The sequence below is a fragment of the Streptomyces sp. NPDC060002 genome, from assembly GCF_042737245.1.
Taxonomy (GTDB): domain Bacteria; phylum Actinomycetota; class Actinomycetes; order Streptomycetales; family Streptomycetaceae; genus Streptomyces.
The window spans coordinates 20,166-77,836 of the sequence record NZ_JBHWUW010000006.1 but is presented as its reverse complement, the minus strand read 5'-3'; the positions used below and the strand labels follow the sequence as shown (position 1 = coordinate 77,836).

The 57,671-nt window shown below is 72.2% G+C and carries 39 protein-coding genes and 3 pseudogenes (1 of these 42 only partly in view); 26 read left to right on the top strand and 16 right to left on the bottom strand.

What is annotated here, in order from left to right:
* From ACFWBD_RS08185 to ACFWBD_RS08085, 21 genes and pseudogenes are all read left to right on the top strand, one after another.
* Positions 1-1,393 carry the 3' portion of a sugar transferase gene (locus ACFWBD_RS08185; RefSeq protein WP_385664345.1) on the top strand. The gene continues 86 nt to the left of window position 1, outside the view, so the window shows 1,393 of its 1,479 coding nt (coding positions 87-1,479); its start codon lies beyond the left edge, outside the window; it ends in the stop codon at positions 1,391-1,393.
* A gap of 82 nt (positions 1,394-1,475) precedes the next feature.
* Positions 1,476-2,795 carry a nucleotide sugar dehydrogenase gene (locus ACFWBD_RS08180; RefSeq protein WP_385664342.1) on the top strand — a complete coding sequence of 440 codons (1,320 nt, stop codon included), beginning with the start codon at positions 1,476-1,478 and terminating at the stop codon, positions 2,793-2,795.
* Positions 2,785-4,067: pseudogene (locus tag ACFWBD_RS08175) on the top strand (glycosyltransferase family 4 protein). The gene ACFWBD_RS08180 and the pseudogene ACFWBD_RS08175 overlap by 11 nt, the downstream one beginning before the upstream one ends.
* Positions 4,064-5,428 (top strand): Wzz/FepE/Etk N-terminal domain-containing protein, encoded by a 1,365-nt coding sequence (locus ACFWBD_RS08170; RefSeq protein ID WP_385664340.1) that lies wholly within the window; start codon positions 4,064-4,066, stop codon positions 5,426-5,428. Before ACFWBD_RS08175 ends, ACFWBD_RS08170 begins: the two are co-directional and overlap by 4 nt.
* Positions 5,425-6,945: a Wzz/FepE/Etk N-terminal domain-containing protein gene (locus tag ACFWBD_RS08165; RefSeq protein ID WP_385664338.1), complete on the top strand. Its 1,521-nt coding sequence runs from the start codon at positions 5,425-5,427 to the stop codon at positions 6,943-6,945. Before ACFWBD_RS08170 ends, ACFWBD_RS08165 begins: the two co-directional genes overlap by 4 nt.
* Before the next feature lie 2 nt (positions 6,946-6,947).
* Positions 6,948-8,882, top strand: coding sequence for an asparagine synthase (glutamine-hydrolyzing) (gene asnB, locus ACFWBD_RS08160; protein WP_385664335.1), 1,935 nt, complete (start codon positions 6,948-6,950; stop codon positions 8,880-8,882).
* Positions 8,883-8,898: 16 nt separating this feature from the next.
* The gene (locus tag ACFWBD_RS08155; protein WP_385664332.1) at positions 8,899-11,094 is read left to right on the top strand and encodes a bi-domain-containing oxidoreductase; all 2,196 of its coding nucleotides are present in this window, start codon (positions 8,899-8,901) and stop codon (positions 11,092-11,094) included.
* Positions 11,091-13,067: an alginate lyase family protein gene (locus tag ACFWBD_RS08150; protein ID WP_385664330.1), complete on the top strand. Its 1,977-nt coding sequence runs from the start codon at positions 11,091-11,093 to the stop codon at positions 13,065-13,067. The genes ACFWBD_RS08155 and ACFWBD_RS08150 overlap by 4 nt, the downstream gene beginning before the upstream one ends.
* A 9-nt stretch (positions 13,068-13,076) precedes the next feature.
* Positions 13,077-14,597 (top strand): right-handed parallel beta-helix repeat-containing protein, encoded by a 1,521-nt coding sequence (locus tag ACFWBD_RS08145; RefSeq protein WP_385664327.1) that lies wholly within the window; start codon positions 13,077-13,079, stop codon positions 14,595-14,597.
* A 1-nt stretch (position 14,598) separates the two neighbouring features.
* Complete coding sequence (locus ACFWBD_RS08140) at positions 14,599-15,858, top strand: O-antigen ligase domain-containing protein (protein WP_385664324.1); 1,260 nt, start codon at positions 14,599-14,601, stop codon at positions 15,856-15,858.
* Between the two features lie 2 nt (positions 15,859-15,860).
* The gene (locus ACFWBD_RS08135) at positions 15,861-17,135 is read left to right on the top strand and encodes a glycosyltransferase (RefSeq protein WP_385664321.1); all 1,275 of its coding nucleotides are present in this window, start codon (positions 15,861-15,863) and stop codon (positions 17,133-17,135) included.
* The gene (locus tag ACFWBD_RS08130) at positions 17,132-18,367 is read left to right on the top strand and encodes a class I SAM-dependent methyltransferase (protein WP_385664318.1); all 1,236 of its coding nucleotides are present in this window, start codon (positions 17,132-17,134) and stop codon (positions 18,365-18,367) included. Before ACFWBD_RS08135 ends, ACFWBD_RS08130 begins: the two co-directional genes overlap by 4 nt.
* Positions 18,364-19,191, top strand: coding sequence for a glucose-1-phosphate cytidylyltransferase (locus ACFWBD_RS08125; RefSeq protein ID WP_385664315.1), 828 nt, complete (start codon positions 18,364-18,366; stop codon positions 19,189-19,191). Before ACFWBD_RS08130 ends, ACFWBD_RS08125 begins: the two co-directional genes overlap by 4 nt.
* Positions 19,188-19,835: a PIG-L deacetylase family protein gene (locus ACFWBD_RS08120; RefSeq protein WP_385664313.1), complete on the top strand. Its 648-nt coding sequence runs from the start codon at positions 19,188-19,190 to the stop codon at positions 19,833-19,835. Before ACFWBD_RS08125 ends, ACFWBD_RS08120 begins: the two co-directional genes overlap by 4 nt.
* A gap of 3 nt (positions 19,836-19,838) precedes the next feature.
* Positions 19,839-20,864, top strand: a complete 1,026-nt coding sequence (locus ACFWBD_RS08115) for an NAD-dependent epimerase/dehydratase family protein (protein WP_385664310.1) — start codon at positions 19,839-19,841, stop codon at positions 20,862-20,864.
* Entirely contained in the window at positions 20,861-22,135 is a 1,275-nt protein-coding gene (locus ACFWBD_RS08110) for a DUF4910 domain-containing protein (protein WP_385664307.1), read from the top strand. Before ACFWBD_RS08115 ends, ACFWBD_RS08110 begins: the two co-directional genes overlap by 4 nt.
* Positions 22,132-23,430, top strand: a complete 1,299-nt coding sequence (locus ACFWBD_RS08105; protein ID WP_385664304.1) for a hypothetical protein — start codon at positions 22,132-22,134, stop codon at positions 23,428-23,430. Before ACFWBD_RS08110 ends, ACFWBD_RS08105 begins: the two co-directional genes overlap by 4 nt.
* Entirely contained in the window at positions 23,427-24,374 is a 948-nt protein-coding gene (locus tag ACFWBD_RS08100; protein WP_385664301.1) for a glycosyltransferase family 2 protein, read from the top strand. Before ACFWBD_RS08105 ends, ACFWBD_RS08100 begins: the two co-directional genes overlap by 4 nt.
* The gene (locus ACFWBD_RS08095; RefSeq protein WP_385664298.1) at positions 24,371-25,612 is read left to right on the top strand and encodes a polysaccharide pyruvyl transferase family protein; all 1,242 of its coding nucleotides are present in this window, start codon (positions 24,371-24,373) and stop codon (positions 25,610-25,612) included. The genes ACFWBD_RS08100 and ACFWBD_RS08095 overlap by 4 nt, the downstream gene beginning before the upstream one ends.
* Positions 25,609-26,160, top strand: coding sequence for a dTDP-4-dehydrorhamnose 3,5-epimerase (rfbC, locus tag ACFWBD_RS08090; RefSeq protein WP_385664295.1), 552 nt, complete (start codon positions 25,609-25,611; stop codon positions 26,158-26,160). The genes ACFWBD_RS08095 and rfbC overlap by 4 nt, the downstream gene beginning before the upstream one ends.
* A 17-nt stretch (positions 26,161-26,177) precedes the next feature.
* The gene (locus tag ACFWBD_RS08085; protein ID WP_385664292.1) at positions 26,178-27,512 is read left to right on the top strand and encodes a glutamate-1-semialdehyde 2,1-aminomutase; all 1,335 of its coding nucleotides are present in this window, start codon (positions 26,178-26,180) and stop codon (positions 27,510-27,512) included.
* A gap of 17 nt (positions 27,513-27,529) precedes the next feature.
* Here the strand turns inward: ACFWBD_RS08085 and ACFWBD_RS08080 are convergent, their stop codons facing one another.
* The 3 genes from ACFWBD_RS08080 to ACFWBD_RS08070 form a co-directional block, all read right to left on the bottom strand.
* Entirely contained in the window at positions 27,530-28,213 is a 684-nt protein-coding gene (locus tag ACFWBD_RS08080) for a phosphatase PAP2 family protein (RefSeq protein WP_385664289.1), read from the bottom strand.
* 631 nt (positions 28,214-28,844) lie between these two features.
* The gene (locus ACFWBD_RS08075) at positions 28,845-29,621 is read right to left on the bottom strand and encodes an SDR family oxidoreductase (protein WP_385664286.1); all 777 of its coding nucleotides are present in this window, start codon (positions 29,619-29,621) and stop codon (positions 28,845-28,847) included.
* A 20-nt stretch (positions 29,622-29,641) separates the two neighbouring features.
* Positions 29,642-30,820 (bottom strand): phytanoyl-CoA dioxygenase family protein, encoded by a 1,179-nt coding sequence (locus tag ACFWBD_RS08070; RefSeq protein ID WP_385664283.1) that lies wholly within the window; start codon positions 30,818-30,820, stop codon positions 29,642-29,644.
* 107 nt (positions 30,821-30,927) lie between these two features.
* Here ACFWBD_RS08070 and ACFWBD_RS08065 point away from each other — a divergent pair.
* Positions 30,928-31,272, top strand: a pseudogene (locus ACFWBD_RS08065) (LacI family DNA-binding transcriptional regulator); the annotation flags it as partial.
* A gap of 8 nt (positions 31,273-31,280) precedes the next feature.
* On the opposite strand, the pseudogene ACFWBD_RS08060 reads toward ACFWBD_RS08065, so the two are convergent.
* The 6 genes and pseudogenes from ACFWBD_RS08060 to ACFWBD_RS08035 all read right to left on the bottom strand — a co-directional run.
* A pseudogene (locus tag ACFWBD_RS08060) lies at positions 31,281-32,501 on the bottom strand (amidohydrolase family protein); the annotation flags it as partial.
* 462 nt (positions 32,502-32,963) lie between these two features.
* Entirely contained in the window at positions 32,964-33,632 is a 669-nt protein-coding gene (locus ACFWBD_RS08055; protein ID WP_385664281.1) for a response regulator, read from the bottom strand.
* Positions 33,629-34,924 carry a sensor histidine kinase gene (locus ACFWBD_RS08050; RefSeq protein WP_385664278.1) on the bottom strand — a complete coding sequence of 432 codons (1,296 nt, stop codon included), beginning with the start codon at positions 34,922-34,924 and terminating at the stop codon, positions 33,629-33,631. Before ACFWBD_RS08050 ends, ACFWBD_RS08055 begins: the two co-directional genes overlap by 4 nt.
* Positions 34,925-34,951: 27 nt before the next feature.
* The gene (locus tag ACFWBD_RS08045) at positions 34,952-35,791 is read right to left on the bottom strand and encodes an ABC transporter permease (RefSeq protein WP_385664275.1); all 840 of its coding nucleotides are present in this window, start codon (positions 35,789-35,791) and stop codon (positions 34,952-34,954) included.
* The gene (locus ACFWBD_RS08040; protein WP_385664272.1) at positions 35,788-36,726 is read right to left on the bottom strand and encodes an ATP-binding cassette domain-containing protein; all 939 of its coding nucleotides are present in this window, start codon (positions 36,724-36,726) and stop codon (positions 35,788-35,790) included. Before ACFWBD_RS08040 ends, ACFWBD_RS08045 begins: the two co-directional genes overlap by 4 nt.
* Positions 36,727-37,022: 296 nt before the next feature.
* Entirely contained in the window at positions 37,023-39,485 is a 2,463-nt protein-coding gene (locus ACFWBD_RS08035; protein WP_385664269.1) for a SpoIIE family protein phosphatase, read from the bottom strand.
* 135 nt (positions 39,486-39,620) lie between these two features.
* On the opposite strand from ACFWBD_RS08035, the gene ACFWBD_RS08030 reads away from it, so the two are divergent.
* Positions 39,621-41,687 carry a SpoIIE family protein phosphatase gene (locus ACFWBD_RS08030; RefSeq protein ID WP_385664266.1) on the top strand — a complete coding sequence of 689 codons (2,067 nt, stop codon included), beginning with the start codon at positions 39,621-39,623 and terminating at the stop codon, positions 41,685-41,687.
* On the opposite strand, the gene ACFWBD_RS08025 is transcribed toward ACFWBD_RS08030, so the two are convergent.
* Together ACFWBD_RS08025 and ACFWBD_RS08020 are read right to left on the bottom strand one after the other, a co-directional pair.
* Positions 41,668-42,288 (bottom strand): TetR/AcrR family transcriptional regulator, encoded by a 621-nt coding sequence (locus ACFWBD_RS08025; protein ID WP_385664263.1) that lies wholly within the window; start codon positions 42,286-42,288, stop codon positions 41,668-41,670. The genes ACFWBD_RS08030 and ACFWBD_RS08025 overlap by 20 nt on opposite strands.
* Before the next feature lie 23 nt (positions 42,289-42,311).
* Positions 42,312-44,366 carry a discoidin domain-containing protein gene (locus ACFWBD_RS08020; RefSeq protein ID WP_385664260.1) on the bottom strand — a complete coding sequence of 685 codons (2,055 nt, stop codon included), beginning with the start codon at positions 44,364-44,366 and terminating at the stop codon, positions 42,312-42,314.
* Between the two features lie 319 nt (positions 44,367-44,685).
* Here ACFWBD_RS08020 and ACFWBD_RS08015 point away from each other — a divergent pair, with 319 nt between their 5' ends.
* Together ACFWBD_RS08015 and ACFWBD_RS08010 are read left to right on the top strand one after the other, a co-directional pair.
* Positions 44,686-46,686, top strand: a complete 2,001-nt coding sequence (locus ACFWBD_RS08015; protein ID WP_385664257.1) for a flavin monoamine oxidase family protein — start codon at positions 44,686-44,688, stop codon at positions 46,684-46,686.
* A gap of 77 nt (positions 46,687-46,763) precedes the next feature.
* Positions 46,764-47,705: a DUF1731 domain-containing protein gene (locus tag ACFWBD_RS08010; protein ID WP_385664254.1), complete on the top strand. Its 942-nt coding sequence runs from the start codon at positions 46,764-46,766 to the stop codon at positions 47,703-47,705.
* Positions 47,706-47,760: 55 nt separating this feature from the next.
* Here ACFWBD_RS08010 and ACFWBD_RS08005 read toward each other — a convergent pair whose 3' ends face one another.
* The 5 genes from ACFWBD_RS08005 to ACFWBD_RS07985 form a co-directional block, all read right to left on the bottom strand.
* Complete coding sequence (locus ACFWBD_RS08005; RefSeq protein WP_385664251.1) at positions 47,761-48,474, bottom strand: alpha/beta fold hydrolase; 714 nt, start codon at positions 48,472-48,474, stop codon at positions 47,761-47,763.
* 20 nt (positions 48,475-48,494) lie between these two features.
* Complete coding sequence (locus tag ACFWBD_RS08000; protein ID WP_385664248.1) at positions 48,495-49,463, bottom strand: alpha/beta hydrolase; 969 nt, start codon at positions 49,461-49,463, stop codon at positions 48,495-48,497.
* A gap of 211 nt (positions 49,464-49,674) precedes the next feature.
* Complete coding sequence (locus tag ACFWBD_RS07995; protein WP_385664245.1) at positions 49,675-50,685, bottom strand: helix-turn-helix transcriptional regulator; 1,011 nt, start codon at positions 50,683-50,685, stop codon at positions 49,675-49,677.
* 93 nt (positions 50,686-50,778) lie between these two features.
* Positions 50,779-53,496, bottom strand: coding sequence for a BTAD domain-containing putative transcriptional regulator (locus tag ACFWBD_RS07990; RefSeq protein WP_385664671.1), 2,718 nt, complete (start codon positions 53,494-53,496; stop codon positions 50,779-50,781).
* 51 nt (positions 53,497-53,547) lie between these two features.
* Positions 53,548-56,451, bottom strand: coding sequence for a BTAD domain-containing putative transcriptional regulator (locus ACFWBD_RS07985; RefSeq protein WP_385664242.1), 2,904 nt, complete (start codon positions 56,449-56,451; stop codon positions 53,548-53,550).
* Positions 56,452-56,659: 208 nt separating this feature from the next.
* Between ACFWBD_RS07985 and ACFWBD_RS07980 the strand changes: the two genes are divergently transcribed.
* Positions 56,660-57,520 (top strand): alpha/beta fold hydrolase, encoded by an 861-nt coding sequence (locus ACFWBD_RS07980; RefSeq protein ID WP_385664239.1) that lies wholly within the window; start codon positions 56,660-56,662, stop codon positions 57,518-57,520.
* Positions 57,521-57,671 lie beyond the last annotated feature (151 nt).

The following is a 57,671-nucleotide window of genomic DNA, read 5'->3' as shown; positions in this document are numbered from 1 at the left end:
GGAGCAGCGCTACCGTCGTTCCGTGGTCACCACCGATACCGTGGCCACCGCCTTCGTAGTGGCGGCGATCGGCAACTTCTTCGGGGCCCGGGACGCGGCCAACTGGCACGAGAAGTGGGGAATTCTCGCATTCGGCACCGAACTGCTGGTGCTGGGGGCGCTTGCGGTGAGCAGGTCGTGGGCTCCGGCCGTGCTCGGCCAGGGGGCCGAGGAATTCCGTCGGCTCGGTCGCTCACTGTTCACGGCGACCGTCGTACTGGCGCTCGGCGGGATCGCTCTCACCTCGCGCAACATCAAGCTCTGGATCTTCGTCGCGATCCCCGCGATCGCGATCGTCACCATGACCGCGCGGTATCTGCTGCGCCTCTGGCTGCACAAACAGCGTAAGGAAGGACGATGCCTGCGGCCGGTGCTCGCTGCCGGGAGTCCGGCCACCGTCCGCGACCTGATCACCCGAACCCGCAAGTTCCCGCACCTCGGCTGGCGGGTGGACGCGGTATGCACCACCGACGGTCGCGGGCTCGACGGTGACCAACTGGACGGAGTGCCGGTCGTCGGCCTGCTGGCGGACGTCGCGGGCCACGTCCACCGCGACGGCTACCGTGTCGTCGCGGTCACACCGGACCCGCACTGGTCACCGGACCGGCTGCGACGGCTGGCCTGGAACCTCGAAGGCAGCGACGCCGAGATGGTCGTGGCCCCCGTGCTGATGGAGGTGGCCGGCCCGCGGCTGCATGTCGACGCGGTGCTCGGGATCCCGCTGCTGCGGGTCAGCATGCCGACCTTCACGGGGGGCCGCCGGGCGGTCAAAGGGGTGGTCGACCGGATAGGCGCAACGATTCTGCTGATGCTGTTCGCGCCGCTGATGGTGTTCGTCGGGCTGCTCGTGCTGGTGGACAGCCGGGGTGGGGCGTTCTACCGCCAGCGCAGGGTCGGCAAGGACGGCCGCGAGTTCACCATTCTCAAGTTCCGCACCATGGTCGCCGGGGCCGACGGGGCACGTGCCGAGCTGGCCGACCGCAACGAGGGCGCCGGCCTGCTGTTCAAGGTCCGCCGGGATCCGCGGGTTACCCGGGTGGGAGCAGTGCTGCGCCGGTATTCGGTCGACGAACTCCCGCAGCTCTTCAACGTGCTCACCGGATCGATGTCGCTCGTCGGTCCGCGGCCCCCGTTGCCGGAGGAGTCCGCTGCGTACGGCCCGGACATCCGGCGCCGGCTGCTGGTCAAGCCCGGACTCACCGGCCTGTGGCAGATCAGCGGACGCAGCGACCTGTCGTGGGAGGAGGCGGTACGGCTGGACCTGCGGTACGTGGAGGACTGGTCGCTCGCCCTGGACACAGTGATCTTGTGGAAGACGCTGCGTGCGGTGCTCTACGGGCAGGGGGCCTACTGATGCGCGGGGGTCGGCAACTCAACGGTCCCGCCGGCGCGCGGACCGCAGGCCGGGACGGCCTGCCTGGGGGGAGGAACGGGTCATGAGAGTCAGCGTTTTCGGGCTCGGCTACGTGGGCTGCGTGTCGGCCGCGTGCCTGGCCAGCATGGGGCACGAGGTCATCGGGGTGGACGTGAACCAGGTGAAGGTCGACCTGGTCAACGAAGGCAAGGCCCCGGTGGTCGAGGAGCGGATCGGCGAGCTCATCGCCGAGGTCGTGCGGACCGGAGTGTTAAGGGCTACCGATGACGTCCGCGAGGCGATCATGGGCAGCGAGGTCTCGCTGGTCTGCGTGGGCACGCCGTCGGAGCCCAACGGCAGCCTGTGCACCACGTACTTGGAACGGGTCACCGAGGAGATCGGCGCCGCGCTGGCCGAGCGGGGTGGGCGGCACACCGTCGTGTTCCGCAGCACCATGCTCCCGGGGACCTGCCTGAACCTGCTGGTGCCGATCCTGGAGAAGTACGTCGGCGGCACGGCCGGGGTGGACATCGGGGTCGCGGTCAACCCGGAGTTCCTGCGCGAGGGCACGAGCGTGCGGGACTTCTTCGACCCGCCCAAGACCGTCATCGGCGAGCTCGACCCGGCCAGCGGCGATGCGGTGACGGCGCTGTACGACGGCTTGCCCGGCGAGGTGTTCCGGGTGCCGATCCCGACGGCCGAGGCGATCAAGTACGCGGACAACGCGTTCCACGGCCTCAAGATCGGTTTCGCCAACGAGCTGGGCGCGGTGTGCCAGGCGCTCGGGGTGGACTCGCACCAGGTGATGGACGTGTTCCTGGCCGACCGCAAGCTGAACATCAGCCCCGCCTACCTGCGGCCCGGCTTCGCCTTCGGTGGCTCCTGCCTGCCCAAGGATCTGCGCAGCCTGGTCCACGCGGCGCAGCGGGCCGACGTCTCGGTGCCCATCCTCTCCCACGTGCTGCCCTCCAACTCCGACCATCTGCAGCGCGCGGTGGAGCTGGTCGAGCGCACCGGCAAGCGCAAGGCGGGCCTGTTCGGGCTGTCCTTCAAACCCGGCACCGACGACCTGCGCGAGAGCCCTCTCGTCGAGCTGGCGGAAAGGCTCTTCGGCAAGGGGTACGACCTGCGGATCTACGACGCCAACGTGAGCCTCTCCCGGCTGCTCGGCGCCAACCGCGAGTACATCGAGACCCGGCTGCCGCACCTCGCGCAACTGCTCGCGGATTCCGTCGAGGAGGTGCTCGACCACGCCGAGGTGTGCCTGGTCGGGACCAGGGATCCGGCCGTGCTGGCGGCGCTGCCCCATGGCGGCGACGGCCCGGTGATCGTCGACCTCATCCACCTTCCCGACGCCGAGGCGCGCCGGGCCGAACCGGGGTACGTGGGCCTTGCCTGGTGACACATCGTTTGATGACACAGCCGGCGGCGACCGGCCGGGCCGGCGCGCGCTGATCCTGGTGGAGAACCTGTCGGTGCCGTTCGACCGGCGGGTGTGGCAGGAGTGCACGACACTGCGCGACGCGGGCTGGGAGGTGCACGTCATCTGTCCCCGGGGGAGCAAGCGGGACACGGAGCCGGAGGCGGAGATCGACGGGGTGCGGATCCACCGCTACCCGTTGCGCGCGGCCACCGGAGGGCCGGCCGGCTATCTGCGGGAGTACGGATCGGCGTTGTGGCACACGTTCCGGCTGGCCCGGAAGGTCGGCCCGGTCGACGTGGTCCACGCCTGCAACCCGCCCGACCTGCTGTTCCTGCCGGCACTGTGGATGAAGCGGCGCGGAGCGAGGTTCGTCTTCGACCAGCACGACCTGGTACCCGAGCTGTACCTCTCCCGGTTCGACCGCGGCGAGGATCTGCTCTACCGCGCCGTGTGCGCGCTGGAACGGCGGACCTACCGTGCCGCGGACGTCGTGCTCGCCACGAACGAGAGCTACCGGGACGTCGCGGTGCGCCGTGGCGGTCGGCGGCCGGCGGATGTCTTCGTGGTGCGCAGCGCGCCCGACACCGACCGGTTCCACCCCGTACCGCCCGAGCCGGAGCTGAAGCGCGGCAAGCCTCATCTGCTGTGCTACCTGGGCGTCATGGGCCCGCAGGACGGCGTCGACTACGCCTTGCGGGCCCTCGCGAAGCTGCGCGACGAACTCGGGCGGACCGACTGGCATGCGGTGTTCGTCGGCGCCGGCGACACCTTCGACGCGATGGTGGAGCTGTCCCGGCAGCTCGGGCTCTCGGAGCGGGTGCAGTTCACCGGGCGCATTCCGGACGCCGATCTGGTGCGCTACCTGTCCACCGCGGACGTGTGCCTCTCCCCCGACCCGCACAATCCACTCAACGACGTGTCGACCATGAACAAGGTCCTGGAATACATGGTGATGGGCCGGCCGGTCGTCTCGTTCGACCTCCGGGAGGCGCGAGTCTCCGCCGGTGACGCCGCCGTCTACGCGCCCGCCAACGACGAGACCGTATTCGCCGAGCTCATCGCGATGCTGCTGGACGATCCGGAGAAGCGGGCCCAGATGGGCAAGATCGGCCAGGAGCGGATCAGCGGGCCGCTCTCCTGGCGCAACTCCCAGCGCTCGCTGCTCACCGCCTACGCCGCCGCCTGCCGGGACCACACTCCGGTGTCGGCGGGCGACCCGGACAGGGCACAGGGCGGAGGCCGCACCGTTGAACGATGACACGATACGCCTGGTCACGATCGGGCGGATCATCCGTCGGCGCTGGCGGCTTCTCACCATCCTCGCCGTGGTGGGCGCGCTCGTCGGATACGGCACCTCCTTGCTGTTCCCGCCGCGGTACACGACGTCGGCATCGGTACTGCTGCCGGGGGCGTGGGAGGAGCGCGAGCTGCTGACCCAGGCGGAGATCGCGACCAGTTCGGTGGTGGTCGACCGCGCGGCCGCCACGCTCGACTGGACCGGGGTCAGCGGCAGCGAGCTGCGCGATCGGGTGAGCGCCAAGGCCGCCGACGGGAACATCATCCAGGTCTCGGGCACGGCCGACACCCCGGAGCGCGCACAGCAGCTCTCCGACCAGGTGGCCCAGCAGTTCGTCACCTTCGCCGCGCGGATCGTGGACGACAACACCGACCCCGAAGCGGCGGCGCAGCTCGAGGAACTGCAGCAGATGGTGGTGCAGACCAACCGCCGCATCACCGAGCTGGCCGATGCGACCGATCCGGGGCAGACCGTGGAGAGCGTCCAGACGCGCACCGAGCTCGCGAAGCTGCGCACCGCGCTGCAGGAGGCCATCAACAAGCTGGACCAGGCCGACCCGGCTGCCAACCAGGCCAGCATGGTCGTCATGGGGCCGGCGGCCCGGCCGGCCGGCGAGGCGCCGCCGACGAGGATGCAGCTCGTCGTCGCCGGGGCGCTGCTGTTCTTCCTGCTCGCGGTCATCGGCCATCTCACCGCCGTACGGATGAGTCGCCGGCTGCGCACCGAACCGGAGATCGCCGCGGCGCTGGGCTCGGCGCTGCTGGGTACCGTCGACGTACCTGGCGAACGGCCCGCGCACCGGCCGGAAGACCGTGGCCCGCGGGCCCGGATCCGCCGGCTGCTGGGCGTCGACATCCGGTGGGACATACCGGCCCCGCAGACGTCCGGCGACGAGGCCAGCAGGCAGGTCCGCTACCGGCGGGTGTGCGCCCGCCTCCGGGACCGACTGCCGGCCCCCCGGCGGCTGCTGGTCGTCGTCCCGGACGGCGACGGGATCGCCCGCCGGGCCGCCGACCAGCTCGTCGCCGCGGCCGAGAGCGATCCGCTGCTGCGGGTGGTGGGGGTTTCGGTGTCCCAGCCGATGGTGCCGGACCCCGACGACGAGTCAGGTGCCCTGGTCGTGCTCAGCCCGGGCAGCTGGACCGCAGGGGAGCTCGCCGGCATCGCAGAGGCGTGCGCGGATGCCAAGCACGAGGTCGTCGGCATCGTCCTCGCCGGCACGGTCCGGGCCCGTCCGACGCGGTCCGCCGACCGTCCTCACGCCGCCACGCCGGCGCTCGCGGTGGGCCACGACACGACGGGAGGTGCAGAGTGACGACGAGTACGACTTCGGAGTCGTCGGCCGCCGCTCCGCTGCTGGACCTGCAGGTGCTGGTGGTGGCGGTACGCAGGCGGCGCCGCCTCTGGTGCTCCCTGGCACTGCTGGGGCTGCTCGCCGGCGCGGCGATGGCGGTCCTGCTGCCGCCGCCGCCGACCGCGGTGACCAAGGTGCTGGTCGCGCATCAGGAGGACCAGCCGAACGACCCCGGAACGCTGATCCGCACCGACGTCGCGCTGCTGCACACCACGCGGATCGCGGGTAAGGCCCTGCAGGCCCTCAAGTCCCCTGAAAAACCGGAGGACTTCATGCAGGACTACGGAGGGATCGGCTTGACCAACAACCTGCTGCAGATCACTGTGACAGGTGACAGCGACGCGGAAGCGGTGGCCCGCGCCGAGGCGCTGGCCGATGCGTTCGTCGCGGACCATGTGAGCCGGATCCAGCAAGCCGCGAACGCCGAGGCCAAGGCCCTGCTCGACCAGCGTGACCGCATGCGGGACGACCTCGCCCAGGTCGACAAGGCGATCGGAGACGGATCGTCGGAGACCGGGCCGAAGGCGTCGGCGAACATGGAGTCGCTCTTCGCCCGCAGGGCCGAACTCACCTCGCGGATCACCGATTTCGGCCAGCGCGCCGCGGAGGCGCGCATCGGCACCCCCCAGCTCATCGCCGGCACACAGATCGTGGACGCACCGCGCGCGGTACGGCACTCCCTGCCCAGGACCGCTGCCACCGACGCCGCGATCGGGCTCGTCCTCGGGCTCGCCCTCGGGCTCGCGATGGCCGCGGTCGGCACGGTGGTGGCGGACCGCCCCGTGCTGCGCCGGGAGATCGCGGCGAACCTCGGCGCCTCGGTCGTCGCGGAGCTGCCCCGCCGGTCGGCGAGGCGGTGGCAGCGCCGACGGATCCGGGCGGCACGCGAACGGCTCACCGCGTCCCTGGCCCGCACCGTGCGCAGCTCCGCGGAACCGGTGTCGCTGCTCGAACTGGGCTGTGCGCGCAACACGAGCGTGCTCGCCCTGGACCTCGCCGGGGCACTCGCGGCGGAGGGGCCGGTGGTCGTCGTCGACGGTCTGCCCGGCCCGCAGCTCGCCAAGCGCCGCCCGAAGCCTGGAGACCCGGCCGTGGTCAGCGGCGAGCGTGCCGCGGCCGTGTCGGATCAGGAGCTCCGGCTCGGCGTCGGCTCGGTGGCGCCCGGCGCGGCGTGGACCGACCTCCAGTACCTCGGCACCCGGACCGTGCTCGTCGTGCGTGCCGGACACGGCAGCGCCGCATGGCTGCACACCGTGGCGCGGCAGCTCGCGGACCAGCGCATCGAGGTGATCGGTGTGGTGCTGATCGACCCCGATCCGCGTGACCGGACCGACGGCACGCTGTGGGACGGGCTGGACATCGCGCTGCGCGGCCGGAGCGAGCGACTGGCCCGCCAGAACGGAACGAGCCGGCAGCGGACCGAGCGGCTGCCGATGTGGGCGGCACGCGTCCCGGACAACGACCAGGAGGCGCGCTAGACATGTGTGGCATCGCAGGAACCTACCGATGGCCGGACGGGAAGGCCGTGACCGACCGGCTCACCGATACCCTCGCCCACCGCGGTCCGGACGGGGCGGGCCGCTACAGCCACCCCCTCGGTGACGGCGAAGTGCACCTCGGGCACCGCCGGCTGGCCATCATCGACCTGTCCGAGACCGGCGCCCAGCCGATGGTCTCGAACGGCCTCGTCCTGACGTACAACGGCGAGCTGTACAACGCGCCCGAGCTGCGTGCCGAGCTGGCAGCCGCCGGGGTGCGCTTCCGCGGTACCTCCGACTCCGAGGTGCTGCTGGAGGCCTGGCGGCGCTGGGGCACGGACTGCCTGCCCCGGCTGCGCGGCATGTTCGCGTTCGGGATCTTCGACGAGCGAACCGGTGACCTGGTGCTCGCCCGCGACCAGCTCGGCATCAAGCCGCTCTTCCTGCTCCGGCGCGGCGAGGGTCTGATGTTCGCCTCCGAACTCAAGGCGCTCGCCGCCGTGACCGGCGGGTCGCTGCAGGTGGACCATGCGGCGCTGGTGGCCTCGCTGCTGTACTACTGGGTGCCGGACTCACGGTGCGCGTTCCGCGAAGCGGAGAAGCTGCCGCCGGGGAGCTGGCTGCGGTGCCGGCCCGACGGCCGGGTGGAGCGCGGCCGGTACTGGCACCTGAAGGACGTCGCCGCCGAGGGCCGGGAGCGGATCCGCGGCGGCGAACAGCCGGACCTGGCCGCCGTCGTCGAGGAGTCGACCCGGCGCCACCTGCTCTCCGACGTGCCCGTGGCGACCTTCCTCTCCGGCGGCCTCGACTCCAGCTACCTGACCGCGCTGGCGGCCCGCGACCGACCCGGGATCTCCGCTTACACCATCGGGTTCCGCGCCGAGGACGCCAGGTTCGAGGCGATGCCGGACGACCTGCGCTATGCCCGGCAAGTGGCCGAGCGGTTCGGTGTCGACCTGCACGAGATCGAGATCGCGCCGAACGTGCTCGACCTGCTGCCGCAGATGACGTACCACCTGGACGAGCCGATCGGCGACCCCGCCGCGATCAACACCTTCCTGATCTGCCGGGCCGCCCGGGAGGCCGGGGTCAAGGTGATGCTCTCGGGGATGGGTGCCGACGAGCTGTTCGCCGGTTACCGCAAGCACCTGGCCAACCTGCTCGCGCTGCGCTACCAGCGCGTCCCGCGGCCCCTGCGGCGCGGCTTGTCCGCGGCCGTGGACCGGCTGCCGGTCGCCACGGCCCGCCGGGGGTACCGGTCGGTGCGCTTCGCGAAGCGGTTCCTCTCCTTCGCCGATCTGCCGGAGGAGACCGCGTTCCGGCGCAGCTACACCATGTACGACCAGGACGAGCTGCTCGCCCTGGTCGATCCGGACCTGGCCGGGACGGTCGACGACGTGCTGACCGAGCATGCGGATGTCTATCAGGACAACGACCTCGACGACTTCGTCAACCGTATGTGCCTGGGCGACGCCCGGATGTTCCTGCCGGGCCTGAACCTCGCCTACACGGACCGGTCGAGCATGGCCGCGTCGACCGAGGTGCGGGTGCCGTACGTGGACGTCGAGGTGGTCAAGGCGGCGTTCGCCGTGCCCGGCGATCGCAAGATCGTCGGACGGCAGGGCAAGGCCGTCCTCAAGGAGGCGGCCGGCTCGATCCTGCCCCGGGAGATCGTGTACCGGCCCAAGGGCCTGTTCAGTGCCCCGCTGCGCGCCTGGATGAGCCGGGATCTGGCACCGCTGGTGCGCGAGGTGGTGCACGACGGCGTGCTCGTCGGTTCCGGGCTCCTGCGCCGCGACGCGCTGGCGCGCATGGTCGCCGAGGACGCCGCCGGGCAGCGGGACTTCTCCAAGCATCTGTGGCATGTGCTGACCCTCGAGTACTGGTATCGCGACGCGACCTCCGGGGCCGGCCGGAACTCTTCCTTGACTGCGTAGAGACAAGAGGACTTTGGTGAAACAGGTTGTGCAGAACTACAAGAGCGGCGAGCTGGCGGTGCTCGACGTGCCGGTGCCGGGGTGCAAGCCGGACGGTGTGCTGGTCCGCAGCGCCTACTCGCTGATATCCACCGGGACCGAGCTCATGAAGGTGTCCGAGGCCGGCATGTCGATGCTGGGCAAGGCCCGCTCCCGGCCGGACCAGGTGGCCAAGGTCGTACAGAGCGTGGCCACCAACGGGCTGCCCGCCACCTACCGCAAGGTGATGGGCAAGCTGGACTCGTACACGCCGCTGGGCTACTCGCTGTGCGGGGTGGTCGAGCAGGTCGGCACCGGGATCGACGATGTGAAGGTCGGCGACCTCGTGGCCTGCGCCGGCAACGAGCACGCGCTGCACGCCGAGCTGAACTGGGTGCCGAAGAACCTCTACACCCCGGTGCCGGACGGCCTCGCGCCACGGCACGCGGCCTTCGGCACCGTCGGGTCGATCGCGATGCAGGGCGTACGCCAGGGCGAGCCGCAGCTCGGCGAGGTGGCGCTGGTCATCGGCCTCGGGCTGATCGGGCAGCTGGTGGTGCAGCTGCTGACCGCCTCGGGAGTCCGCGTCGTCGGGGTCGACCCCGACCCGGTGCGCTGCGAGCTCGCCGAGCGCCTGGGCGCGGCGGCCTGCGGCGATCCCGCCTCCGCGGCCGTGGAAACCGCCGTCGCGGAACTCACCGGCGGCCACGGCGTGGACCAGGTGTACCTGGCCGCCGGCGGCGGCAGCAACCAGCCCGTCGAGCTGGCCGCGCGGCTCTGCCGGGACCGCGGCCGGGTCGTCGACATCGGCAAGTGCCGCCTGGACCTGCCCTGGAACGCGTACTACGAGAAGGAACTCGACGTCCGGTTCTCCCGCTCGTACGGCCCCGGGCGCTACGACCCGCAGTACGAGCTCGAGGGGCGGGACTACCCGATCGGTTACGTGCGCTGGACCGAGCGCCGCAACCTGGCGTGTTTCCTCGATCTCCTCGCCCGCGGCAGCGTCGACGTGGAGCCCCTGGTCTCCCACATCGCCGACTTCGACGACGCCGTCGAGACGTACCGGCGCCTCAAGGACGGCGACCTGAAGGCCGTGGCCGTGCTGTTCCGGTACCCCGAACAGAAAGAGGAAGGGGGGCAAGCGCAGGCACCGGCGGTGGCCGTGCCCGCGGTGCGGCGCGGCGGCCAAGCGTCCACCCCGGCCCGGTCCGCCAAGGCGCCGGTGCGGCTGGCGTTCGCCGGCGCGGGAAACTACGCGACGTCGATGCTGCTGCCGCATCTGGCACAGCGCGACGGCGTCGAGTTGTCCACGGTCGTCACCACGACGGCGCTGTCCGCGGCCAACGCGCAGCGGAAGTTCGGCTTCGCCGAGGCGACCACCGATCTCGACGCCGTGCTCGGCGACAAGTCCATCGACGCGGTGTTCGTCGTCACCCGGCACAGCTCGCACGCCGAACTGACCCGAAGGGCGCTGCTGGCCGGCAAGTCGGTGTTCGTGGAGAAGCCGCTGGCGCTCACCGAGGACGAGCTGGCCGGCGTGCTCGCGGCGGTCGAGGAATCCGGCAACGACCGGCTGCAGGTGGGCTTCAACCGCCGGTTCGCGCCTCTGCTGCAGGAGGCCAGGAAGCGGTTCGGCGTCCGGACCGGGCCGGCGAGCCTGCGCTACCTGGTCAACGCGGGCCGGCTGCAGCACGGCAGCTGGTACCTCCAACAGGGCACCGAGGGCTCGCGGTTCGCCGGCGAGGGCGGACACTTCATCGACACGGCGAGCTGGCTGCTCGAGGCCGACCCGGTGTCGGTGTACGCCGTCGCCCCGTCCGGCAACGAGGACCTGCAGGTCGTGCTGCGCTACCCGGACGGGTCCACCGCCACCATCAGCTACGTCACCACCGGCGCGCCCGGCTTCCCCAAGGAGACCCTGGACCTCGTCGCGGACGGCAAGGTGCTGCGGCTCGACGACTTCGTCCGTGCCGCCGTGTACGACAGCCGCCGCAAGCGGTGGGTCAGTTCGCGGCTGCCCAAGGCCCGGGACAAGGGCCAGTCCGCCGAGCTGGCCGCGTTCATCAAGGCCGTGCGGACCGGTGGGCCGATGCCGGTGCCGCTGGAGTCGCTGGTCGCCACCACGGCGGCCACCCTCGCCGTGCAGTCCGGCCTGGCCGGCGGCGCGCCGGTGACGCTGGCGAGGGCGCGATGACTGCGAGCTCGGGGAGTCCGGGCTGGTACCTGCGGCGGCTGTCCCGGATGGGGCCCCGGGAGGTCGGCGGCCGGGTCGGCGACGGGGTACGCAGGCGGCGGTGGCGGTCGGCGCGGCCGGACTGCCCGAGCGTGACCGGCGCCCGGTTCACCGCGGTACTGCCCGCGGGGACGATCGCCGCGATACCTCCGGACGCCGCGAAACGTCTCCTCGCCGAGGCGGACCGGCTGATGGCCGGGCACGCCGAGTATTTCGGGGTGGAGCGCGACGACCTGGCCGACCCGGACTGGTGGTACGACCCGAAGACCGGGCGCCGCGCTCCGTGGGGCTACGCCTTCGACGTGCCGTACCGGAACGAGGACGCGGTCGGGGACATCAAGCAGATCTGGGAGCCGTCCCGGCATCAGTACCTCACCGTGCTCGCCGCCGCCTACGCGGTCACCGGGGACGAGCGGTACGCCGAGCGAGTGGCCGAGCACCTGCGGTCGTGGTGGGCGGCCAACGCGCCGCTGCGCGGAGTGCACTGGACCAGCGGCATCGAGCTGGGGATCCGGCTGCTGTCCTGGGTGTGGATCCGCCGGCTGCTCGACGGCTGGCCGGGCGTGGCCGCTCTGTTCGAGGGCAACCCGGTGGCGTTGAACCAGATCTGGCACCACCAGCGCTGGCTGGCCGCCTTCCCCAGCCGGGGGTCCTCGGCGAACAACCACATCATCGCCGAGGCCGCCGGGCAGTTGGCCGCAGCCTGCGCGTTCGGCTGGTTCCCCGCCTCGGCGCGCTGGCGAGCCGACGCGCTGCGGTCGCTGGAGCGGCATCTGCGCGGCAACACCTTCGACTCCGGCCTCAACCGCGAGCTGGCAACCGAGTATCACGGGCTGGTGCTGGAACTCGGCCTGGCCGCGGTGGCCGAGGCGGATGCCGCCGGCGTGCCGGTCCCCGCGTCGCTCCGGCTGGTGCTGCTGCGGATGACCGACGCGCTCGCGGCCATCGTGGACAACCGGTTACGGCCACCGCGCCAGGGGGACGCGGACGACGGGCACGGACTGATCGTGGACGGCGCGGGCACCGACCGCTGGGCCTCGCTGCTGGCCACCGGGGACGCCGTGTTCGGGCGGCTCGCCTGGTGGCCGGCGGTGACCGGCACCGATGTGCGCACCCCGCTGCTGGCCGCGCTCATCCGGCCGTACTCGGAGAACGCAACCGGACCGGCCGTGTCCCGCCCGGCAGGCCGACCGGCCCATTTCGCCGACGCGGGCATGACCATCCTGCGTGGTCCGTCGGAGATCTGGTGCCGCTGCGACGGTGGTCCGCACGGATTCCTGTCCATCGCCGCGCATGCTCACGCTGACGCGCTGTCCGTGGAGGTCCGGCACGACGGGGTCGACGTGCTCGCCGACCCGGGGACGTTCTGCTACCACGGGCAGCCCGAGTGGCGGCAGTACTTCCGGTCCACCCTCGGCCACAACACCCTGCAACTGGACGGCGATGACCAGTCCGTCTCCGGCGGCCCGTTCCTGTGGACCCGGCATGCCCGCAGCCGCGTCCTGGTCGCGGACACATGCGACGCCTCCGACGGGGGGACGGCCCGCTGGTGCGCCGAACACGACGGTTACCAGCGCTCGGTGCACCGCCGCCGGGTGGAGCTGACGGCCGCGAACCAGGAGCTGAAGGTGGTCGACGAGGTGCGCGGCCCGCGCCGGGCCGTGCGCCTGGCGTTCCACCTCGGCCCGACGATCGCCGCGGACCTGGTGGGAAACCGGGCAGTGCTCACCTGGACCCGGGACGGCGAGGACCGTTCCGCGACCCTCGGCCTGCCCGGGGAGCTGTCCTGGCGGGCGCACCGCGGCGAGAGCAGCCCGCCGCTGGGCTGGTACTCCCCCGGTTTCGGGCGCAAGGAACCCACCACCACGCTCGTCGGCACCGGTTTCGCCGACGGCACGGAGGGGTTCACCACCGTACTCAGGTTCCGCGGCTAGGGAGGACGCTTGGGGATCAAGTGGCGGCACTGGGCGGTGCCGGCGGCACTGCTGGCGCTGGCCCTGCCGGCGGCGACCGGCTGTGAGAGCACGCCGGGCGCGCGGCCGAAGCCGACCGCCGCGCCGTCCACGTCCGTGGCCCGGGTGTGCGCCAAGCCCGCGGCCGGGCCGGCGAAGGCGCCGGCGGGCGCGGTGACGGTCGACCCGTCGGTGGCCGGTGACCTGGCCGCGAAGACCAAGAGCAGCCCCCCGAACACCACGTTCTGGCTTCGGCCGGGCAAGCACAGGCTCGAGCCGGACCGCTACGCCCAGGTCATCCCCAAGGAGGGCGACAGTTACCTCGGCGCGCCGGGCGCGGTGCTCGACGGCCGGAAGACCAACCAGTACGCGTTCGGCGGCACCGCCCGGGACGTCACCATCCGCTACCTGACCGTGCAGGGGTTCGTCGCGCCGCACGACGAGGGCGTGGTCAACCACGACTCGGCCGACGGGTGGGTGATCGAGCACGCGACGATCCAGAACAACTCCGGCGCCGGGCTGATGGCCGGTGCCCGCCAGCAGGTCCGCGCCAGCTGTCTGCGCGCCAACGGCCAGTACGGCATGAACGCGTACAAGGCCGGCGGCCCCATCAGCGGCCTGGTGGTCGAGGGCAACGAGATCGTGGGCAACAACAGGGACGACTGGGAGAAGCGGCGGCCGGGCTGCGGCTGCACCGGAGGAGTCAAGTTCTGGGCCGTCGACGGCGCCGACATACGCGGCAACTGGGTGCACGACAACCGCGGAACCGGGTTGTGGGCGGACACCAACAACAACGACTTCCTCATCGAGGACAACGTGATCGAGGCCAACGACGGTGCCGCGCTGATCTACGAGACCAGCTACAACGCGGTCATCCGGAGGAACACGATCCGGCGGAACAACTGGGTCGAGGGCCGCAGGTACGCCGACCGCGGCGACAACTTCCCGTTCGCGACCGTCTACCTGTCCGAGTCCGGCGGCGAACCACGGATCCGAGCCCGCACGGACAGGATCGAGATCTACCGGAACGTGCTGGAGAACAACTGGTCCGGGATCACCCTGTGGGAAAACGCCGACCGGTTCTGCAACAGCCCGGCCAACACCTCGTCCGGTGACTGCACGTTGCTGGTGAAGAACACCGACCGCTGCGCACAGCCGGCGATCGCCACCGCACCGCTCTACGCCGACTGCCGGTGGAAGACCCAGCGGGTGGACATCCACGGCAACCGCTTCGTGCTGGACAAGTCCGTCGTCGACTGCACGGTGAAGTGCGACCGCATGGCGGTGCTGGCCAACTACGGCACCTATCCGGACTGGTCGCCGTACCAGGGCGAGCGGGTGGCCGAGGCGATCACCCGTACGCAGCACAACAGCTGGCACGACAACGTCTACGTCGGGCCATGGAAATTCGTCGCCCACGACCCGAGCCGGATACTCGACTCCGGGCAGTGGCAGGGCACGCCGTACCAGCAGGACGCGGGCAGCACCTTCCGCGCACGGGACGGTGGTTGAGATGAGCCCAGACCACACGGACCACACGTCGAAGATCGTCGGGGCGGTCTGGGGGCTGCTGATCCTCAACACGCTCGGCTCCGCCGGGGCGAAGACCATCGTCCCGCTGCCCCGTTCCCTCATCCAGATGGTCACCATGGGCGCGCTGGTCGCCGCGTTCGCGCTGGCGCTCGCGGTCAATCTCCGGGTGCGCGTCCGAGCCAGCGCCTTCGTGTTCCTGCTCACTCTGCTGCTGGTGCCGAGCGTGATCTCCAGCGCGAACCTGGAGTCCGGGTTCGGCGCGCTGTTCCGCTGCGCCCGGCTGGCTCTCTTCGTCGGCACGCTGTGGCTGCTCAGCCGCTGGTGGGACGGCGGCCTGACGTTCGTCCGGCACCACATCCGGATGTACTTCCTGGTCCTCGGGTCGGTGGCCGCCGGCGCGATCATCTCGCCGGGCGCCGCCCTGCCCGAGCTCTACGGCGGGCGGCTGGTCGGCGCGTTGTGGCCGCTCACCCCGCCGCAGATCGGACAGTACGCCGCGGTGATCATCGGGCTCACCGTGCTGCTCGTCCTGGGCCGCCGGACCGACGGGACCAGCGCGGCGGTGGTCATCGTGCCCTCACTCGTCCTGCTCGCGCTGACCCATACCAGGACGGCCACGCTCGGCCTGCTCGTCGGGCTGGCGTTGGCGATCAGCTCGCTGATCCTGACCAGCGCCGCCGCCCGCCGGTTCTTCGCCTGGGCGGTGCTGTGCGCCACCGTGGCCGCGGTGGGGTTCGCCTCCGCGCTGCAGTCGTGGTTCCTGCGCGGACAGAGCCAGGAGAACTTCTCCAGCCTCACCGGTCGGGCCAAGGTCTGGCACGCCCTGCTGGCAGCACCCCGCACGACCTCGGAGTACCTGTTCGGCGCGGGCCTGGGCGACAAGTCGTTCGGCGGGCTGCCGATCGACAACAGCTGGCTGGCCGTCTACCACGAGCAGGGTATGACCGGCGTCGTCCTGGTGGCGGCGGTCATCATCGTGCTGGGCGGCGTCGCGTTGCTGCGGCCACCGTCGCTGTCGAGGGCCTGCGCGATCTTCCTGATCAGCTACTGCGCGATCGCGTCGTACACCGAGGCCGGGCTGGGCGACGCCTCGCCGTATCTGCTGCATCTGGCCTTGGCCGCCTCGCTGCTGGCGGCGCCTGCCGCGGCCACTGCCACTGCCCCCGCCACTGCCCTCTCGACGCCCGAAGCCCCTCGACGACGCATCCCGCAATGGACCCGAAGACCGGAGGTGACCTGAGCATGCACGTCCTCGTGGTGCACAACCGCTACAACTCGGCGCAGCCGAGCGGGGAGAACAAGGTCGTCGACCAGGAGGTGACGCTGCTGCGCGAGGCCGGCCACCGGGTCGGGGTGTTCGAGCGGCGCAGCGACGACATCGCCGCCCGGTCCCTGCTGGGCAAGGCCGCGATACCGCTGCTCGTGCCGTGGAATCCGGCGGTCCGCGCGGAGCTCGCCGCCCGGCTTCGCACCGAGCGGCCGGACGTGGTGCACGTCCACAACGTCTTCCCGCTCCTGTCGCCGGCGGTGCTGGCCGCCTGCGCCGACGCCGGCGTGCCCGCCGTCGCCACGCTGCACAACTACACCCAGGTCTGCCCGCCCGGCACGCTGCAGCGGGACGGCCGGCCGTGCACCGAGTGCGTCGGGTCCGCGCCGCTGCCCGCCGTCCGGCACGGCTGCTACCGGAACTCCCGGCTGGCGACGGTGCCGCTCGCGGTCAGCCTGTCGGTCAACCGGCGGCGGTGGTGGTCCGGCGTGGAGCGGTTCTTCTGCATCTCCGCGGCGCAGCGCGACGTCCTGGCGCGGTCGGGAATGCCGCCCGAGCGGCTGGCCGTGAAGCACAACTTCGTGCCCGACCCGGGCACGCGCCGGACGGACGCCGGTGAGCATGTGCTCTATCTCGGCCGGCTCGCGCAGGCCAAGGGAGTGCGGCTGCTCATGGCCGCGTGGGACGAACTCGCCGCCGACGGCGGGGTGGGCGTCCCGCTCGTGATCGCCGGTACGGGGCCGCTGGAGGCGGAGGTGGCCGCCTGGGCGGCGGGCCGCGACGACGTCCGGTACGTCGGCCTTTATGACACGGCGGAGTGCCAGAAGGCCGTCGCGCGGTCGGTCACCGTGGTGGCTCCCTCGACGTGGCTGGAGGCGTTCGGCCTGGTGGTCGTGGAGGCGATGGCGGCGGGGGTCCCGGTCGTCGCCGCCGGTCACGGCGCCTTCGTCGAACTCGTCGAGGACGGGGTGACCGGGCTGCTGCACCGGCCGGGCGAGGCCGCGTCGCTCGCGTCCTGCATACGCCGGATCGCGGCCGAACAGGACCGCAACCGGGAGATGGGCCAGGCGGCCCGGCGCCGTTACGAACAGGGGTTCAGCCCTGCCGTCGGCCTTGAGCGCCTGGTGGAGGGGTACCGCACCGCGATCGCGGGGCGGTCCGGCGGCGGGGACAGCCCGTCGCCGGCAGGGGACAGAAGCACTGGCTCGCGACGGGGGCACCCGCGCGAACGGGATGGGGGCAGTAGATGACACGATGCCGACTCTGCGGCTCGGCGGCGCTCGCGAGCGTCGTCGATCTCGGGGCGACTCCGCCGTGTGAGAGCTTTCTCGCCGCGGAGCAACTGGACCGGCCGGAGCCGGCGTACCCGCTGCATCTGCGGGTCTGCACCGACTGCTGGCTCGCCCAGATCCCTCCGCTGATCACGCCGGAGGAGACGTTCAGCGAGTACGCGTACTTCTCCTCCTTCTCGACCTCCTGGGTGGAGCACGCGCGCACGTTCGTCGCCGACGCCGTACAGCGGGTGGGGCTCGGCCCCGACGCCTTCGTGGTCGAGGTCGCGAGCAACGACGGGTACCTGCTGAGGCACGTGGTGGACCGGGGGATCCGCTGCCTCGGCATCGAGCCGTCGGTGAACGTCGGCGCCGCGGCGCGGGACGCGGGTGTGCCCACGCTCACGGAGTTCCTGTCCCCGGACACCGGCTCGGCCGTCCGCGCCGAGCACGGCCCGGCGGATCTGGTCGTGGCCAACAACGTGTACGCGCACATCCCCGACGTGGTCGGGTTCACGCAGGGGCTGCGCGCCCTGGTCGCCGACGACGGGTGGGTCTCCATCGAGGTGCAGCACCTGCTGACCCTGATCGAGGAGAACCAGTACGACACGATCTACCACGAGCACTTCCAGTACTACACGGTCGCGTCCGCGACCCGGGCGCTGGCGAGCGGCGGACTCACGCTCGTGGACGTCGAGCTGCTGCCCACGCACGGCGGCTCCATCCGGCTGTGGGCCCGGCCGGCCGAGGTGGCCGGCGAGCCGACCGGTCGGGTGGCCGACGTGCTGGACCGGGAGAAGGCCGCCGGGCTGCGGGAGCTGTCCGGATACACCGAGTTCTCCGCCCGGGTGGCCAAGGTGCGCCGGGATCTGCTGCGGTTCCTCATCGAGGCGGCCGAGCGCGGCGAGAGAGTCGTCGGCTACGGCGCCCCGGGCAAGGGCAACACCCTGCTCAACCACTGCGGCATCCGGCCCGACCTGCTCCCGTACACGGTCGACCGCAACCCCTACAAGCACGGCAGGTTCACCCCGGGCACCCGCATCCCGATCCTGGCGCCCGAGCAGATAGCCGCCGACAAGCCGGACTACGTCCTCGTCCTCCCGTGGAACCTGCGGGCCGAGCTGGTCGAGCAGCTGTCCTTCGTGCACGACTGGGGCGGCCGGCTGGTCTTTCCCATCCCGGAACTGAGCATTGTCGAGGTCAAGTCGTGAAGGTCGTACTGTTCTGCGGCGGTTACGGGCTGCGTATGCGCAGCGGCGCCTCCGACGACGTGCCCAAGCCGATGGCGATGGTCGGCCCGCGGCCGCTGATCTGGCACGTCATGCGCTACTACGCCTACTTCGGGCACACGGAGTTCATCCTGTGCCTCGGGTACGGGGCACACCACATCAAGGACTTCTTCCTCAACTACGAGGAGACGACGTCCAACGACTTCGTGCTGCGGGGCGGGCGGACGGAGCTGCTGTCCACCGACATCTCCGGCTGGACGATCACGTTCGCGCAGACCGGCATCGAGTCGCCGATCGGTGAGCGGCTGCGCCGGGTGCGGCACCACCTGGACGGCGACGAGATGTTCCTCGCCAACTACGCCGACGTGCTCACCGATGCCCCGCTGCCGGAGATGATCGACCGGTTCGCCCGGCGTGACGCCGGTGCGTCGATGATGGTGGTGCCGCCGCAGTCCTCGTTCCACTGCGTGGAACTGGGCGAGGACGGCCTGGTGGGGGGCATCACCGCGGTGAGCGACATGCCGCTGTGGGAGAACGGCGGCTACTTCGTGCTCCGCCAGGAGGTCTTCGACCACATCCCGGAGAACGGGGACCTGGTCGCTGACGGATGCGGCCAACTGGCCAAGCGCGGACGGCTGGTGGCGCACCAGCACCGCGGCTTCTGGAAGCCGACCGACACCGTGAAGGAGCGGGCGGCGCTCGACGACGCCTACACCCGGGGCGACCGCCCGTGGGCCGTGTGGGAACGGGACGGCGCGGGGGCGGGCGCGACCGGCGGCAGGGCCGGCTCCGGAGCGAGGGCGTGATCCGGCTCGGGGCCGGGCGCCTGGACCGGATCGTCGCGGTGGGCGCCCACTGCGACGACATCGCCATCGGCGCCGGCGGCACGCTGCTGACGCTGTGCCTCGCTTGGCCCGGTATTCGCGTCGACGTCCTTGTGCTCTCCGGTGGTGGCGGCGAGCGGGAGCAGGAGGAGCGGGCCGCGCTCGCCGCCTTCTGCCCGGGTGCCGACCTGCGGCTGACGGTGCTCAAGCTGCCGGACGGCCGGATGCCCGCGCACTGGGAGGAGGCCAAGGCCGCGGTCGAGGAGCTGCGCGTGCGGACCGAGCCCGATCTCGTGCTGGCCCCGCGCACCGACGACGCGCACCAGGATCACCGCGGTCTGGCGAAGCTGGTGACCACCGCGTTCCGCGACCACCTCGTGCTCGGCTACGAGATCGTCAAGTGGGACGGCGATCTCGGCCGTCCGTCGGCGTACCAGCCGCTGTCGCCGGAGATCGCCGAACGGAAGGTGCGGCTGCTGCAGGAGCACTACCCCTCGCAACGGCACCGGCCCTGGTACGACCGGGAGGCCTTCCTCGGCCTCGCCCGGATCCGCGGCATCGAATGCCACGCGCGCTACGCCGAGGCGTTCGCCGTCACCAAACTCACTCTCGACCTGGGGGAATGAACCTTGCGCGTACTGCTGACCGGACACCAGGGCTATCTGGGCACCGTGATGGCCCCGGTCCTCGCGGCCGCCGGGCACGAGGTCGTCGGTCTCGACGCCGGCCTGTTCGCCGACTGCGTCCTCGGCCCGCCGCCGGCGGACCCGCCGGGGCATCGGGTCGACCTGCGCGACGTCACGGCCGAGCACGTGGCCGGGGTGGACGCCGTGATCCACCTGGCCGCGCTGTCCAACGACCCGCTGGGGTCGCTGGCGCCGGATCTCACCTACGACATCAACCACCACGCCTCCGTGCGGCTGGCCCGGCTGGCCCGCGACGCCGGAGTGCGGCGCTTCCTGTACGCGTCGACGTGCTCGGTCTACGGCGCCGCCGGCGGCGACGACCTGGTGGCCGAGGACGCCCCGCTGCGCCCCGTGACGCCGTACGCGGAGTCCAAGGTGCGGGTGGAGGACGACCTGCACGCGCTCTCCGACGGCGACTTCAGCCCGGTGTACATGCGCAACGCCACCGCCTTCGGCTTCTCACCCCGGCTGCGCGCCGACATCGTGCTGAACAACCTGGTGGGCCACGCGCTCCTGTCCGGCGAGGTGCTCGTGCTCTCCGACGGCACCCCCTGGCGCCCGCTGGTGCACGCCGCCGACATCGCGCAGGCCTTCGCTGCCGCGCTGGTCGCGCCGCGGGAAGCGGTGCACGACCGGGCGTTCAACATCGGCAGCGAGATCAACAACGTCACGGTCGCCGAGATCGCCGACCAGGTCGCCGAGGCGGTGTCCGGCGCGAAGGTGGTGATCACCGGGGAGAACGGCGCCGATCCGCGGTCGTACCGGGTGGACTTCTCCAGGTTCCGCGCCGCGGTGCCCGGCTTCGACTGCGAGTGGACCGTGAAGCAGGGCGCGCTCGAGCTCGCCGACGCCTACCGGAATCACGGGCTGACCCGGGAGGACTTCGAGCGCCGCTTCACCCGGCTGGCCGTGCTCCGCGCGGCGTCCGACGCCGGTACCGTCGACGACACCCTGCGGTGGCGCCGATGACCACGGCAGGCGAAGAGATGCACGCACTGGTGGAGCGGTTGTACCCGCTGTGCCGGAGCATCACCGGCGACGGTGTGCGCGCCACCCTGGAGATCGTCGACGAGTACATCCCGCTGCAGGTGCACGAGGTGCCGACCGGGACTCAGGTGCTCGACTGGACGGTGCCGCAGGAGTGGAACATCCGGGACGCGTACGTCGCCGACACCGCCGGCAACCGGGTCGTCGACTTCGCCGCGTCCAGCCTGCACGTGCTCGGCTACAGCGTGCCGGTGTCGGCGACCATGCCGTTGGCCGAACTCCGCGCGCACCTGCACACCCTGCCGGACCACCCGAGCTGGGTGCCGTACCGCACCAGCTACTACAAGCCGGAGTGGGGGTTCTGCCTGGCCCAGGAAACCCTGGACGCGCTGCCGGACGGCGAGTACGAGGTGCGCGTCGACTCCACACTCGCGGACGGCCACCTCACCTACGCCGAGCACGTGGTCCCCGGGCAGGTCGCCGACGAGGTGATCGTCTCCTGCCACGTCTGCCACCCGTCGCTGGCCAACGACAACCTGGCCGGCATCGCGGTGGCGACGTTCCTGGCCCGGGCGCTGGCGGAGCGGAAGCCGTACTACACCTACCGGTTCCTGTTCGCGCCCGGCACCATCGGGGCGATCACCTGGCTGGCCCGCAACGCGGAGCGGATCGAACGGGTCAAGCACGGGCTCGTGCTGGCCTGCGCCGGCGACCCGGGCCGGCTGACGTACAAACAGAGCAGGCGCGGCGACGCGGAGATCGACCGGGTGCTGCGGCATGTGCTGGCCGCCTCCGAACGCCCGCACCATGTCGCCGAGTTCACTCCGTACGGCTACGACGAGCGGCAGTTCTGCTCGCCCGGGTTCGATCTCGGTGTGGGCTCGCTCAGCCGGACCCCGTACGCCGGCTACCCCGAGTACCACACCTCGGCGGACAACCCGGACTTCGTCACTCCGGAGGCGATGGCGGACACGCTCGCCGTCTGCCGCGAGGCATTCGCCGTCCTTGACCGCAACCGGCGGTACGTCAACCTCAGCCCGTACGGCGAACCACAGCTGGGCCGGCGTGGGTTGTACGACTCGCTCGGCGGCCGAAGCGACGCGAAGCAGGCCCAGATGGCCATGCTCTGGGTGCTCAGCCTCTCCGAGGGCGAGCACAGTCTGCTGGACGTCGCCGAGCGGTCCGGGCTGCCGTTCAGCGCCGTCGCCGCCGCGGCCGACGCCCTGTGCGGCGCCGAACTGATCAAGGCATGACGCCGATGACCATCGAGGGGGAGAGACCGACGGCACCGGCCGGATCCGCCAGGCGGGCCCTCGTCGGCCGGCTGTCCTGGGGACTGGCCGACCAGGCGGCCTCCAGCGTGAGCAACTTCGCGGTGGGCATCTACGTGGCCCGCTCGCTGGGGGTGACCGCGTTCGGCGTGTTCAGCCTCGCCTGGGTGACGTACGGCGTGGTGCTCAACGTCTCCCGCGGGCTGGCCACCGATCCGCTCGTGGTCCGTTTCAGCGGCGTGCCGGACGCGTCCTGGCGCGGGGCGGTGGCCCGGTCGACGGGTACCGCGCTCGGCGTCGGTACGGCCATCGGCGCGGTGTGTCTGGTGGCCGGGCTCGGCCTCGGCGGCCGCCTGGGGCCCGCGTTCGCCGCCCTTGGCGTCATGTTGCCGGGGCTGCTGCTCCAGGACGCCTGGCGGTTCTCGTTCTTCGCCGCCGGCGCCGGACGGAAGGCGTTCGTCAACGACGTGGTGTGGGGCGTCGCGCTCGTCCCGGCCCTGGTGGTGGCGGCCCGTGTGGGCAGCGTGGCCGCTTTCGTGTTCGCCTGGGGCGCGTCCGCCACGGTGGCGGCGGGGTACGGCTGCCTCCAGTCGGGCATCAGGCCCAGGCTGACCGAGGCGCGCGGGTGGCTGCGCGAGCAGCGCGATCTCGGCTACCGGTACCTGGTCGAGAACGTCAGCCTCAGTGGCGCGAGCCAGGTGCGGGCGTACGGGCTCGGCGCGATCGTGGGAGTCGGCGCGGTGGGTGCGGTACGGGGCGCCGAGCTCCTGCTCGGCCCGTTCCTCGCGGTGCTCATGGGGCTTTCCCTGGTCACCGTCCCGGAGGCGGCACGGGTGCTGCGGCAGGCCCCGCATCAACTGGGCAGATTCTGCCTCCTCCTTGGCGGGGGGCAGGCCGTCGGCGCGCTGCTCTGGGGCGCGGCGCTGCTGCTGATGCCCGGCCGGTTCGGCGAGCTGGTGCTCGGCGGTGTCTGGCACTCCGCCTCACAGCTCATCGTGCCGATCACCCTCGGCGTCGCGGGCGCGGGCCTCGGCACCGGCGCGGCGGCCGGACTGCGCGCGCTCGGCGCGGCCCGGCGCAGCCTGCGCTGCCAGCTGTTCGCCTCCGCCTGCTATGCCGGCGGCGGGCTCGGCGGGGCGGCCGCCGCCGGCACGGTCGGCTCGGCCTGGGGCGTCGCCGCCGCGACCGTCAGCAGCTCGGCCGTGTGGTGGCTGCAACTGCGGTCCGCCCTGCGCGAGCGCCACCGCGATCCCCTTCCCGAAGTGAGGACCTCATGACCGACCGACCCAGGCTGAGCATCGGCCTGCCCGTGTACAACGGCGAGGAGTACCTGGCCGAGTCGCTCGACGCCCTGCTCGGCCAGACCTACGAGGACTTCGAGCTGGTCGTCTCCGACAACGCCTCGACCGACGGGACCCAGGAGATCTGCCGCAAGTACGCCGCGCGGGACTCGCGCATCCGGTACCTCCGGCTGCCCCGGAACATCGGCGCCACGCCGAACCACAACCATGTGCTCGCCGAGGCCCGCGGCGAGCTGTTCAAGTGGGCCTCGCACGACGACCTGTACGGCCGGGACCTGCTGCGGCGTTGCGTCCAGGCGCTGGACGAGCGGCCGGACATGATCCTCGCGCACACCGGCCAGGCAATCATCGACGGCGACGGCCAGGTGAAGGTCCCCTACGAGTACACGCTCGCCACCAGCTCCCCGCACGCGCCGGAGCGCTTCCGCAGTCTGCTGTTCGAGCCGGGTGGCGACGACTTCTACGGGGTGATGCGGACCGACGTGCTGCGCCGGGTGAAACCGATGGACAGCTACCACCACGCGGACCGTACGTACGTCGCCGAGATCACCCTGCACGGGCCCTTCCACCAGGTGCCGGAGCTGCTCTACTTCCGCCGCGACCACCCCACCCGGGCCGAGCGGGCGAACCCTTCCAAGCGCTCCCGGTGCGTCAACCTGGACCCGCGCCGGGCGGGTCCGCTGCACCCGACGCCCCGGCTGCTCGCCGAGTACGTCTGGGGCTTCGCCTCGGCGATCCGGCGGGCGCCGTTGTCCACGGCCGACCGGCGCGCGTGCTACCGCCACCTGGCCGCGTGGATGACCAGCCGGGTCCGGCCGGGCGCCGGTGAGCGGGTCGAGGACCGCGCCCCGGTCGATCCGGCCCTGCTCACGGTCTCCGTCGACGCCCTCGTCGCCGGCCGTGAGGGGAGGCGGACATGACGGCCGCGGACGGGGCCCCGGTGCGCGTGGGGGTGTTCGGCCTGCTCGGCTCCGGCAACCTCGGCAACGACGGATCGCTCGAAGCCGTGCTCGGGTACCTCCGCGCCGAACACCCGGAGGCGGTCGTGGACGCGCTGTGCGGCGGACCCGAGGCCGTGACGACCCGGTTCGGGATCCCCGCGACGCGGCTGCACTGGTACCGCGGGGAGTACCGGACCGCGTCACGGGCGGGCGCGGTCGCGGCGAAGGGCGTGGGCAAACTCGTCGACGTCTTCCGCACCGCTGCCTGGGTGCGCCGGCACGACGTGGTGATCGTGCCGGGCATGGGCGTCCTGGAGGCGACACTGCCGCTGCGGCCGTGGGGCTTCCCGTACTCGCTGTTCCTGCTCTGCGCGAGTGGCCGGCTGCTGCGCACCCGGGTGGCGCTGCTCGGCGTCGGCGCCGCGACGATCGGCGACCGGGCGACCCGGGCCCTCGTGCGCTGGTCGGCGCGGCTGGCCGCATACCGGTCGTACCGGGACGCGCAGTCCCGCGACGCGATGCGGGCGATGGGCGTGGACACCGCGCGCGACGAGGTCCACCCGGACCTCGCGTTCGCCCTGCCGACGCCGCGGGCGAGCGCGCCCGCGGACCCGTCGGCCCCGCCGGGCCCGGTCTGCCTCGGCGTCATGGACTTCCACGGCGGCAACGACGACCGCGCCCGGGCCGATGAGATCTACCGGCGCTACCTCGACGGGACGGTCCGGTTCGTCCGCACGCTGGCCGAGGAGGGCAGGGCCGTCCGGCTGCTCACCGGTGACGACTGCGACGCGTCGGTGGTCGCCGCGATCCTCGACGCGGTGGACTCGCCGCTGGTCACCGCTGCCGAGCCGTCCTCACTGGCCGACCTGATGAAGGAGATGGCGGCCGCCGACACCGTGGTGGCGATCCGCTACCACAACCTGATCTGCGCGCTGAAGACCGGTACGCCGGTGCTCGCTCTGTGCTACGCGGCGAAGAGCGACGCACTCATGGCGGAGATGGGCCTCGGCGCGTACTGCCACCCGGCGCGCGAGGTCGACGCCGACCGACTGCTCGAGCAGTTCCGTGCGCTGGAGAAGCATTCGGCCGAGCTGCGGCGGACCCTCACCGAGCGGAACCTGGACGCCGCCCGGCAACTCGAGCGGCAGTTCGACTCCTTGACCGCGGCCCTGTTCCCGGCGGCCGACCACGCCCCGACCTTACGGAAGGCTCCATGAAGGCGACCGAAGTCCTGGAGATCACCGGCGCGTACCTCTTCGAGCCGACGCCGTACGCCGACGAACGCGGCTTCTTCTGCCGCACCTTCGACGCCGACGTGATCCGCTCGGTGGGCCTCGACCCGGACGCCTTCGTCCAGGACAGCCTGTCCCGCTCCGTCCGGGGCGTGCTGCGCGGTCTGCACCTGCGCTCCGGCGCCGGCGAGGCCAAGCTGGTGCGGTGCTCGTACGGGAGGATCTTCGACGTCGTCGTGGACCTGCGGCCGGACTCGCCGACGTACCGCAACCGGGCCTGGTTCGAGCTGTCCGGCGAGACGCAGGTGACCCTGTACATCCCGGCGGGGTGCGCGCACGGCTTCCAGGCGCTGACCGAGACCACCGACACCTCGTACCGGATCGACCGCCCGCACGATCCGGCCGAGGACGTGACGATCGCCTTCGACGACCCGGAGCTCGCCATCCCCTGGCCGCTGCCGGTCACCTCGATGTCCCAACGGGACCGGGAGGCGCCGAGCCTCGCCGAGGTCCTGAAGCACAGAGAAAGATAAAGAAAGTTGAGGTCGGCGTGGACACACACGACACCGCAGAGCTCCTCCTGCCCCGCTCGCGGACGGCGAACGAGCGGCTGCACGCCCTGATCCCCGGGGGCGCGCACACCTACGCCAAGGGCGACGACCAGTACCCCGAGAACCTGGCCCCGGTCATCAGCCACGGCCGCGGTGCCCATGTGTGGGACATCGACGGCAACCGCTACATCGAGTACGGCTCCGGCCTGCGGTCGGTCAGCCTCGGCCACGCCCACCCACGCGTGATCGAGGCGGTGCGGCGGGAACTCGACCGCGGCAGCAACTTCGTCCGGCCGTCCATCGTGGAGGTCGAAGCCGCCGAACGCTTCCTGGCCACGGTGCCGACCGCCGAGATGGTGAAGTTCGCGAAGAACGGCTCCGACGCCACCACCGCCGCGGTGCGCCTCGCCCGCGCCGCCACCGGGCGCCAGCGGGTGGCCCTCTGCGCCGACCATCCGTTCTTCTCCGTCGACGACTGGTTCATCGGCACCACGGCGATGTCCGCAGGCATTCCGGCGGCGACCAACGAGCTCACCGTGGCGTTCCCCTACGGAGACCTGGCCGCCACGGAGGAGCTGCTCACCCGGTACCAGGACGAGGTCGCCTGCCTGATCCTCGAACCCGCCACCCACACCGAGCCGCCGCCCGGGTACCTCGCCGGCCTGCGCGCACTGGCCGACCGGCACGGCTGCGTACTGATCTTCGACGAGATGATCACCGGCTTGCGCTGGTCCGAGGCGGGCGCCCAGGGCCTGTACGGCGTCGTCCCCGACCTCTCCACGTTCGGCAAGGCGCTGGGCAACGGATTCGCCGTCTCCGCGCTGGCCGGGCGCCGCGATCTGATGGAGCGGGGCGGGCTGCGTCACTCCGGCGACCGGGTGTTCCTGCTGTCCACCACGCACGGTGCGGAAACGCACTCCCTGGCAGCCGCGATGGCCGTGCAGACCACCTACGTCGAAGAGGGCGTCACCGCGCGTTTGCACACCCTCGGCGAGCGGCTGGCCGCCGGTGTCCGCGACGCCGCGGCCAGCATGGGGGTCGGCGACCACATCGTCGTCCGGGGCCGGGCCAGCAACCTGGTCTTCGCCACCCTCGACGAGAACCGGCAGCCGTCGCAGCGGTACCGCACCCTGTTCCTGCGCCGGCTCCTCGCGGGCGGGGTGCTGGCCCCGTCGTTCGTGGTGAGCAGCGCGCTCGACGACGCCGACATCGATCACACCGTCAACGTGGTGGCGCAGGCATGTGCGGTGTACCGGAAGGCACTGGACGCCGCCGACCCCACCCCCTGGCAGGCCGGACGGCCGGTGAAGCCCGTGTTCCGGCGCCTGGCGTGAGGTGATGTGACGTGACGTCAGCGGCGCTGCCGCCGACCGTCGTCGGCCATGCGACCGACCAGCCGGTCAGCCGTCGGGTCGACCAGCCACGCGGTCGCCGGTATCACCGCCAGCGCGGTGCACCAGCCGCCGAGGACGTCGGTCGGGTAGTGCGCGCCCAGGGCTACCTGCGCCCAGCCCATGGCGGCGCCGGCAGCCAGCGCCGCGGCGAGCACGAGTGACGTGCCGGCCGTCCTGCCGAGGCCGAGCCGGCCGGTCACGAGCAGCGCCACCACGAGGGCGAGCGCGGTGGCGAAGGCGGTGTGCCCGCTCGGGTAGGACAGGTTGCCGTCGCCGTGGATGGTGCGTCCCACCAGGTGCTTGAGCAGCGTCGCCGTCCCCACGGTCGTGCCGGCGCCGGCCACGACGAGCACCGCCGCGCGAGGATGCCGAAGCAGCAGGCAGCCCGTCACGGTGGCCACGACCAGCGTCGCCGCTCCCACGGGCTCCCCCAAGAAGTCCGTGGCCAGAGCGACGTGCCGCCACGGCGGCCCCACACCGTACAAGGCCGCCCCGATCCGCGCGTCCACCATGCCGGGTTCGCTGTCGTCGGCATACAGGACCCCGAGCACGACGATCACCAGCGCGGCGAGGGCCGCGATCAGCCCGAGCCACCCGCGCAGCGACGGGGGCAGCACCGCGGGCGCCGACCGGCCGGTCACCCGCCCGCCGTCTCCGGTCGGCCTGCGGTGCTCTGCCGTGACCGGCAGACGGTGTTCCGGATCGTGACTTCCTGAGGCAGCGTGAAGGTGCGACCCTTCGTCCGACCGGTGGGCAGCCATGAATCAGCGGCTTCCTGTTTCCCCTGCTCCAGGCCCTCTTGAAGACGACCCGGCCTGCCTTCGATGAGTCCGGCCACGCCACGGCCCATATGTGGCGTCAGTCCCGTCAGTCCCTCGGCACTTCTGCCGGTGCCGACTCCCCACCAACGAGCCCCCCGTCGTGTCCGACCTGACCCGAGCGGAATCCACCAGCCTGTTCGGCCCCGGACTCGCCGGCCTGTCCATCACCTCGGCCGACAGCACCCGATCAGTCTCTGTTCGCCACCCTAACCAACAATGCGGTCGCGGGTACCGCCGTCGGAAAGTCCGGTGTCAACACTGCCCGTATGCCCCACCACCGGGACCCGGGCGGCCGCCGATCGCGGGAAGGCCTCGCATCCGAGGCATCCCGGACACCCGTACGCCGGACGGGACTTCGTCCTGGCCGGCCCCATCCGCACGACGACGGCATTCGGCACCGGTCCGCTGCCCGGTCCTACGCATGATCTTGCTCCCTCCGCCCGAGGGCGGCTCAGTCCTGGCCGCCGAAGACGTTCTGGTCCCAGTCGATGACCGAGCCGGTCACCACTCCGCTGCGGCCGGAGAGCAGGAAGACGACGAAGTCGGCGATCTCGTCGACCTGCCCGAGCTTGCCCATGGGCTGCGACCGGGCCGCCCTCTCCCGCCAGTCGTCGCCCGCGTCGTGGAAGGCGCGCTGGGTGGCGTCCTCGCCCTCGGTGTCCGTCCAGCCGATGTTGAGGCCGTTGATCCGGATGCGGTCCCAGCGGTGCGCGTGGGCGGCGTTGCGCGTCAGGCCTGCCAGACCGGCCTTGGCCGCCGAGTACGCCGCCAGGTGGGGCGGACCGCCGTGCGCGCAGTTGGAGATGATGTTGACTACGGTGCCCGGCGCCTTGCGGGCCGTCATGTCGGCCACCGCCGCCTGCATCGCGAAGAACGGCGCGCGCAGGTTGATCGCCATGTGCTGGTCGAACAGTTCCGGCGTGGTGTCGAGCAGCGAGCCGCGCGACGTCAGCCCCGCCGCGTTGACCAGGCAGTCGATGCGTCCGTGAGCGGCGATGGCCTGTACGGCGCTGTCGCGCGCCTGCGCCGGATCGGAGAGGTCCGCCCGCACGAAGCGCGCGCCCGTGTCCGCGGCGAGTTCCTCGCCCACGTCGGCCCGGCGGCCGGTGAAGACGACGCTCGCGCCTTCCCGCACGGCCGCCCGCACGATGCCCGCGCCGACGCCCTGGCTGCCGCCGTTGACGAGGACGACCCGGTCTTCGAGCAGCGGGGTCTCAAGCAGTCCCATGAGTACTGTGTCCCTTTCAGTCAGCTTCGGCGGCGCTCGGCGGCGGCCTGCAGTTCCTGGCGCAGCCGCTGCGGGGCCCAGCCCTCGACGACGGCCTGCCAGACGGTGTCCGCCTGGGCAGGCGGGGCGAGACCGTCGACCGGCGGGTCGAGGTCGAGGTCGGTGGGGAAGGCATAGCCCTCGGCGGTGGCCGCGACGACGCGGCGCAGCCAGTCCCGCGATACGCCCTCGGCCTTGCGGCGCAGCAGCACCGGGAACAGCGCGTTCGCCATCGCCTCGCGGTCCACCGTCTCCATGGCGCGGCCGAAGGCGGACGAGATCTGCAGCAGATTGGCCATGCGCCTGATGCCGGCCGACCTGTTGTGCCCGGCGGCGTGGAAGAGCGCCGGGTTGAAGAAGACCGCGTCGCCCTTCTCCAGGGGGAGTTGGACGTGGTGGGCGTCGAAGTACTCGACGAACCCCGGCAGTCGCCAGGCGAGATAGCCGGGCCCGAACTTCTGCGAGTGCGGCAGATACAGCGTCGGGCCGGACTCGAGGGGCATGTCGCAGTGGGCCACCGCGCCCTGGAGGGTCAGCGCCGGCGAGAGGCGGTGGACGTGCGCCGGGTAGGCGGCGGCCCGCTCCTGGGAGAGGAAGCCGAGGTGGTAGTCGCGGTGGACGCTCTGCGCCGCGCCCCCCGGGTTGACCACGTTGACCTGGGAGGTCACCTGGTAGGCGGGGCCGAGCCATGCCTCAGCGATCAGCTCCAGGATGTCGTTGGAGTAGTAGTCGGCGAACACCTCCGGCGCCCGTACGGCCACCTTGTCCAGGGCGTTCCAGACGCGGTCGTTCGCGCCGGGCTTGGCGAAGTGGTCGCCGCGGGCCGCACCGGTGGCACGCTCCTCCTCGATCAGCGCGCGGAAGGCCTCGGACGCCGCGTCCACGACGGCCGCGTCGGTGAAGGCGCGCTTGAGGACCACGATGCCGGGCCCGTCCAGCAGGGCCCGGATCACCTCGTCCTGGACGCTCCGACGGCCCTGCGGGGTGGCCGACAGGGAGCGGAGCCGTTCGCTGTCGTAGAGCGGGACGTTCTGCTCCACCCGCTCGGCCGAGGGATGACCGGCGAGGTCGGTGCTCTGCTCCACGAGTGAGCGGAACCCTTCGAGATCGCAGTCCGCCTCGGTCAGCCAAGTCCGCGCTCCCGCGGCTGTGGAAGACATCCGGGTCCCTTCGCCGTCCGTGCGTCTCTGCCAGTCTTGAGAACCCGAACACATCATTCAATGCTTATCAGCACATCAAAAACCCATCATCAGTTTTGGGATCAGTCATGCGACACCCCTACCCGATCAGGGAAATCGCTCGCCTGGCCGGACTGAGCACGGCCACCGTCGACCGCGTCCTCAACGACCGCGGCAACGTGACGGAGAGCGCCATCAGGGAGGTGCACGAGGCCATCAAGGACCTGGACCGCCAGCAGAGCCAGGTCCGGCTCGGGGGCCGCACGTTCGTGATCGACATCGTGATGCAGAGCCCGGAGCGCTTCTCCACCGCGGTACGGGACGCACTCGAAGCCGACCCCCCCTCCCTGCGTCCCGCCCTCGTGCGCTCGCGCTTCCACTTCCGGGAGGCCTGCCCACCCGGGGAGCTGACCGGAACCCTGGACAAGATCGCGGGAGGTGTTCAGACAGCCGGGGTGTTCAGCAAGTATTCGCGCGAGGAGCGCACCTCGCCGCGCAGGGCGGCCAGGTCGACGTCAAGGACGTGTCCGTCCCACTTGCGGGGCTCGCCGTTGATGAGGACGGCGCTGATGTTGCGGGCGTCGGAGCCGAGCACGATCGTGCCGATCGGATCGTTGAGCGGCATGTTGTTGAGGTCCTCGGCCTGGATGACCAGCAGGTCGGCCTTCTTGCCCGGGGTGAGGGAGCCGGTGACGGCGGCCAGGCCGTTGGTGCGGGCGCCCTGGAGGGTGGCGAAGTCGAGGACGTCGTGGGTGGTGATGCGGGAGGGCTGCTCGTCGGTGCCGTAGGCCGCGTTGACGGCGCGCATCCGCTGGATGGCGTGCAGAGCCCGCATCTGCGTGAACATGTCGCTGGCCAGGGCGACTTCGACGTCGATGCTCAGTCCGGGGCGGATGCCGACGGACAGGGCCTCGTCGACCGCGGGGATCGCGGTCTCCAGGCCGATCTGCGCGTCGGAGGTGGGGGCGAGGGCCACGGTGGTGCCGGTATCCCCCATCACCTTCCAGGCCTCGGAGGTAAGTCCGGTGGAGTGGATGAGGGTGACGTCGGGGCTGAGGACGGCGTCCTCGGCCCAGCGCAGGACCGCCTCGGAGGAGGCTGCGCCGAATACGGCGTCCACGCTCACCCCGATACCCAACTCCTGTGCAAAACGGGCGAGTTCGGGGCCGTAGGCGAGCGCCGGCCCGGCGATCTCGGCGGTGGCCAGGGCCGCCAGTCGCAGTGTCAGCAACTGGTCGTCGCTGCTGAAGTACCGGTCCTTGACGCGGGTCAGGTCGCCGGGCCACTGCCGGTCCCACTCGCCGAAGTGCGGTCCCATGGAGGCGTGCACGCCGCGGATGCCGGTGTCGACGAGGGCCTCGACGGCGGCGTCGGAGTGCTCGCGGGTGCGGGAGTTGTGGGAGAAGTCGAGCATCGTCGTGATGCCGCTGTCGATCGCGGTCAGGGCGGCCAGCCTGGTGCCGATGTACATGTCCTCGGGCCGGTAGACCGTGGCGTAGCCGGCCAGGGTGGCCATGACGTACCCGCCGAGGTCGTCGACGTCCGGCATGATCCGGCGCAACTGGGCTTCCCAGGCGTGCCGGTGGGTGTCTACGAAGCCGGGGGTGAGGATGGTGCCGGTGGCGTCGACGACCACGGCTTCGCCCGCGTCGAGGTCCCCACCGCACGAGATCAGCGACGGTGCAGGTCCGGGGCGAGTGTTCGACGGCTGCGGCAGCTACGACGGCTGCCTGGCCACCAGGTTCGTCGTGCGGTGGAGCCGGAACCAGGCCGCCTTGTCCCTAGGTGTCGGGCACCCACGATCCGTCGCGCCGCGTACGGCGCAGGGGCAACGGGGCGGTCTCGGACGGGCCCGCGCCGCTGCCGCACCGAACGAAGGGCTCTGGCGCCCGCGAGGCTGGGTGCGCGGCCGGCTGCCACGCCGGGTGCGCGGCACCCAGGAACCTCTCACCTGGCGAGACGGCGGCCTGGTCGGCACCGGCCGCCGGGGCGATCGTAGAGCCATGACCAGCAACGACACGCCCCGCGACCCCCACCCGTACGTCGGGATGTGGGTGACCGCGGACGGCTTCATCCGCCAGGAGCCACAGGCTGTCCGCCGGCTCACCGGGCCGCCGCTCTCGTTTCAGTTCGCGTTGGGGCGGGCGAGGCCGTGGTCGTAGGCGAAGATCACGGCCTGGATGCGGTCGCGGGCGCCGATCTTGGCCAGGACACGGCCGACGTGGGTCTTGACGGTGGACTCGGAGAGGACGAACCGGGTGGCGATCTCACCGTTGCTCCAGCCCTTGCCGATGGCCACGAGGATCTCGCGCTCGCGGTCGGTGAGGGAGCGCAGTCCTGGGTCCTCCGCGGAGTCCGCGCGGTGAGCGGGGACATAGCGGCCGAACTCGTCCAGGAGGCGGCGGGTGAGGGCGGGCGCGATGACGGCGTCGCCGACGGCGACGGCGCGGATGCCGGCGAGGAGCTCTTCGGGGCGCGCGTCCTTCAGGAGGAAGCCGCTGGCACCGGCGCGGATGGCGGCGTGGACGTACTCGTCGAGGTCGAAGGTGGTGAGCACGAGGACGCGCGAGCGGCCACCGGCGGCGACGATGCGGCGGGTGGCCTCGATGCCGTCCATGCCGGGCATGCGGACGTCCATCAGGACGACGTCCGGGCGCAGTTCGGCGGCCTTGCGGACGGCCTCGGCGCCGTGGGCGGCCTCACCGACGACGTCGGTCTCGGGGACGGAGTCCAGGAGCAGGTGGAAGCCGTAGCGTTGCAGCGGCTGGTCGTCCACGATAAGCACGGTGGTCACCGGGCACCGCCTTGCGGCGTGAGGTCGAGGACTGCCTCGACGCTCCATCCGCCGCCGTCTGCCGGCCCCGCGCTGACGGTGCCGCCGTACAGAGCCGCTCTCTCCCGCATGCCCACCAGGCCATGTCCTTCCTCGTTCGGCGGTCCGGACGATGTGGCCGGGCCGGTGTCCTGGACCCGGACGGTCAGCCGGGTGTCCTTCTCGACGATCGCCAGATGCACCCGGGTGCCGGGGTCGGCGTGTTTCAGGGTGTTGGTGAGGGCTTCCTGGACGATGCGATACGCCGTCAGCTGCACGCCGCTGTCCAGGGCGTCCACGTCGCCGGAGGTCCGGTAGACGACCTCGAGACCGGCGGAGCGCACCTTGGCGCACAACGCCTCGATGTCCGCGATGCCGGGCTGGGGGCTCAGTTCGGGCCCGCCCGGGGAGCCGCCGCCCGTCGCCTCGCGCAGCACGCCGAGCACACGCCGTAGTTCACCGAGGGCCTGGCGGCCGGTGTCGCCGATGAGCTGGAGAGCCTCCTTGCCGCGTTCGGGAGCGAGGTCGGTGGCGTAGGCGCCGGCGTCGGCCAGCGTGATGATGACGGACAGGTTGTGGCCGACGATGTCGTGCATTTCGCGGGCGACGCGGGTGCGTTCGGTGGCCGTGGCCAGCCTGCTGCGCTGGTCGCGCTCGATCTCCAGCCGGGCGGCCCGGTCCCGCAGTCCGGCGAGCTGGGCCCGGCGGATCCGTACCATCAGGCCGAGTGCGAGGGCCGCGGTCGCCGTGCTCAGCAGGAAGAACAGCGCGTCCCACACGGACACGGCCGAGGACACCCGGACCGCGACCAGCGCCATGGCGCCCGCCATGGCCGCACAGGCCCACGGCAGCTGCCGCAGCCACCCGTGCAGGGCGAGGCTGTACAGGGCGATGAAGAGGGCGATGTCCGCGCGCAGCGCCGCGCCCAGGGACCACTGGAGGACGAACACCGCCGTGATGACGGCGAACGCCACGAGGGGTTTGCGTCGCCGCCACAGCAAGGGCAGAACCAGTCCGGCCTGGAAGGCCAGCATTCCGGCGACGGGCAGCTGCGTGAAGGCGAGGCGGAACCGGCGCGGGCCGTCGCCGTCGCCGTCGCCGTCGTTCATCCCGCCGTGGAACAGGTCGGGCAGGCAGAACATCAGGAAGACCAGGACGACGACCGCGGTGTCCAGCACCCATGGGTGTGTCCGGTCGGCCTGCCGCAGCCGCTGGCCGCCCTGGGAGAGTCGGGCGACCAGCGGTCCCATCCCGCTCAGGTCATCGGTGGTCACGGGCGTCACCTGTCCATGGTGCAGGTGTCAGGCGTCGGTGCGCGCGAGCCGGTACGCCGCGCCGCCCAGGGCCAGCGCCGTCCAGCAGAGGAAGACCAGCAGTCCGGCGCCGGGTGACAGCATCGTGGAGTCGTGGGTCAGGGCGAACATCGACTCGCCCGCGTCGGACGGCAGGTAGGGGCTGATGTCGTCCTGCCAGGAACTCGGCAGCAGGGAGATCAGTCCCGGGACCAGCATCAGGGCGGCCACCAGCACCGAGATCCCGCCGGCCACCGACCGCAGCAGCGCGCCCAGGGCGGTGCCGATCACCCCGACCAGGCCGAGGTAGAGGCCCGCGCCCAGCAGGCTGCGCAGGACGCCCGCGTGCGAGAGGCTCATGGCCGCGGGCGTGCCCGAGACGATTCCGCTCCCGATCAGGAAGGCGACGAACCCGCCCAGCGTCCCCACGGCCAGCGCGACCAGCCCGAAGACGGCCGCCTTGGACCACAGCACGGGGAGCCGGCGGGGGACCGCCGCGAGGGTCGACCGGATCATGCCGGTCGAGTACTCCCCCGCCGTGACCAGCACGCCGAGCACCCCCAGGGCGAGCTGGGCGAAGTTCGTACCGAAGAGGGACAGGCTCACGGCCGTCGCATCGGCGAAGTCCCGGTCCGGACGGTCGGAGCCGATCCCCGACCTGTAGTGGCTCGCGGAGATCAGGCCGAAGGCCACCAGGAACAGCAGGCCGAGGCCCAGCGTGATCCAGGTCGAGCGCAGGGACCACAGCTTGGCCCATTCGGAGGCGAGTACGCGCCGTCCGGTCACCCGGTAGGCGGGGCGGGTGGGAGTGGTCCGGGGTTCCTCGGCGGTTGCGGTGAGGGTGCTCACGCGGGCCTCCCGAGGGCGTCGATACCGGTCGTGGAGCCGTGGTACTCCACGGCGTCCCTGGTCAGGTCCATGAACGCTTCCTCCAGTGACACGGTCCGCGCGCTCAGTTCGAACAGCGCGATCCCGTGCTCGGCGGCCTTCAGCCCGACCTCGCGGGCGGTCAGTCCGGTCACCTGCAGCTCCTCGGAGCCGATCCGGCCGGTGACGTCGACGCCCGGGCCGGCCAGCACGTCCCGGAGTCGTGACGGGTCCTGTGTCACCACCTTCACCGTGTCGCCGCCCGCCTCGCGGATCAGGTCCGCCACGGTCGTGTCGGCCAGCAGCCGCCCGCGCCCGACGATGATCAGGTGGTCCGCCACCAGGGCCATCTCGCTCATAAGGTGCGAGGACACGAACACCGTCCGGCCCTCGTCGGCGAGCCCCTTGAGCAGGTTGCGGATCCAGAGCACACCCTCCGGGTCCAGCCCGTTGACCGGCTCGTCGAGCATCACCGTCTGCGGATCGCCCAGCAGTGCCGCCGCGATGCCCAGCCGCTGGCCCATCCCCAGGGAGAAGGCGCCGGCCCGCTTCTTCGCCACGCTGCCCAGTCCGGCGAGGCCGATGACCTCCTCGACCCGGCGGCCCGGAATGCCGTGTGTCAGCGCGAGGGCCCTGAGGTGGTTGTACGCCGAACGGCCCGGGTGGATCGACTTCGCCTCCAGGAGGGCGCCGACCTCCTGGAGCGGTGCCTGGTGGCGGGCGTAGTGGTGGCCGTTCACGGTGACGGAGCCGCTCGTCGGGGCGTCGAGGCCGACGATCATGCGCATGGTCGTGGACTTGCCCGCACCGTTGGGCCCCAGGAAACCGGTCACCGTTCCCGGTTTCACGACGAAGTCCAGCCCGTCGACGGCCGTCTTATCGCCGTACTTCTTGGTCAGCTGCCGTGCGTCGATCATTCGCGTTCTCCCTGTCGGGCTCCGGCGTCCGTCACTTCCGACGCCACACCCGCAACGCTAAGAGCCGAATCACCCCTGTCCGGTGGTACCGGGAGGCTGAACCGCTCCGGGCGGGTAGTACCGCGGTACTACCCGCCGACCTGCGGCGCCGGCGGGAGACGGTGCCGGCCGGGAGACAGGTTCTTCCCGGTACCTCATGGTTCTTCTCGGTGATCCGGTGCACCTGGAGCACGCCGGCGAGTACGGGGCCCACGGCCGCTCAGAACCTCTCCGGGTGGATCAGGGCGCGGACCGGGTCACGGGATCTCCTGCTCGGCCCAGATGATCTTTCCGTCGGCCGTGTACCTGGAACCCCACCGGTGGGCGAGCTGGGCCACCAGAAAGAGGCCGCGGCCCCCCTCGTCCATGATCCGGGCATGCCTCAGCCGTGGCGCCGTGCTGCTGGCGTCGGAGACCTCGCAGGTCAGGCGTGCGTCGAGGATCAGCCGTAGCCGTATGGGCGGTGTGGCGTAGCACACGGCGTTGGTGACCAGCTCGCTCACGATGAGCTCGGACGTCATGGCCAGATCGCCGAGCCCCCAGGCCTCCACCTGCCGGGTGGCCCGGGCCCGGACGTCGGCGACAGCGGCCGGGTCCGCCGGCACCTCCCAGGAGACGACGTGGTCTGCGCCGAGGGCGTGCGTGCGCGCCAGGAGCAGGGCGATGTCGTCGGGCTGGGGCACGGGCACGAGCTGTCGCACCGCCGAGGTGCACAGGGCCGCCAGATCGGCGTCGGCCCGGGCCAGCACCTCGCCGAGGCGGAACATGCCCTCTTCGATGTCCCGGTCGGCTCCCTCCACGAGTCCGTCGGTGTAGAGACCGATCAGGCTGTTCTCGGCGAGCTCGATCTCGGTCGATTCGAACGCCATCCCGCCGAGCCCCAGCGGAGGCCCGGCCGGGGGCTCCGGGAAGGACACCTGCCCGTCGGGGGTGACGACGACGGGCGGCGGGTGTCCCGCCCGGGCCATCGTGCACCGTCGGGTGACCGGGTCGTAGACGGCGTAGAGGCAGGTCGCCCCCAGGAAGGCGGTGGCGGCCTGGTGGGCGGCCGGGTCGTCGGTCCGTTCCACGCTCAGCCGGAGCACGAGGTCGTCGAGGTGGGCCAGCAGCTCGTCGGGGGGCATCTCCATGTCGGCGAGGGTCTGCACCGCGGTGCGCAGCCGGCCCATGGTCGCCGCGGCGGCGATGCCGTGCCCCACCACATCGCCGACCACGAGGCCCACCCGGGCCCCGGACAGGGGGATCACGTCGAACCAGTCGCCGCCCACCCCGTCGGTGGGGTCCGCCGGCAGGTAGGAGGAGGCCAGCTCCAGCGCCGTTCCGCCCGCCAGGGCGTGGGGCAGCAGGCTGCGCTGCAGGGTGACCGCCACCGTGTGTTCCCGGGCGTACCGGCGGGCGTTGTCGACGCACAGCGCCGCGCGCGCCACCAGCTCCCGGGCCAGCAGGACGTCGTCGGACCGGAACGAGACGGGGTTGAGGGACCGGACGAAGGTGGCGAGGCCCAGGGCGGTGTTGCGCGCCCGCATCGGCACGGAGATGAGGGAGTGCAGGCCGAACTCGCGGATGCTCACCGCCCGCTGGGGCTGTTCGGTGGTCCACAGTTCGTCGGAGGGATCGAGGACGGGGATGAGGATCGGCTCGCCGTCGATGAGCAGGTTGGCGTCGTGCGGCGGCGGCAGGAAGTCCACCCGGTCCCCGATGCGTGCCACGGCTTCCGGGCAGCCCTCGCGCACCGAGCACATCCCGGCGCGGCGCATCACCGGCCGCACGGGCGCCGGTCCCGCGTCGGTCAGCCACGCGCCGTGCCCTTCGGTGCTGAGCACCGGCTCCAGGAGGTCGACGATGACGAAGTCCGCGAATCCGGGAACGGCGAAGTCGGCGAGCTCCTGGGCCGTGACCATCACGTCCAGGGTCGTGCCGACGCGGGTGCCGGCCTCGTTGACCAGCGCCAGCAGCCGGCGGGCGTTCCACCGCTCGGTGACGTCCTGGACCATGTAGCAGACCCCGGTGACGGAGCCGTCGTCACCCACCAGGGGAAAGAACGACGTGGAGTAGGCGTGCCGGCGGTGCGGGTCGGCCCAGCTCCACCCCAGGTACTCGTAGTCGGTGATCGGGTCCCCGGTCTCCAGCACCTTGCTCATCAGCCCCTCGATGGCGACCGCCTGAAGGCCGGGGAGCAGGTCGCTCAGCCGGCGCCCCAGGCGCTGTTCGCGGGGCACACCACCGAACCGTTCCAGCGTGTCGTTCAGCCACACGTAGCGCAGCTGCAGATCCATCACGGCCATGCCGACCGGGGAACGGGTCAGGAACCCGTCGAGGACGGACTGGCCCACCGTCCACTGCTCGCCCTGACTGCGTGCCGAGAACAGGAAGCACTCGTCGTCGCCGATCCGGAAGGAGGCGGAGACCCGCAGGTCGACGTCGACGGGACGGCCGTCGCGGTGCCGTACGGAGATGACACCGCTCCACCCCATACCGGCCCGGCACCGCGCCGCGACACCGGCCACCCGTGCCGGGTCCCGGTCCATCGCCACCAACTCCGCAGCCGAACGGCCGACGACCTCCGCGGCCGGACGGCCGAGCAACGCTTCCGCACCTCGCGTCCAGCCGACCACGACGCCGTCCGCGGACACGATCGCCGCCGCGTCGGTGGACGCGTCCAGGAGATCGCGCGGTCCCGCGGGCGTCGGAGCGTCGAAAGCTTCTCGCGCAGAATCCATGGGTTCCGTCCTTTACACGAACCATGGTCCTGCTTGTCCGCCCGATGCGCACGGCGCCGTCGGGCCCCTGCGAGGCCTCCGTTTCCGCAGGCGCCGAACCAGAGGCAGCATGGAGGTACAGGAGGAGGCTCCGCGATGACAGCCGAACCCATCCGGTCGGGCGGGGACGCGTACGGCCCCGACACGTCCGCGCCCACCGGTCTGCTGGACGTGCTGAGCGTGTCCGCCATGGTCGTCGACATCGACGGACGCATCGTGTTCTGGACCCCGCAGGCGGAGGACCTCTTCGGCTACACCGCGCAGGAGGCCCTCGGCAAGTACGCGGCGCGGCTGCTGATCCACCCCGAGCACCTGCAGTCCGTGGTGAGGCTGTTCGCGGATGTGCTGGAGACCGGCCGGAGCTGGGCCGGCGCCTTCCCCGTCCGGCACAAGGACGGCAGCAGCCGGCTGATGGAGTTCCGCAACATGCGGCTTCAGGACGATCTCGGGGACGTCTACGCCCTGGGCATCGCCGCCGACCACAATCTGCTCCAGCGCGTCGAGACCGATCTGGCGCTGTGCGAAAGGCTGATCAACCAGTCGCCGATCGGTCTGGCCCTCCTGGACCCCGACCTGTGCTATCTCCTCGTCAACCCGGCGCTCGAACGCATCGACGGCATCCCCGCCGAGGACCATGTCGGCCGTCGGCTGCGGGACGCGATGCCCCTTCCCGACGTCGACACCATCGAGTCCGCCCTGCGGCAGGTGCTCACCACCGGCACGCCGCTGCTCGACCAGTACCACGTGGGCCGCCCGCCGACCGACCCCGACCACGAGCACGCCTGGTCCCTCTCGTTCTACCGCCTGGAGGACCCCGGCGGACGGGTGCTGGGCGCGGCCGCCTCGGTCGTGGACGTCACCGAACGGCACCGCGCCGCCGCGGAGGCCGACCGGGCCCGGCGGCGCCTCGCCCTCATCGCCGAGGCCTCCACCCGGGTCGGCACCACGCTGGAGGTGGACCGGACCGCCCACGAACTGGCCGAGATCTCCGTCCCCCAGCTCGCCGACGTGGTCGCCGTGGACATCCTGGACGCCGCCCTGGCCTGCCGCCGCTCGCGCCGGCCGGACAACGGCCCGGAGCTCTTCCGCGCGCTCGCGCTGAAGGCGGCCCATCCCACCGTGGCGCTGCGCGCCGCCGACGCGCCGGGCGATGTCGCGGCCTATGACGGTGACCGTCTGGTCACCCTGTGCGTGCACACCGGCCGGCCGGTCCTGGTGCGGCACGTCGGCGAGCAGGACATCCCCCGCATCGCCCGGGACGCCGAGGCCGGGGCGCTGCTGGCCCGGGCCGGGGTCCACTCGTACCTCGCCGTGCCGCTGATCGCCCACGGAGAGGTGCTCGGCGCCCTCGACCTCAAGCGCACCCGCAACCCGCTGCCGTTCGACGACGACGACGTCATCCTGGCCAGTGAGCTGGCCGGCCGTGCCGCCGTGGCCATCGACAACGCGCGCTGGTTCCAGAGCGTGCGCAACACCGCCCTCACTCTCCAGCGCAGCCTGCTGCCCGACCACGCGCCGCATCACACCGGTCTGGAACTGGCCTCCCGCTACCAGCCCGCCCAGGCGACCAGCGAGGTCGGCGGCGACTGGTACGACGTCATCCCGCTGACCGACGACAAGACCGCGCTGGTCGTCGGGGACGTCATGGGCAACGGCATCGACGCCGCCGCCACCATGGGCCGGCTGCGCACCGCGACCTGCGCCTACGCGGACCTCGACCTCGAGCCCGGCGACGTGCTGCGGCACCTGGACAAGATCACCTGCGACCTGGAGCACTACATCGTGACCTGCCTGTACGCGGTGTACGACCCCCGTACCCGGCAGTGCCGCATCGCCAACGCGGGCCATATGCCGCCCGCGCTGGCCGGCCCCGGCCATCCCCCCACCCTGCTGGAGCTGCCCACCGGAGCCCCGCTCGGCGTCGGCGGCGTCCCCTTCGAGGCCACCACGGCCGAACTCGCCCCCGGCGACCTGCTGGTCCTGTACACGGACGGCCTCGTGGAGACCCGCCTTCACTCCATCGACGACCGCCTGGCGGTCCTGCTCACCTTCCTGGACGAGCCCGGCCGTCCGCTCGAGGAGATCTGCGACCTGTTGCTGTACGGCCTGCGCCATCCCGACGACCACGACGACGTCGCTCTGCTCATCGCCCGGACCCTGTAGCGGGCGCGTCGGCCATGACCAGGCCCGCGATGTGGGAGGTGACCGTGTCGAGGATGTCGGTCCAGGCGGCAGCGTCGCCGAGCACGAGGTAGTTGAGGGTCAGGCCGTCGGTCATGGCGGCCAGATAGCGGGCCAGGACGGGGACGGGGACGCTCAGCCGGAGGTCCATGCCGCTGCGGAGCTGTTCGATGAGGTCGGTGTAGGCGTCGCCGTACATCTCGTACTGCCGCCGGGCCAGTTGCTCGAACCCCGGCTCGCGCAGGGCGTACTGGGTGAGTTCGTAGGTCAGCATGTGCTCGTCGGGATGGGCGCGGACGTGGTCCCAGTACGCCTGGAAGCCCGCCCGGACGGTCTCCTCGAGGGTGGCCCTGGGCCGTAGCGCGTCCTTCACGACGCTCACCGAGTGGTCGGTGAGCGTCGTGATGACGGACTCGACGAGGGCCTGCTTGGAGTCGAAGCAGTAGTGGAAGACGCTCAGGGACACCCCGGCCTCGGCGGCGATGGACCGGGTGGTCGTCTTGGGGACGCCGTCCCGGGCCATCGCTCTGATCGCCGCTTCCGTCAGCTGCCGGCGCCGCTGCGCCGACGGCATCCGTGCCATGTGTGTCCCCCCGTGCCGGCCCGCTAGGCGCTGTGGACGCCCACTTCGTACAGCGAGTATCCCCAATCCGTGCCCCGGTCCAGGCCGTGCACCCGGACGTAGCGGGCGGGGGTGCCGGTGAACCTGGCCGTGTCCAGGCCGCCGTCGCCGGAGGTGGTGGACCAGGCGGTCGTCCAGGCGGTGCCGTCGGTGGAGAGTTCCACACGGTACGACTTCCCGTACGCGCGCTCCCAGTCGAGGGTGACGCGGGAGACCAGGTTGGTGGAGCCCAGGTCGGCCTGCCACCACTGGTCGTCGCTCCAGTCACTGGCCCAGCGGCTGGCGTCGTCGCCGTCCACGGCCCGGCCGGGCTGGTAGCTGGTGAACGGGTTGGACTCGGAGGAACTGGCCGTCGCGGTACGGCCCTTGGCGAGGTTCACCGAGGCCTGGTGCTGCTCGGTCGAGCCCCAGGTGCCGAGGTAGGACTCGGCACCCCGGAAGAGGTCGTCCACCACGTCCTGGCCCGCGACGAGCCGGATGTCCTCGATCCAGTCGGGGATCAGGCCCACGTCGGCGCCGCCGTCGGTGTTGTAGTCGAAGGTGCGGGTGCCGACGGTCTGCCTGTCGATGACGGAGCCGCCGTCGACGCTCTTGAAGGGGTACGTGACCTTGTTCGCGGCGTCGGCTCCGCGCGGGGCGGGGTGGTCGCCGATGCCGTTGAAGTCGGTGCCGTAGCCGTAGCCGACGTCGTACTTGTCACGCAGCGCGTCGGTGCGCGCGGCTTCCGCGCCGAAGGCCTCGGAGCCGTGCATGTACTGGGCGACGAAGCCGCCGAGGGAGTAGACCCGCTCGGTCCAGTCGATGTCCATCCAGCTGTGCGAGGACAGCACGCCGGGGTAGTTCGCGGCCTCGAAGATGTCGAGCGCCTGTCCGGTGGCCTTGACGCTCATGTGGTCGATCTCGAGCATCATCTTGCGCTTCATCATGCCGCGCACCGCGTACTCGCCCAGGGCGGTGAGCCCGCGGGTGTTGCACTGGGCGTCCTCGTCGTACGAGGGGACCACCGTGCCCGCCGGCAGGTCCGCCTCCGCCTCGGAGGCGGCGGTGCCGATGGGGTTGTCGGCTTGCGGTCCGGTGCACTTCCCGGTCTGCCAGAAGGTGCCGGTGGACAGGAACTGGCCGACGTTGATGGCCGTGCCGAGGCCGCCCTCGTCGAAGCGGACGCCGCACAGCGCGTTGTCGAACTTGTGGCACAGGAACATGCTGCGCACGCCCAGCGCGTACAGCTCGTCCAGCCCCTTGTCCACGTCGGCCTGGCTGCACTGCGCGATGTCGAGGATCTGCTTGCAGCCGAACGGCTCGGAGGTCTCGACGCCCAGGACGACCGCCAGCTTGCCCTGCTTGACGACCTCACGCGCCTGTGCGCTGTCGAGGACGATCCGGAACCAGCCCTTGCCGGTGCCGCCGTACATCTTGTCGATGTAGGCCTGGAGGTCGTACGTCAGCTTCGCCTGGAGGCGGATCGACGTCATCTCGTCACAACTGCGGTCCTTGAACGGGTAGATGGAACAGATCATGCCGTTGGTGACGAGGTCGTTGACGAGCACCCGCTGTCCGCCGCGCCAGGCCCGCTCGACCCAGGCGTAGTAGTTCGCCTGATGGGTCATCGAGTCGTAGGCCGGCCAGTCCTTGAAGGTCGGCCAGCCGACCGGGTCGTGCTTGCCGTCACCGCCGTGGGTGATGTAGTCGAAGAGCGCGAGCGTGCCGTCGGGGTAGTGCTCGGGACAGTCCTTGAGCGCGTCGGCGACCCCGGCTTCGGAGAACACCTTGCCGCAGATGAGCCGCCCGCCGAAGGCCTCGTCGGAGAACAGGTGGTTGTGCGCGTCGACGAACCCGCGCACATCGCCCGCCGAGTCGGTGCCGGTGAACGGCTCGCCGGTCACATTGACCCGGGAGTCGGGGGTCGGCCTGGCCGTCGGTGTCCACCAGTCCGCACCGGCCGCCGAGCTCGGCGTGGGGCCGAGGACCGTGGCGAGCACGAGGAGGAGCAGTGAGACGACGGTGACATCTCGGCGTCTGCGGTACGGGCGTCCGGTCATGGTCACAGCCCACGTCCCTCGGTCGGCGGGAAGGCGCGGTCGACGAGGGCTTTTCGACTGCCCATGAGATTGTCATGACCGACGCAAGATAGTGCGACGAGGATCGCGACAGATCCCCTACCGAGTCAAGAGTCCGGGACGCTTGACCTGATACGCGGGGTCCGCGACGGCCCGGCGAGCGGCGCAAACTTCCCCCGCCCGCCTTTCAGTTGCGTCGGAAGCACCGCGGGAGCACTTCCCCGGTGGTGCGCCTACACGTTCAGGTGATGATCCACAGGAGCGCGCCTCCGTACCCGCGTCCTGCCCCTATCCAGGACACATGGACAATTCTTCCGCTTCTGTCGACCCCGTTCGGCTCTCCCGCCGACGGTTCACGGCGGCCACCGCGGCGACCGCGGCGACCGCCGCCGCACTCACGGTCGCCGCACCGGCCGCGGCCCTCCCCCAGCAGCCCGTCTGTCCGCCGAAGTCGACCGCGGACCGGGCCACTTGCCTCATCGTCGCAAGAGCGCTCCTGGTGGTGGACGAGCACGACCGGCCGCTCGTGCCCCGGTACGAGAAGGTCCTCACCGGCGGACTGCCCCGCGCCAGGACCGGGACCGGGAAGAAGGTCCTCGTGATCGGCGCCGGGCCCGCCGGGCTGGTGGCCGCCTGGCTGCTGAAGCGGGCCGGGCACCACGTCACGCTCGTGGAGGCCAACGGCAACCGGGTCGGCGGCCGCATCAAGACGTTCCGTACCGGCGGACACGAGCACGCGGCGCAGGCCTTCGCCGACGCGAAGCAGTACGCGGAGGCGGGCGCCATGCGGATCCCCGGCAGCCATCCGCTGGTGATGAACCTGATCCGTCAACTGGGCATCGAGAAACGCCGGTTCCACCTCGTGGACGTCGACGCGGACGGCAAGCCCGTCAACAACGCCTGGCTGCACGTCAACGGCGTGCGGGTGCGCCGCTCCGCGTACGCCAAGTCGCCGCGCAAGGTCAACCGGTCCTTCGGGGTGCCCCGGAAGTACTGGGACACCCCGTCCGCGACCATCCTGCGGGAGGCCCTGGACCCGGTGCGCGACGAGTTCAGCACCCGGGGCGCCGACGGCAAACGGGTGGACAAGCCGCTGCCGGAGCGGGTGCAGGGCTGGGCGCGGGTGGTGCAGCGGTTCGGGGACTGGTCGATGTACCGGTTCCTGACCGAGGAGGCGGGCCTGGACGAGCGGACCGTCGACCTGGTCGGCACGCTGGAGAACCTCACCTCCCGGCTGCCGCTGTCCTTCATCCACAGCTTCATCAGCGCCTCGCTCATCAGCCCGGACACCGAGTTCTGGGAGCTGGTCGGCGGTACGGCGACGCTCCCGGACGCCCTGCTGAAGGAGGTCTCCGACGTCATCCGGCTCGACCGGCGCGCGACGCACATCGAGTACTGGGCGCCGGACCGGCAGGGCAACGACAACACCTCGCACGTACGGGCCGACGGGCCGCACGTGTGGATCGACACCGTCTCCGAGGGGCGCGACGGCAAGGTGACGCGCGAGCAGTTCACCGCCGACCTCGCGATCGTCACGGTGCCGTTCTCGGGGCTGCGCCAGGTGCAGATCAGCCCGCTGATGTCGTACAAGAAGCGGCGCTCCGTCGCGGAGCTGCACTACGACAGCGCGACCAAGGTACTGCTGGAGTTCAGCCGCCGTTGGTGGGAGTTCGACGAGGCGGACTGGAAGCGGGAACTCGACGCCGTGCGGCCGGGGCTGTACGAGGACTACCGGTCGGGCAGGGCACCGGCCGACGGGAGTCTGCTCGGCGGGCATCCGTCCGTGCCGCCCGGGCACATCAGCGCGGGGCAGCGCGTGCACTACGCCGCCCACCGGTGGGCCGGCCGTGACCAGCCCGAGGCGGCGCACATCGTCGGCGGGGGCTCGGTCTCCGACAACTCCAACCGGTTCATGATCAACCCGTCCCACCCGGTCGCCGGCAGCGCGGGCGGTGTCGTCCTCGCCTCCTACAGCTGGGCCGACGACGCCTCCCGCTGGGACTCCCTGGACGACGACGCGCGCTATCCGCACGCCCTGCGCGGGCTCCAGCAGGTCTACGGCCAGCGCGTCGAGGTCTTCTACACGGGGGCGGGCCGCACCCAGAGCTGGCTGCGCGACCCGTACGCCTACGGGGAGGCGTCCGTTCTGCTCCCCGGTCAGCACACGGAGTTGCTGAGCGCCATCCGCTCCGCCGAGGGACCGCTGCTCTTCGCGGGCGACCACACCTCGGTCAAGCCGTCGTGGATCGAGGGCGCGCTGGAGTCGGGGGTCCGGGCCGCCCTGGAGGCACACGGGGCGTAAGGACACCGCGGAAGGAAGTTTTGAACGCGTTCAAAACAGTAGTAGGGTCCTCTTCGGACAAGAAGGGGGCCCTCCTCATGAAGATCGTGCTACCCGGCGGGACCGGGCAGGTGGGAACCGTGCTGCGCCGCGCGCTGACCGCGGCCGGACACGAGGTCGCGGTGCTGAGCAGACGGCCCGCGGGCCCCGGCGAGATCCTGTGGGACGGGCGCGGCCTCGGGCCCTGGGCCGAGGTGATCGACGGCAGCGACGTCGTGGTCAACCTGGCCGGCCGCAGCGTCAGCTGCCGCTACACACCGGACAACCTCCGGGCGATGATGGACTCACGGGTGGACTCGGCCCGGGTCGTCGGCCAGGCGATCACCGCCGCCGCGCGACCCCCGCGGGTATGGCTCCAGATGAGCACCGCCACCGTCTACGCCCACCGGTTCGACGCCCCCAACGACGAGGCCACCGGCATGATCGGCGGAGCCGAACCCGGCGTCCCGGACTACTGGGGCTACAGCGTGGACATCGCGACCGCCTGGGAGCGGGAGCAGGAGACGGCCGACACCCCGCACACCCGCAAGGTGGCGCTGCGGACCGCGATGGTGATGAGCCCGGACCGGGGCGGGGTGTTCGACGTCCTGTCGCGGCTCGCCCGGCTCGGCCTCGGCGGCCCGGTCGCGGGCGGCCGTCAGTACGTGTCCTGGATCCACGACGAGGACTTCGTCCGCGCGGTCGAGTTCCTCGTCGGACGGGACGACCTCGACGGTCCGGTGAACCTGGCCGCCCCGGCCCCGCTCCCCCACCGCGCCTTCATGCGCGCGCTGCGCGGCGCGTGGCGGGTCCCGGTGGGCCTGCCCGCGACGAAGTGGATGGCGGAACTCGGCGCCTTCGCCCTGCGCTCGGACACCGAGCTGCTGTTCAAGAGCCGGCGGGTCGTCCCCGGCCGGCTGCTCGACGCGGGCTTCGCCTTCGGCCACCCGGACTGGCCGGAGGCCGCCGCCGACCTCGCACGACGGGTTCGAGGCCGCTGACGGGCCGCGCGGACGCGCACAGGGGTCACGTCCGCGCGGCTGTTCTCGGCGGGCGTCAGCTCGTCGCGCGGACCGCTTCGAGGATCAGGTCCGCGACCGCCTTCGGCTGCGACACCGCGACGGCGTGCGAGGCGCCGTCGAGCTCGACGATCGTCGCCCCGGCCCGCTTGGCGCCGAAGCGCTCGACCTCGGGGTTGATGGCCTCGTCCGCACCGGCGATCAGCGCCCAGGACGGCTTGGTCTGCCAGGCGGCCGCGGCGGCGGTCTCCTCGAACGCGGCGGCGGCCAGCGGGCGCTGGGACGCCGCCAGGATCTTGGTGACGCCCCCGGGCAGGTCGGCGGCGAACACCGACGGGAAGGCGTCCTCGGCGATGGTGACCTCGACGGCCGGGTCGCCGCCCGGAACCGGGTACGTCCACTGCTTGAGGTTGCTGACCAGCGTGGAGAGCGGGAAGCGGCCCTGGAGCTCGCCGAGGCTCTCGCCCTCCGCCAGGGCGTAGGCGGCGACGTAGACGAGGCCGACGACGTTCTCCGTGGTGCCGGCCACCGTGATGAGGGCGCCGCCGTAGGAGTGACCGACGAGGATCACGGGCCCGTCGATCTGAGCGGCGAAGGAGGCGACGTACGCGGCGTCGGAGGCGAGGCCGCGCAGCGGGTTCGGCGGGGCGACCACGGGAACGCCTTGGCCCTGGAGTTCGGCGATGACGCCGGACCAGCTGGCGGCGTCCGCGAACGCTCCGTGGACCAGGACGACGGTGGGGGTAGTCATTGCGGTATGTCTCCTGAAGGTCAGACGTGCAGAGCGTCGCGCAGGGTGCCGACGGCGAGCGTGATGGCGGCTTCGGCGGCGTAGGTCGGGCGCAGCGCGTTCAGCATCACGAAGTCGTGGATGACGCCCTGGAAACGCACTGCGGTGACCGGGACACCGGCCGCGCGCAGCTTGTTCGCGTACGCCTCGCCCTCGTCGCGCAGCACGTCGGCCTCGCCGGTGATGACCAGGGCCGGGGGCAGGTCCTTGAGCTGCTCGGTGGTGGCGCGCAGCGGGGACGCGGTGATCTGGGCGCGCTCGGCCTCGTCGGTCGTGTACTGGTCCCAGAACCACTGCATGCCGTCGCGGCGCAGGAAGTAGCCCTCGGCGAACTGGTGGTAGGAACCGGTGTCGAAGCTCGCGTCGGTGACCGGGTAGAAGAGCACCTGCTGGACCAGCGGGACGCCGCCGCGCTCCTTGGCCATCAGGGTGAGGGCGGCGGTCATGTTGCCGCCGACGGAGTCACCGGCGACGGCGATGCGCGTGGCGTCGAGGCCCTTGGACGCGCCCTCCTCGACGATCCACCGGGCGACCGCGAAGTTCTGCTCGATGGCGACCGGGTAGCGAGCCTCGGGCGAGAGGTCGTACTCGGGGAAGACGACCGCGGCCTCGGCGCCGACGGCGAGTTCGCGCACCAGCCGGTCGTGGGTGTGGGCGTTGCCGAACACCCAGCCCGCGCCGTGGATGTAGAGGATCACCGGCAGGGTGCCCTCGGCGCCGGCCGGCTTGACGATCCGGGCGCGGACACTCCCCGTGGGACCGCCGGAGACGGTGATCCACTCCTCGTCGACCGCGGGCTTGTGGATCTCACCCGACTGGACCTCGTCGACGGCCTTGCGCCCCTCAGCCGGCGGCAGGTCGAAGAGGTACGGCGGGTTGGCGGTCGCCTCGGCGAACGCCGCAGCCTCGGGTTCGAGCACCGGCGTGACCGGCTCGACGACGTCGGACATGGCATCTCCTGCTGTATTCGATGTGCGTTGTCTTGCCCCGTCACGCTAAATCCGCCGAGCGGGCGGAATTTGTCCACCCGCGCACCGACGCTGTGCTCACAGTGCACAGAAGCCGGTTGAGTGGTGGGCACGGAATTCCTCCGGCCACGAAGAGAGATTCGAGAATACGGTTCTGCTCCTCATGGTGAACAGGCCGGGATTCCGCCCGCATTCAGCGCTGACCGCTCCGCGCGGCACGCCCCGCGGTGTCCCGCCATTCGCGCGGGGACATGCCGTAGGCCGACCGGAAGACCCGGCTGAAGTGCGTGGCGCTCAGGAAACCCCACCGGGCGGCCACGGCCGCGATGGTCCGGCCGCCGCGGCCGTACCGCATCAGGTCGCGTCGGCACTCCTCCAGACGGCGGCGCAGAATCCACCGGCCCACGGTGGTGCCCTCGTCCTTGAACAGCTTGTGCAGATAGCGCACGGAGATGTGGTGGGCACGCGCGATGACCTCCGGAGACAGGTTCGGGTCCGTCAGCTGCAGTTCGACGTACTCCAGGACACGCCCCAGCACCGGGGAGCGCGCACCGGAGGTGCCCGGTGCCCCGGGGGTATCGCGTGCCCCGGACGTATCGACTGTCCCGGGCGTATCGCGTGTTCCGGGTACCGCTGTGCCCAACTGCTCGGCGGCGAGGGTCGCCAGCAGGTTCACCGCGTTCCAGGCGAGCATCTCGCCGACCGGCGGGCGCGCCTCGGCCGTGGCGCGGGCCAGGTCGGACAGCAGCGGCGACAGCAGGGTGCCGAGCCGGGAGGCGCGGGCGACCGGCCTGCGCGCGATCCGCCGCACGTCGGAGTCCACCAGGCCGAGCAGGTCGGCCGGGACGAGGAACGTCGTCGCCCTGAACGGCTCGCGGAAGTCGAGCGCCGGCGCGCGGTGGACGTCGTAGAAGCAGACGTCCCCGGGCGCCAGACGCAGGCCGAGGCCATCGAGCGGCTCCTGGGCGGCAGGGGCGGGGGCAGGGACGGCGGTGTCGGGCCGAGCGGCGCTCCGCAGGCCGACGAAGAGGTACTCGCCGCCGTCACGGGCGAGCAGCCGGTACGCGGGGTGCGGCGCCGCCTCGCCCGGCAGCCTGGCCGGCGTCTCCTCGCCGGTCGTGATCTCGACGCCCAGGCGGGTCCGGCACACGGGCGGGTCGAGAACACGGGAGCTGTCACAGGTACTGCTGCTGGTAGTGGGCATCTTCCGCCGTAGCCTCCGAGGACCGTCCATCACGTCGTCCGGACCGTAATTCGGCGGATGTGCAAAAAGAGTGACAACGAAGTGACAGCGCCTTCATGGGCCGTGCGGGCGGTCCTCCGCCGCGGCGCGTTCCGTGGCGAAGACCCGCAGCAGGTCGTGGAGGGTGTAGTGACCCGGCGCGGGTTCGGCGAGCAGGTGGGCGTCGGCGAGCACGCCGAGCAGCATCCTCGCCCGGCGTACCGGCAGCCCGGCGAGGACGGCGGCCCCGGCCGCGGTGATGTCGGGTCCTTCGTGCCGGGGCAGGAGCCGGAGCAGTCGTGCGCCGTCCGGCGTCAGGAGCCGGTAGGACCCCAGGAAGGCCTCGCGGATGGCGACGAGGGCGTCGAGACTGCCGTGCGCCTCGCGCAGTCCTGCGGCCACCGCGGCGAGCGGGAAGTCCCGTCGGATGACGGCACGCGCGGCGACGGTGGCCAGCGCCAGGGGCAACCGGCCGCACCGGGCGACGATCTCGTCGGCGGCCCGGGGTTCGGCGGCCGCCCGCTCGGCACCGATCCGCCCGGCCAGCAACGCGTACGCGTCCTCGGCGGACGGCGGCGCGAGGCGGAGCGGCCGTGCTCCCGAGGCGACCAGTCCGGGCAGGGTGTGACGGCTGGTGACCAGTGCCAGACAGCCCGGCCCGGTGGGCAGCAGCGGGCTCAGCTGTCCGGTACCGGCGGCGTCGTCGAGGACCACGAGGACGCGCCGACGTGCGAGAAGGGTGCGGTACATGCCGGTCAGGGCATCCACCCCGTCCGGCATGCGGGGCGCGGGCACGCCGAGCGCCGCGAGCATCCCGCGCAGCGCGTCGGCCGGCTCCACACTGGGCCGGACCGGATCGGAGCCACGCAGCGCGACGTACAACTGCCCGTCCGGGAAGCGGTCGGTGGCCCGGTGCGCCCAGTGCAGCGCGAGGGTGCTCTTGCCTATCCCGGCCATCCCGCCCACCAGCACGACCCCCGCCGCCGAGCCGGCCGCCCTCTCCAGCCCGTCCAGCTCGACGGCCCGCCCCACAAAGGAGGGAAGAGCCGGCGGCAGCTGAGCGGGCCGCACAGACCCCACGACACCCCGGCCGGCGGGGGCGTCGGCCGGGCGGCCGAGCCCGCCCGCCTCGCCGGGAGCGGCAGGCCCGGGGGCAGCAACAGCCCCGTGGTCGGCGGCACTGGGGCTGACGAACCCCGGATCGACCGACCGCAGGACGGTGAGGCCCTGGACGGCGGAGCCCCGCACGAACGAGCCCTGCACGGCGGAGCCCCGCACGAAGGAGCCCTGCGCGAAGGAGCCCCGCACGGCGGAGCCCTGCACGGTGAGGCTGGGGTCGGCGACAGCCTCGGAAGCGCCCGCCTCGGCTGCGGCGAACCCCGGACCCACAGCCCCCGAACCGGGCGGCCGGGAAGCGGCGCCCCTCGAACCGGTCGACCCGCAGGCGGCGCTTCCCACAGCGGCGGCACTTCCGCCGAACGCCTCCGGGCCGGGAACCCCGATGTCGGCGGGTCCCGGGGCGGAGGGCTCGGTCGGGGCCGGGGTGGTGGCGGCCGGGGTGGTGGTGGCCCGGGTCACGGCGGCCCGGGTCGTGGCGGCCCGGGTCGTGGCGGCCGGGGTCGTGGCGGCCGGGGTCACGACGGCCCGGGTCACGGCGGCCCGAGCCGTGGCGGCCGGGGTCGTGGCGGCCGGGGTCACGGCGGCCGGGGTCACGGCGGCCGGGGCGGTGGCGGCGGCCCGGGTCGTGGCGGCCGGGGTCGTGGCGGCCCGGGTCACGGCGGCCCGGGTCACGGCGGCCGAGGTCGTGGCGGCCCGGGTCATGGCGGCCGGGGTCGTGGCGGCCCGGGTCACGGCGGCCCGGGTCACGGCGGCCCGGGTCACGGCGGCCGGGATCGTGGCGGCCCGGGTCACGGCGGCCGGGGTCGTGGCGGCCCGGGTCACGGCGGCCGGGGTGGTGGTGGTCCTCGTGGTCTCGCTCGGTCGGGCGAGGTGTACGACCGGCCCGCTCTTCAGCCGGTGTCCGACGTCCTGGCGCAGTACGCGCGTGTGGGCCGCCGCCAGTTCGGTTCCAGGGGTGAGGCCCAGTTCGCGGGTGAGGCGTCGGCGGACGTCCTCGTACGCCCCCAGCGCCTCCGCCTGGAGTCCGCAGGCGGCCAGGACCAGCATCAGCCTGGCGTGCAGCGGCTCGTCGAAAGGGTCGTGCGCGGTGGCCCGGCGCAGGGCGGGCAGCGCCTGCTCGGCGTGGCCGCACAGCAGCGCCGCGTCGGCCGCCAGCCGGGCCGTCTCGAGGAGTTCCCGTTGCACGGCCGTGAACTGGACGTGCTCGCGCGCGGACGCCGGGATCCCCATCGCCACCGGCCCACGCCACTCCCCCAGCGCCAGGACGAACTGCCGGGCCGCCGTCTCGGGCCGTCCGGTGGCCGCCGCCCGCTTGCCCTGCCGGGTCAGCTCACGGAAACGCAGCAGGTCGACCTCGTCGGTCGCCGCCTCCAGGAGGTAGCCGCCGGTCCGGCGCAGCAGACGCCGGCCCGGAGCGCGGGGCGGCAACCCCGGTTCGAGCAGCCGCCGCAACGCGCCGGCGTAGCGCCGCACCACGTTCAGCGCGCTGGCGGGCGGCCGCTCGGCCCACAGCACGTCGACGGCCTCGCTCGTCGGCACGGGCCGGCCCGCGTGCGTCAGGAGCAGAGCGAGCAGGGCGCGTTGCTGGGGGAAACCGGGATCGAGCTCCCCTGCCTCCCGTTCCTCCCCTTCCTCCCGCCACACCCGTACCGGCCCCAGCACTTCGAAGCGCATCACTTCGCCCAAGGGTGCCGTCCGGCGGCGTGTTCGAGCCGGAGCCGGATGTCAGACGGCACCGGCGTGACCGTCCTGTGCGTTCAGCAGTGCCTCGACCCGCTCGGCGTCGGGGTGGTTCAGGCCCCTGAGGAGGACGAGAGCCTCCTCCCAGGCGGTACGGGCGCCCTCGTGGTCGCCGGTGGCCAGGTGGGTGTCGCCGACCCTGACGAGGATGTCGGCCTCGACGTAGGGCACGCCCAGGTCGCGCAGCAGGGCGAGGGCGTTGCGGTAGCCGAGGAGCGCGTGCGGGTGGCGGCCGAGGTGGTGGTGGGCGTAGGCGATGCTGTCCCAGGTGGCGGCCTGGCCGTAGCGGTCGCCGAGTTGCTGGAGCATGGTGAGCGCCTCGAAGCAGTGCGTCAGGGCCTGCCGGTGGTCCCCAAGCAGAGCGTGGTACCAGCCGACCGAGTTCAGCACGCTGGCCTGCGCGGCACGGTCGCCGAGCGTACGGAACAGGCCGAGGGCGAACTGGTTGTGCCGCAGGGCGCCGGGCAGGTCGCCCTGCTGGTCGCACTCCCAGCCGAGACTGCGGTGGGTGTGGGCGCGGCCCGTGTCGTCGCCCAGCCCGGTGAAGAGCTCCAGGGCCCGCTCCAGTCGGGGAACGGACCGGGCGTGCAGACCGAGCCGGCCCTCCACGCGGGCCAGTCCGCGCAGGCCGCGGGCCTCCAGCGCGGGGTCGGCGAGCCGGCGGGCGGCGTCGAGCGCGGTGCGCTGCACGGCGAGCCCGTCGTGCCAGTGACCGCGCCGGTCGAAGAAGGGCTCCAGGGACCAGGCCAGTTGGCAGGCGATACGTTCCTGCGCGGGCTGCCCCGACACGGCGGCCGTCTCGACGACGGCGAGCAGCACCGCGTGTTCGGCGGTGAGCCAGGCCAGGGCGCGGTCGTCGTCGGCGAGGGGTTCGGGGTGGACGCCCTCGGGCGCGGGCGGTGGGGGCAGCGGGTCGGCGTTGGGGGCCAGCAGCCGGTCGGCGGCGTGGGCGGTGTGCAGGTAGTGGTGGTTCAGCCGGTTCAGAGCCGCCCGGCGGTCGGCCTCGGTGTCGCACTCCTGGACGAGTTCGCCGGCGTGGGCGCGGAGAAGGTCATGGAAGGCGTAGCGGCCGGGGCTGTGTTCGGTGACGAGATGCAGACCGGTCAGCTCGCCCAGCGGCGGCCGGGCCCGGCGTACGGGCAGGCCCGCCAGAGCGGCCGCGGCCGGCAGGGAGAGGTCGGGGCCGGGGTGCAGCGCGAGCAACCGGAACAGTCGGGCGGCCTCGGCCGAGACCGCGCGCGAGGACCAGGAGAAGACCGTGCCGACGTCCACGGAGGCGTCGGAGCGGGCGAAGGCGTCGAGGCTGCCGTGGGCCTCGCGCAGTTCGGCGGCGACGGCGGTGAGCGGAAAGTGGGGGTGACCGGCGGCGCGGGCGGCGACGCAGGCGAGGGCGAGGGGCAGTCCGGCGCACAGCTCGCTGATCTCGTCGGCCGCCCGCGGCTCGGCCGCGACCCGCTCCGCGCCCAGTCGGCGGACCAGGAAGGCCCGCGCCCGGACGGCGTCGAACGGGCGCAGGACCAGGGAGTGGGCGCCGTGGGCTGCGACGAGCCCCGGCAGTTCGTCGCGACTGGTGACGATGGTGAGGCAGCCGGGCGAGCCGGGCAGCAGCGGCCGCACCTGCTCGGTGTCACGCGCGTTGTCCAGCACGACCAGGACCCGACGCCCGTCGAGCACACTGCGGTAGAGGGCGGCCTGGGCGTCCACCCCGTGCGGGACGCGTTCCGGCGGCACCCCGAGCGCGGCGAGGAATCCCCGGACGGCCTCCCCCGGGTCCAGGACGGCGCCGGACGGATCGAAGCCGCGCAGGTTGACGTAGAGCTGTCCGTCGGGGAACCGGTCGGCGATCCGGTGGGCCCAGTGCACCGCGAGCGTGGTCTTGCCGACGCCCGCCATACCGCCGATGGCACTGATCACCACGGCCCCGGGCCGCGACCCGTCCGCACCGGACAGCGCGAACGCCTCGTCGAGCTCGACGTCTCGGCCGGTGAACGCCGTTATGTCGTGCGGAAGTTGGGCGGGCACTGGAAGGGGGGACGGAGGAGCCGGCGCAGGTGCGGCGGAACCGTCCGGCCACGGCCCCTCGGACACGCCGCTCGACGCACCGGACGACCCGGCCTCCGCCCCCCGCACCCCGTGCAGCACAGCGTCGCGCGCGCCGCGCAGTTCCGCTCCGGGGTCGATCCCGAGTTCCTCGGCCAGCCGCGCCCGTACGGCCTCGTAGGCGGCCAGCGCCTCCGAGCGGTGTCCGGCCGCCGCCAGCGCGAGGAGCAGTCCCGCCTGGAGGGGTTCGTCCAACGGGTGCCGCGCCGCGGCCTGTCGCAGCTCGGGCAGGACCGCGTCCGGCCTCCCGGCGCGCAGCGCGGCGTCCGCCGCCTGCCGCACGGCGGCCGGCCGCTCACGCTCCACGGCGTCGAAGGCCGGATGCGCACGGGCCTGTGCGGGAAGGCCGACGGCGAGCGGCCCGCGCCACAGCGACAGCGCCTCGGTGAGGAGTTCGAGCGCCTGCGCGGGTGACCGGTCCGCGATCCGGCGCCCCTCCTCGCGCAGCGCGCGAAACCTCAGCAGGTCCGAGGAGTCACCGTCGGTCACCAGCCGGTATCCACCGGCGTCCCGCACCAGCCAGCGCCCCTCCGCACGGGCGGCGAGGCCGGGCTCCAGCAGCCGGCGCAGCGAACCCACATGGCGCCGGACGACATTGACCGCGCTGCGCGGCGGATCCGCTCCCCACAGGACGTCGACGATCTCGCCCACGGCGACCGGCCGCCCCGCTCCGACCAGCAGCAGGGCCAGGAAGGCACGTTCCTGCGGTCCTCCGAGCTCCAGTTCCGCGTCCCCCCGAAACACCCGGACGGCCCCCAGGACCGCGAACCGCACCGGCTCCAGCGGCACGCCATCCCCTCCCTCCGGTCTTCCTCCCCCGGCTTCGACTGTACGACAGCAGGGAGGTTACCCAGCGTTACGCCTGGCGCGTTCCGGCTGTCCAGAGACGGCGGTCACCGGGGAAACCTAGTTGAGTTAGGTCACAACCTAGGAATACTAGGAACCTGGTCGAGGGCACGAGGGCCCTCACCGTACGGACCACCGACTGGAGCAAGCCATGAACCCGTCCCGGACCGGCACCCTGGCAGTGCCCGGCGCCACCCTGCACTACGAGACACTCGGCAGCGGACCGGTCCTGCTGCTCATCCCCGGCGGCGCCGGGGACGCCGGACTGTACGCGGGCATGGCACCGGAGCTGGCCTCCCGTCACACGGTCGTCTCGTACGACCCGCGGGGTCTGTCCCGCAGCCCGCTCGACGGCCCGGCGGACGCTCCCCGCGCCGACGAACGGGTGTCGGTCTGGAGCGACGACGCCCACCGACTGCTGGAGTTGCTCTCCCCCGACGAGGAGGCGGTCGTGTTCGGTTGCAGTTCCGGCGCCGTCGTCGCGGTGGATCTGCTCGCCCGGCACCCGGATCGGCTGCGCCGGGTGGTCGCGCACGAACCACCGCTGCTGGGGCTTCTGGAGGATCCCGCCCCGCATCGAGCGCTGTTCGCCGAGGTACGCGAGATCTTCCACGCCGAGGGCGCCGACGCCGCCATGACCCGGTTCAGTGAGGGACTGGCGGAGGGATCAGGCCGGCAGGCGCCCGCGCAGCCGACGGAACTGCCGCCCGAGATCCGGGAGATGGCCGTCCGGATGCACGTCAACCTGCCCGTCTTCCTGGGCCGCGTCCTCTGTCCGTTCTCCTCGGCCGTGCCCGACCTCGCCGCGCTCCGGCCCGTGGCCCACAAGCTGGTGCCGGCCGCCGGGCGCGACTCCCGGCGCCAACTCCCGTTGTACGGACCGGCCTTGCGCCTCGCGGAGCTGCTGGGATCCACACTCGTCGAGTTCCCGGGCGGCCACCTCGGCGCCGTCGAGTCCCCGAAGGAGTTCGCCGACCGGCTGCTGACCGTCCTGGACCGACCGGCCCGGTGACGGCGCGCCGGCCCGCACCGGGCCGGCGGACAGACACTCGGGGTGGGCGGGGGGCGGGCCCCCGCGCCCCCGCCCACGAACCACGAAAACCAAAAAAAAAAGACCAAGAACGACGGGGAAAAGAAAACCGATATGGCGCCGTAGGAAAAGT

Excerpts from the sequence above, each read along its gene's own strand:
- ACFWBD_RS08180 (WP_385664342.1), top strand. The coding sequence starts at position 1,476 with ATGAGAGTCAGCGTTTTCGGGCTCGGCTACGTGGGCTGCGTGTCGGCC.
- asnB (WP_385664335.1), top strand. The coding sequence starts at position 6,948 with ATGTGTGGCATCGCAGGAACCTACCGATGGCCGGACGGGAAGGCCGTG.
- ACFWBD_RS08150 (WP_385664330.1), top strand. The coding sequence starts at position 11,091 with ATGACTGCGAGCTCGGGGAGTCCGGGCTGGTACCTGCGGCGGCTGTCC.
- ACFWBD_RS08140 (WP_385664324.1), top strand. The coding sequence starts at position 14,599 with ATGAGCCCAGACCACACGGACCACACGTCGAAGATCGTCGGGGCGGTC.
- ACFWBD_RS08135 (WP_385664321.1), top strand. The coding sequence starts at position 15,861 with ATGCACGTCCTCGTGGTGCACAACCGCTACAACTCGGCGCAGCCGAGC.
- ACFWBD_RS08130 (WP_385664318.1), top strand. The coding sequence starts at position 17,132 with ATGACACGATGCCGACTCTGCGGCTCGGCGGCGCTCGCGAGCGTCGTC.
- ACFWBD_RS08110 (WP_385664307.1), top strand. The coding sequence starts at position 20,861 with ATGACCACGGCAGGCGAAGAGATGCACGCACTGGTGGAGCGGTTGTAC.
- ACFWBD_RS08105 (WP_385664304.1), top strand. The coding sequence starts at position 22,132 with ATGACGCCGATGACCATCGAGGGGGAGAGACCGACGGCACCGGCCGGA.
- ACFWBD_RS08100 (WP_385664301.1), top strand. The coding sequence starts at position 23,427 with ATGACCGACCGACCCAGGCTGAGCATCGGCCTGCCCGTGTACAACGGC.
- ACFWBD_RS08095 (WP_385664298.1), top strand. The coding sequence starts at position 24,371 with ATGACGGCCGCGGACGGGGCCCCGGTGCGCGTGGGGGTGTTCGGCCTG.
- rfbC (WP_385664295.1), top strand. The coding sequence starts at position 25,609 with ATGAAGGCGACCGAAGTCCTGGAGATCACCGGCGCGTACCTCTTCGAG.
- ACFWBD_RS08075 (WP_385664286.1), bottom strand. The coding sequence starts at position 29,621 with ATGGGACTGCTTGAGACCCCGCTGCTCGAAGACCGGGTCGTCCTCGTC.
- ACFWBD_RS08070 (WP_385664283.1), bottom strand. The coding sequence starts at position 30,820 with ATGTCTTCCACAGCCGCGGGAGCGCGGACTTGGCTGACCGAGGCGGAC.
- ACFWBD_RS08040 (WP_385664272.1), bottom strand. The coding sequence starts at position 36,726 with ATGATCGACGCACGGCAGCTGACCAAGAAGTACGGCGATAAGACGGCC.
- ACFWBD_RS08035 (WP_385664269.1), bottom strand. The coding sequence starts at position 39,485 with ATGGATTCTGCGCGAGAAGCTTTCGACGCTCCGACGCCCGCGGGACCG.
- ACFWBD_RS08030 (WP_385664266.1), top strand. The coding sequence starts at position 39,621 with ATGACAGCCGAACCCATCCGGTCGGGCGGGGACGCGTACGGCCCCGAC.
- ACFWBD_RS08025 (WP_385664263.1), bottom strand. The coding sequence starts at position 42,288 with ATGGCACGGATGCCGTCGGCGCAGCGGCGCCGGCAGCTGACGGAAGCG.
- ACFWBD_RS08020 (WP_385664260.1), bottom strand. The coding sequence starts at position 44,366 with ATGACCGGACGCCCGTACCGCAGACGCCGAGATGTCACCGTCGTCTCA.
- ACFWBD_RS08015 (WP_385664257.1), top strand. The coding sequence starts at position 44,686 with ATGGACAATTCTTCCGCTTCTGTCGACCCCGTTCGGCTCTCCCGCCGA.
- ACFWBD_RS08010 (WP_385664254.1), top strand. The coding sequence starts at position 46,764 with ATGAAGATCGTGCTACCCGGCGGGACCGGGCAGGTGGGAACCGTGCTG.
- ACFWBD_RS08005 (WP_385664251.1), bottom strand. The coding sequence starts at position 48,474 with ATGACTACCCCCACCGTCGTCCTGGTCCACGGAGCGTTCGCGGACGCC.
- ACFWBD_RS08000 (WP_385664248.1), bottom strand. The coding sequence starts at position 49,463 with ATGTCCGACGTCGTCGAGCCGGTCACGCCGGTGCTCGAACCCGAGGCT.
- ACFWBD_RS07995 (WP_385664245.1), bottom strand. The coding sequence starts at position 50,685 with ATGCCCACTACCAGCAGCAGTACCTGTGACAGCTCCCGTGTTCTCGAC.
- ACFWBD_RS07990 (WP_385664671.1), bottom strand. The coding sequence starts at position 53,496 with ATGCGCTTCGAAGTGCTGGGGCCGGTACGGGTGTGGCGGGAGGAAGGG.
- ACFWBD_RS07980 (WP_385664239.1), top strand. The coding sequence starts at position 56,660 with ATGAACCCGTCCCGGACCGGCACCCTGGCAGTGCCCGGCGCCACCCTG.